At 58.5% G+C, this 57,532-nt stretch carries 52 protein-coding genes and 4 pseudogenes (2 of these 56 running past the window's edge); 38 read left to right on the forward strand and 18 right to left on the reverse strand.

What is annotated here, in order from left to right:
- Positions 1–715 carry the 5' portion of an FAD-dependent oxidoreductase gene (locus tag PY308_RS21565; RefSeq protein WP_275791468.1) on the reverse strand. It extends 725 nt beyond the left edge of the window, so only the first 715 of its 1,440 coding nucleotides appear in the window; the start codon lies at positions 713–715; its stop codon lies beyond the left edge, outside the window.
- A 75-nt stretch (positions 716–790) separates the two neighbouring features.
- On the opposite strand from PY308_RS21565, the gene PY308_RS21570 reads away from it, so the two are divergent.
- A complete protein-coding gene (locus PY308_RS21570; protein WP_275791469.1) occupies positions 791–1,405 on the forward strand; it encodes a TetR/AcrR family transcriptional regulator C-terminal domain-containing protein in 615 nt (204 codons plus the stop codon).
- 39 nt (positions 1,406–1,444) lie between these two features.
- On the opposite strand, the gene PY308_RS21575 is transcribed toward PY308_RS21570, so the two are convergent.
- Complete coding sequence (locus PY308_RS21575; protein WP_275791470.1) at positions 1,445–2,302, reverse strand: LysR substrate-binding domain-containing protein; 858 nt, start codon at positions 2,300–2,302, stop codon at positions 1,445–1,447.
- Between the two features lie 87 nt (positions 2,303–2,389).
- On the opposite strand from PY308_RS21575, the gene PY308_RS21580 reads away from it, so the two are divergent.
- Positions 2,390–3,097, forward strand: a complete 708-nt coding sequence (locus PY308_RS21580; protein ID WP_275791472.1) for a haloacid dehalogenase type II — start codon at positions 2,390–2,392, stop codon at positions 3,095–3,097.
- 10 nt (positions 3,098–3,107) lie between these two features.
- Complete coding sequence (locus tag PY308_RS21585) at positions 3,108–3,899, forward strand: aldolase (protein WP_275791473.1); 792 nt, start codon at positions 3,108–3,110, stop codon at positions 3,897–3,899.
- Positions 3,900–3,952: 53 nt separating this feature from the next.
- Here the strand turns inward: PY308_RS21585 and PY308_RS21590 are convergent, their stop codons facing one another.
- Complete coding sequence (locus PY308_RS21590) at positions 3,953–4,873, reverse strand: LysR family transcriptional regulator (RefSeq protein WP_275791474.1); 921 nt, start codon at positions 4,871–4,873, stop codon at positions 3,953–3,955.
- A 97-nt stretch (positions 4,874–4,970) separates the two neighbouring features.
- Between PY308_RS21590 and PY308_RS21595 the strand changes: the two genes are divergently transcribed.
- Genes PY308_RS21595 through PY308_RS21605 form a run of 3 tightly spaced genes read left to right on the forward strand, consistent with a single transcriptional unit; the run spans position 4,971 to position 6,971 of the window.
- Positions 4,971–5,762: an SDR family NAD(P)-dependent oxidoreductase gene (locus PY308_RS21595; protein WP_275791475.1), complete on the forward strand. Its 792-nt coding sequence runs from the start codon at positions 4,971–4,973 to the stop codon at positions 5,760–5,762.
- Between the two features lie 14 nt (positions 5,763–5,776).
- Positions 5,777–6,079, forward strand: a complete 303-nt coding sequence (locus tag PY308_RS21600) for a putative quinol monooxygenase (RefSeq protein WP_275791476.1) — start codon at positions 5,777–5,779, stop codon at positions 6,077–6,079.
- A gap of 52 nt (positions 6,080–6,131) precedes the next feature.
- Entirely contained in the window at positions 6,132–6,971 is an 840-nt protein-coding gene (locus PY308_RS21605; RefSeq protein WP_275791477.1) for a type 1 glutamine amidotransferase domain-containing protein, read from the forward strand.
- 132 nt (positions 6,972–7,103) lie between these two features.
- On the opposite strand, the gene PY308_RS21610 is transcribed toward PY308_RS21605, so the two are convergent.
- From PY308_RS21610 to PY308_RS21620, 3 genes are all read right to left on the reverse strand, one after another.
- Complete coding sequence (locus PY308_RS21610) at positions 7,104–7,550, reverse strand: GNAT family N-acetyltransferase (protein WP_275791478.1); 447 nt, start codon at positions 7,548–7,550, stop codon at positions 7,104–7,106.
- Positions 7,551–7,564: 14 nt separating this feature from the next.
- Positions 7,565–8,014, reverse strand: coding sequence for a hypothetical protein (locus PY308_RS21615; RefSeq protein ID WP_275791479.1), 450 nt, complete (start codon positions 8,012–8,014; stop codon positions 7,565–7,567).
- A 96-nt stretch (positions 8,015–8,110) separates the two neighbouring features.
- A complete protein-coding gene (locus PY308_RS21620; protein WP_275791480.1) occupies positions 8,111–8,872 on the reverse strand; it encodes a DeoR/GlpR family DNA-binding transcription regulator in 762 nt (253 codons plus the stop codon).
- 83 nt (positions 8,873–8,955) lie between these two features.
- Here PY308_RS21620 and PY308_RS21625 point away from each other — a divergent pair, with 83 nt between their 5' ends.
- From PY308_RS21625 to PY308_RS21635, 3 genes are all read left to right on the forward strand, one after another.
- Positions 8,956–9,537: an NUDIX domain-containing protein gene (locus tag PY308_RS21625; RefSeq protein ID WP_275791481.1), complete on the forward strand. Its 582-nt coding sequence runs from the start codon at positions 8,956–8,958 to the stop codon at positions 9,535–9,537.
- A 61-nt stretch (positions 9,538–9,598) separates the two neighbouring features.
- Positions 9,599–10,156 (forward strand): alpha/beta fold hydrolase, encoded by a 558-nt coding sequence (locus tag PY308_RS21630; protein WP_275791482.1) that lies wholly within the window; start codon positions 9,599–9,601, stop codon positions 10,154–10,156.
- Between the two features lie 301 nt (positions 10,157–10,457).
- Positions 10,458–11,057 carry a LysE family translocator gene (locus PY308_RS21635; RefSeq protein ID WP_275791484.1) on the forward strand — a complete coding sequence of 200 codons (600 nt, stop codon included), beginning with the start codon at positions 10,458–10,460 and terminating at the stop codon, positions 11,055–11,057.
- 557 nt (positions 11,058–11,614) lie between these two features.
- Here PY308_RS21635 and PY308_RS21640 read toward each other — a convergent pair.
- On the reverse strand, positions 11,615–12,085 hold the full coding sequence (locus tag PY308_RS21640; RefSeq protein ID WP_275791501.1) for a nuclear transport factor 2 family protein: 471 nt from the start codon (positions 12,083–12,085) through the stop codon (positions 11,615–11,617).
- A 264-nt stretch (positions 12,086–12,349) separates the two neighbouring features.
- Between PY308_RS21640 and PY308_RS21645 the strand changes: the two genes are divergently transcribed.
- Positions 12,350–13,273, forward strand: a complete 924-nt coding sequence (locus PY308_RS21645; protein ID WP_275791485.1) for an AraC family transcriptional regulator — start codon at positions 12,350–12,352, stop codon at positions 13,271–13,273.
- A gap of 148 nt (positions 13,274–13,421) precedes the next feature.
- On the opposite strand, the pseudogene PY308_RS21650 reads toward PY308_RS21645, so the two are convergent.
- Positions 13,422–13,685: pseudogene (locus tag PY308_RS21650) on the reverse strand (cell division protein FtsZ); the annotation flags it as partial.
- A 368-nt stretch (positions 13,686–14,053) separates the two neighbouring features.
- Here PY308_RS21650 and PY308_RS21655 point away from each other — a divergent pair.
- Complete coding sequence (locus PY308_RS21655; protein ID WP_275791486.1) at positions 14,054–14,434, forward strand: limonene-1,2-epoxide hydrolase family protein; 381 nt, start codon at positions 14,054–14,056, stop codon at positions 14,432–14,434.
- 66 nt (positions 14,435–14,500) lie between these two features.
- Here PY308_RS21655 and PY308_RS21660 read toward each other — a convergent pair whose 3' ends face one another.
- The gene (locus PY308_RS21660) at positions 14,501–15,064 is read right to left on the reverse strand and encodes a TetR/AcrR family transcriptional regulator (protein WP_275791487.1); all 564 of its coding nucleotides are present in this window, start codon (positions 15,062–15,064) and stop codon (positions 14,501–14,503) included.
- Positions 15,065–15,170: 106 nt separating this feature from the next.
- On the opposite strand from PY308_RS21660, the gene PY308_RS21665 reads away from it, so the two are divergent.
- From PY308_RS21665 to PY308_RS21675, 3 genes are all read left to right on the forward strand, one after another.
- On the forward strand, positions 15,171–15,863 hold the full coding sequence (locus PY308_RS21665; RefSeq protein ID WP_275791488.1) for a glutathione S-transferase family protein: 693 nt from the start codon (positions 15,171–15,173) through the stop codon (positions 15,861–15,863).
- Positions 15,864–15,956: 93 nt separating this feature from the next.
- Positions 15,957–16,109, forward strand: a complete 153-nt coding sequence (locus PY308_RS21670) for a hypothetical protein (protein WP_275791489.1) — start codon at positions 15,957–15,959, stop codon at positions 16,107–16,109.
- A gap of 121 nt (positions 16,110–16,230) precedes the next feature.
- The gene (locus tag PY308_RS21675) at positions 16,231–17,040 is read left to right on the forward strand and encodes an NAD-dependent epimerase/dehydratase family protein (protein WP_275791490.1); all 810 of its coding nucleotides are present in this window, start codon (positions 16,231–16,233) and stop codon (positions 17,038–17,040) included.
- Positions 17,041–17,574: 534 nt separating this feature from the next.
- On the opposite strand, the gene PY308_RS21685 is transcribed toward PY308_RS21675, so the two are convergent.
- From PY308_RS21685 to PY308_RS21695, 3 genes are read right to left on the reverse strand one after another with little or no spacing between them, the layout of a single operon-like run.
- Positions 17,575–18,639, reverse strand: a complete 1,065-nt coding sequence (locus tag PY308_RS21685) for an HlyD family secretion protein (RefSeq protein WP_275791492.1) — start codon at positions 18,637–18,639, stop codon at positions 17,575–17,577.
- A gap of 24 nt (positions 18,640–18,663) precedes the next feature.
- Positions 18,664–20,373: an efflux MFS transporter permease gene (locus PY308_RS21690; protein ID WP_275791493.1), complete on the reverse strand. Its 1,710-nt coding sequence runs from the start codon at positions 20,371–20,373 to the stop codon at positions 18,664–18,666.
- A gap of 50 nt (positions 20,374–20,423) precedes the next feature.
- Positions 20,424–21,734 (reverse strand): NtaA/DmoA family FMN-dependent monooxygenase, encoded by a 1,311-nt coding sequence (locus PY308_RS21695; RefSeq protein ID WP_275791503.1) that lies wholly within the window; start codon positions 21,732–21,734, stop codon positions 20,424–20,426.
- Positions 21,735–21,882: 148 nt separating this feature from the next.
- Between PY308_RS21695 and PY308_RS21700 the strand changes: the two genes are divergently transcribed.
- Complete coding sequence (locus tag PY308_RS21700) at positions 21,883–22,470, forward strand: TetR/AcrR family transcriptional regulator (protein ID WP_275791494.1); 588 nt, start codon at positions 21,883–21,885, stop codon at positions 22,468–22,470.
- A gap of 125 nt (positions 22,471–22,595) precedes the next feature.
- Complete coding sequence (locus PY308_RS21705; protein WP_275791252.1) at positions 22,596–24,842, forward strand: beta-glucosidase family protein; 2,247 nt, start codon at positions 22,596–22,598, stop codon at positions 24,840–24,842.
- Here PY308_RS21705 and PY308_RS21710 read toward each other — a convergent pair.
- Positions 24,826–25,515, reverse strand: a pseudogene (locus PY308_RS21710) (hypothetical protein); the annotation flags it as partial. The gene PY308_RS21705 and the pseudogene PY308_RS21710 overlap by 17 nt on opposite strands.
- A 53-nt stretch (positions 25,516–25,568) precedes the next feature.
- A complete protein-coding gene (locus tag PY308_RS21715) occupies positions 25,569–26,849 on the reverse strand; it encodes a D-tagatose-bisphosphate aldolase, class II, non-catalytic subunit (protein ID WP_275791504.1) in 1,281 nt (426 codons plus the stop codon).
- 142 nt (positions 26,850–26,991) lie between these two features.
- On the opposite strand from PY308_RS21715, the gene PY308_RS21720 reads away from it, so the two are divergent.
- The 8 genes from PY308_RS21720 to PY308_RS21755 all read left to right on the forward strand — a co-directional run bounded on the left by PY308_RS21720 (position 26,992) and on the right by PY308_RS21755 (position 35,941).
- The gene (locus PY308_RS21720) at positions 26,992–27,789 is read left to right on the forward strand and encodes a DeoR/GlpR family DNA-binding transcription regulator (RefSeq protein WP_275791253.1); all 798 of its coding nucleotides are present in this window, start codon (positions 26,992–26,994) and stop codon (positions 27,787–27,789) included.
- A complete protein-coding gene (locus tag PY308_RS21725; protein WP_275791255.1) occupies positions 27,786–28,754 on the forward strand; it encodes an N-acetylglucosamine kinase in 969 nt (322 codons plus the stop codon). The genes PY308_RS21720 and PY308_RS21725 overlap by 4 nt, the downstream gene beginning before the upstream one ends.
- A gap of 2 nt (positions 28,755–28,756) precedes the next feature.
- A complete protein-coding gene (locus PY308_RS21730) occupies positions 28,757–30,028 on the forward strand; it encodes an extracellular solute-binding protein (RefSeq protein WP_275791256.1) in 1,272 nt (423 codons plus the stop codon).
- 96 nt (positions 30,029–30,124) lie between these two features.
- On the forward strand, positions 30,125–31,030 hold the full coding sequence (locus tag PY308_RS21735) for a carbohydrate ABC transporter permease (protein WP_275791257.1): 906 nt from the start codon (positions 30,125–30,127) through the stop codon (positions 31,028–31,030).
- The gene (locus tag PY308_RS21740) at positions 31,030–31,908 is read left to right on the forward strand and encodes a carbohydrate ABC transporter permease (protein ID WP_275791258.1); all 879 of its coding nucleotides are present in this window, start codon (positions 31,030–31,032) and stop codon (positions 31,906–31,908) included. The genes PY308_RS21735 and PY308_RS21740 overlap by 1 nt, the downstream gene beginning before the upstream one ends.
- A 45-nt stretch (positions 31,909–31,953) precedes the next feature.
- Positions 31,954–32,910, forward strand: a complete 957-nt coding sequence (locus PY308_RS21745; protein ID WP_275791259.1) for an SIS domain-containing protein — start codon at positions 31,954–31,956, stop codon at positions 32,908–32,910.
- Positions 32,911–32,976: 66 nt separating this feature from the next.
- On the forward strand, positions 32,977–34,056 hold the full coding sequence (locus tag PY308_RS21750) for an ABC transporter ATP-binding protein (RefSeq protein ID WP_275791260.1): 1,080 nt from the start codon (positions 32,977–32,979) through the stop codon (positions 34,054–34,056).
- An 850-nt stretch (positions 34,057–34,906) separates the two neighbouring features.
- Entirely contained in the window at positions 34,907–35,941 is a 1,035-nt protein-coding gene (locus PY308_RS21755; protein ID WP_275791261.1) for an IS110 family RNA-guided transposase, read from the forward strand.
- A 259-nt stretch (positions 35,942–36,200) separates the two neighbouring features.
- Here PY308_RS21755 and PY308_RS21760 read toward each other — a convergent pair.
- Positions 36,201–36,356 (reverse strand): annotated as a pseudogene (locus tag PY308_RS21760) (IS3 family transposase); the annotation flags it as partial.
- A 157-nt stretch (positions 36,357–36,513) separates the two neighbouring features.
- Positions 36,514–37,494: a LacI family DNA-binding transcriptional regulator gene (locus tag PY308_RS21765; RefSeq protein ID WP_275791262.1), complete on the reverse strand. Its 981-nt coding sequence runs from the start codon at positions 37,492–37,494 to the stop codon at positions 36,514–36,516.
- A gap of 133 nt (positions 37,495–37,627) precedes the next feature.
- Between PY308_RS21765 and PY308_RS21770 the strand changes: the two are divergent.
- The 4 genes and pseudogenes from PY308_RS21770 to PY308_RS21785 form a co-directional block, all read left to right on the forward strand.
- Positions 37,628–38,368 (forward strand): annotated as a pseudogene (locus PY308_RS21770) (histidinol dehydrogenase); the annotation flags it as partial.
- Entirely contained in the window at positions 38,365–39,138 is a 774-nt protein-coding gene (locus tag PY308_RS21775; RefSeq protein WP_275791263.1) for an SDR family NAD(P)-dependent oxidoreductase, read from the forward strand. The pseudogene PY308_RS21770 and the gene PY308_RS21775, both read left to right, overlap by 4 nt.
- Positions 39,139–39,160: 22 nt before the next feature.
- A complete protein-coding gene (locus PY308_RS21780) occupies positions 39,161–40,732 on the forward strand; it encodes a Re/Si-specific NAD(P)(+) transhydrogenase subunit alpha (RefSeq protein ID WP_275791264.1) in 1,572 nt (523 codons plus the stop codon).
- 19 nt (positions 40,733–40,751) lie between these two features.
- Positions 40,752–42,191, forward strand: coding sequence for an NAD(P)(+) transhydrogenase (Re/Si-specific) subunit beta (locus tag PY308_RS21785; protein WP_275791265.1), 1,440 nt, complete (start codon positions 40,752–40,754; stop codon positions 42,189–42,191).
- Positions 42,192–42,554: 363 nt separating this feature from the next.
- Here the strand turns inward: PY308_RS21785 and PY308_RS21790 are convergent, their stop codons facing one another.
- Together PY308_RS21790 and PY308_RS21795 are read right to left on the reverse strand one after the other, a co-directional pair.
- Positions 42,555–44,813, reverse strand: a complete 2,259-nt coding sequence (locus tag PY308_RS21790) for a methyl-accepting chemotaxis protein (RefSeq protein WP_275791266.1) — start codon at positions 44,811–44,813, stop codon at positions 42,555–42,557.
- A 250-nt stretch (positions 44,814–45,063) separates the two neighbouring features.
- Positions 45,064–46,899 carry a methyl-accepting chemotaxis protein gene (locus PY308_RS21795; protein WP_275791267.1) on the reverse strand — a complete coding sequence of 612 codons (1,836 nt, stop codon included), beginning with the start codon at positions 46,897–46,899 and terminating at the stop codon, positions 45,064–45,066.
- A 323-nt stretch (positions 46,900–47,222) separates the two neighbouring features.
- Here PY308_RS21795 and PY308_RS21800 point away from each other — a divergent pair, with 323 nt between their 5' ends.
- The 10 genes from PY308_RS21800 to PY308_RS21845 form a co-directional block, all read left to right on the forward strand.
- A complete protein-coding gene (locus PY308_RS21800) occupies positions 47,223–48,821 on the forward strand; it encodes a sugar ABC transporter ATP-binding protein (protein WP_275791268.1) in 1,599 nt (532 codons plus the stop codon).
- Positions 48,818–49,801: an ABC transporter permease gene (locus tag PY308_RS21805; RefSeq protein ID WP_275791269.1), complete on the forward strand. Its 984-nt coding sequence runs from the start codon at positions 48,818–48,820 to the stop codon at positions 49,799–49,801. The genes PY308_RS21800 and PY308_RS21805 overlap by 4 nt, the downstream gene beginning before the upstream one ends.
- Complete coding sequence (locus PY308_RS21810; protein WP_275791270.1) at positions 49,798–50,814, forward strand: ABC transporter permease; 1,017 nt, start codon at positions 49,798–49,800, stop codon at positions 50,812–50,814. Before PY308_RS21805 ends, PY308_RS21810 begins: the two co-directional genes overlap by 4 nt.
- Positions 50,815–50,868: 54 nt before the next feature.
- Positions 50,869–52,083 (forward strand): sugar ABC transporter substrate-binding protein, encoded by a 1,215-nt coding sequence (locus PY308_RS21815; protein ID WP_275791271.1) that lies wholly within the window; start codon positions 50,869–50,871, stop codon positions 52,081–52,083.
- Positions 52,084–52,213: 130 nt separating this feature from the next.
- Positions 52,214–53,320, forward strand: coding sequence for a LacI family DNA-binding transcriptional regulator (locus tag PY308_RS21820; RefSeq protein WP_275791272.1), 1,107 nt, complete (start codon positions 52,214–52,216; stop codon positions 53,318–53,320).
- A complete protein-coding gene (locus tag PY308_RS21825; protein WP_275791273.1) occupies positions 53,317–53,862 on the forward strand; it encodes a hypothetical protein in 546 nt (181 codons plus the stop codon). The genes PY308_RS21820 and PY308_RS21825 overlap by 4 nt, the downstream gene beginning before the upstream one ends.
- A 40-nt stretch (positions 53,863–53,902) precedes the next feature.
- Entirely contained in the window at positions 53,903–54,790 is an 888-nt protein-coding gene (locus PY308_RS21830) for an N-acyl homoserine lactonase family protein (RefSeq protein WP_275791274.1), read from the forward strand.
- Positions 54,791–54,795: 5 nt separating this feature from the next.
- Positions 54,796–55,734 (forward strand): 3-hydroxyacyl-CoA dehydrogenase, encoded by a 939-nt coding sequence (locus tag PY308_RS21835; RefSeq protein WP_275791275.1) that lies wholly within the window; start codon positions 54,796–54,798, stop codon positions 55,732–55,734.
- Between the two features lie 118 nt (positions 55,735–55,852).
- Positions 55,853–57,163, forward strand: a complete 1,311-nt coding sequence (gene hisD / locus PY308_RS21840; RefSeq protein ID WP_275791276.1) for a histidinol dehydrogenase — start codon at positions 55,853–55,855, stop codon at positions 57,161–57,163.
- Positions 57,160–57,532, forward strand: partial view of an SDR family NAD(P)-dependent oxidoreductase gene (locus PY308_RS21845; protein WP_275791277.1) — the 5' portion only. It continues 386 nt past the right edge of the window; only the first 373 of its 759 coding nucleotides appear in the window; the start codon lies at positions 57,160–57,162; its stop codon lies beyond the right edge, outside the window. The genes hisD and PY308_RS21845 overlap by 4 nt, the downstream gene beginning before the upstream one ends.

Genomic DNA, 57,532 nt, shown 5'->3' on the forward strand with positions numbered 1-57,532 from the left:
TTGGTCCCGCTACCTCTTCCAGAGTGACCGGTTCGGTTCGCGGCACATGGGTCCTCTGCGGATCCACGAGCACGATGCGGTGGTGTTTGCCGTCACCGAGAGGCGCGATCATCACCGAGCCATGTTCATTGGTGACCGACACGACGGGTTTTGCCGGTGGCGAGGCAAGAACCACGTCTGCAAGCATGAGAGAGTTGCGGGCCTCTGTTCCCTCATATGAGATGCCTGCATGTTCCCTCACGATGCTGCGAGCGCCATCCGCTCCAACAGCATAGGAGCCGAAAAACTCTCCGACATCGGTAGAGATGCGCACCCGGTTCCCGTCGTCCACAATTCCGGTTGCTGCCACGCCCCGCACGATGACGACAGCGAGTTCAATCGCGCGTTCTTCCAGACGCTCCTCGGTTACGGTCTGTGGAATAAACAGGGTGTAGGGGAAGCGCGTGTCAAAGGGTGAGAAATTCAGCCGCGTATCGAGGACCCCATAGTGACCGGTCGGGATCGGCTTGCCTGCACTGAGGAAGCGATCGGCAAGGCCGCGCAAGGCAAATACTTCCAGCGAACGCCCATGGATGGTGAGCGCTCGCGACTGCGCCGTCCGCTCCGTTCGCCGCTCAAGAACAGCGACATCCACGCCGGCAAGTTTCAACTCGCAGGCCAGCCACAGTCCCACAGGGCCTGCGCCGACAACAATAACATCATAGTTCATTTTCATCAGAAGCACTCCAATCTAACGTTGTTAGGTTTACCTAACAGTGTTAGGGAGTCAACAGAAAAACTGGAGATAGACATGCGCATTGTGAAAACCGAGGTCATCGCGACGGCGTTGAAGCTGCTGGATGAGGTCGGGATGGAGGGGTTGACGATGCGTAAGCTGGCAGACGCCTTGAACATTCAGGCGCCGTCGCTCTACTGGCATTTTGCCAACAAGGATGCCCTGCTCGAGGGAATGGCGGATGCGCTGATGGAGCCGGTCGCTGCAAGCAATCCGGAAGGCGAGGCATGGGACGCGAGGCTTGGGCGCGTGGCCTCCGAAGTGCGCGACGCCCTGCTGTCGCGCCGCGATGCGGCACGTGTTTTCGCCGGCACCTATCCTTTATCCGACAACGTACTGCGCGTCGGCTCGTTGCTCATCGACGCTCTCAAGCAAGCCGGAGCTGACGACCGTGTCGCGACTTGGGGTGCATTCACGATCGTCTATTTCGTGATCGGCTTCGTTATCGAGGAGCAGGGTCTTGTGCGCGGAACAGAACCAGCAGGTCAGGAGGAGAACCCCCTGGCAGCAAAATTTCCTATGGCTGCAATAGCGATGCGTGAGATTGCCGGAGCCAATGCCGATCAACGTTTTGCGTTTGGGCTCGATCTGCAGATCGCAGGCTTGAAGGCGGCGCTTCGCCTTTCCTGAAACGGCAGCAAGGTCACCCGCACACCTTTGTCCAGGACATTACGACCCCAGACTATCCGCTAGGAAGCGACCGACGGACTGCGCCTCTGCAGAGAGGCTCGCCCGTCCTTTCACCAGCGCCATCTCGGACGCGGGCTGATCACCAAACCCATCCAGCGGGCCGAGCTTCCGGTGTTCGGAAAGCACCGCATCGGAAGGTAGCAGACTGATTCCGAGGCCGGAAGCAACCGCTGCCTGCACGCCCATCAGGCCCTGGCTGGTATAGGCGATTCGCCAGCGGCGACCACTGCGCTCGATCGCGCTGATCGCGCGATCCCGGTAGATACATCCGACGGGAAACACCGCAAGTGGGACCGGATTCGTCTCGACTGGACGGGTGGTGCTCTCCACCCAGATCAGCTCTTCTTTCCAACTCGCAAGACACGCCCCATCGCCAGGCTCGCGCTTGATCAGCGCCAGATCGATCTCGCCCGCGTCCAACAAGCGGCGAAGCTCGGTGCTCCAGCCGCTGACCGTATCGAGCCTGATATGTGGAGACGCCGCAGAAAATCCCGATAGCAGATCGATAAGCCGCCGCCCGGCAAAATCTTCCGGCACTCCAAGACGGACCGTGCGCGGGGCCGAAGGCGTCCGCATGACCTCGGCGGCCTCATCTGCGATGGCGAGTATTCTGCGCGCATAGCTCAGCAGCAACTCGCCGGCTTCCGTCGTTTCAACAGTTCCGGTCGATTTGTCCCGCCGCAACAACGAGGCGCCCAAATTGACCTCCAGCTTCTTGATCTGCTGGCTCACCGTCGACTGCGTCAGGTGTACCCGCTCGGCCGCCTTGGTAAAGCCGCTGCAATCGACGACTGCAGCAAAGGTTTTCAGAAGATCCAGATCGAAGCCGAAGCTCATTTGATTTCTCGATGAAGATGATGATAAGATTTAATTTCTCAATCCATGCAGGTTTTGTCAAGCTCGGGAAAATCAAGGAGTAGACAAATGACCCTGAACGGACCCAAGCCGACCTGGCTGACTTTTGATTGCTACGGAACCCTGATTCAATGGGACGAGGGGCTCCTTGCAGCAATGGACAGAATACTGTCCGCAAAAGGTGGCGATATCGATCAGAAGGCCTTCATCGCGGTCTACGACAGCCATGAACATGCGCTGGAGGAGGAGCGTCCGCACCGCACGTTTACCAAGGTCAGCGCGCTTGCGCTGGAGCGGTCGATGGCTGAATTCGGACTTCCGTTTGAGGTTGCGGATGCGGAAATCCTGACCTCGTCGATCGGCAAGATGCCGCCGTTTCCGGAGGTCGTGGCAACCCTTGGAAAGTTGAAAGATGCAGGGTTCCGCCTCGCGATCATCTCCAATACTGATGATGCCATCATTGCTGGAAACGTGGCCCAACTTGGTGGCCACATCGACCGCGTCATCACTGCGGAACAGGCCCGTGCCTACAAGCCATCCAGCCAGATCTTCCATCATGCCTGGAAAAGCCTCGGCATCGGCATGGAGGATCTGGTGCATATCTGCGCCAGCCCGCATCTTGATCTTGTCGCAGCGCGTGAGCTTGGCTTTCGTACTGTCTGGGTCGACCGTGGCACGGGCCGCAAACCACTCGCTGACTACCACCCGAATGAGATCGTCCCGGCACTCGACAAGATACCTGCCATCCTTGCCACAGTAGGCTGGATGAAGCGATAAGGAGACCAACATGGCGCATGAACTGAATGTTTCGAAGACAAATCCTGCACTTCGGCGCAATCTCCCGCTGGATACTGACGAGATATGGCAGGCACGTGTCGATCTTGCCGCTTGCCTTCGTATGGCGGCACGGCTCGGCCTTGAAGAGGGGATTTGCAATCATTTCTCGGCCGTCGTGCCTGGCCATCCCGACCTCTTCATCGTCAACCGCCTCGGCTGGGCGTTTCAGGAGGCGACTGCCTCGTCATTGCTGATCTGCGATTTCGAGGGCAATGTGGTTGCCGGGGATGGCGTGCCGGAGGCGACGGCCTTCTACATCCATGCGCGCCTGCACAAGACGTCGCCTCGGGTGGGGGCCGCCTTTCACACCCATATGCCGAATGCCACCGCGCTCAGCATGGTGGAGGGGGAGCCATTGGTCTGGGCAGGCCAGACGGCGCTCAAGTTCTACGGCCGTGTCGCGGTGGATCAGGACTATAACGGCCTCGCCCTGGACGAAGGCGAAGGCGACAGGATCGCCTCCGTCCTTGGCGACAAGGATATACTGTTTATGAAAAACCATGGTGTGATGGTCTGCGCGCCGAACATCGCCGAAGCCTGGGACGATCTCTATTATCTCGAACGTGCTGCCGAAGTTCAGTTGAAGGCAATGGGTTCCGGCCGGAAACTTCTGCCGGTCGTGCCCGCTGTCGCCGATGAAGCGGCAAGGCAGATGCGCGAAGGGGACCCCGAAAGTGCCAGAATGCATCTGGAGAGCATCCGGCGGGTCCTCGACCGGCAGGCGCCAGAGTATCGCGATTGATGGAACAGGAAAGGCGACGCGTTGGCATTCGCCTTTCCCATATTCCGTCCGGGTCAGGACGTCCCTTTCAGCAGCGGTGAATCACCCAGTGTCACGACCATATGCTCGATGAAGGCACGGACGCGGTGGGGCAGGGGACCACCACCAACATAGACGGCATGCACCAGTTCAAGATCGCCTGGATTGAAGTCTTCGAGCAGTGGAATCAACCGCCCCGCTGCGATGTCGTCGGCCACATGGAACAGGCCGACGCGGGCAATGGCGGCGCCGGCCAGCACCATTTGCTTCATCGTCTCTCCGTTGTTGACGACGATGCTGCCTTGGACCAGTTGAGCGATGTCCCGGTCACGGTCACGAAACGGCCAGGACGGCCTTGCGCGCCGGAAATTGAACGTCAGGCAGTCGTGATACGCAAGATCCGCCGGCGTTTGCGGCGAACCCCTGCGCGCCAGATAATCGGGTGAAGCGCAGACGACGCGCCTGCTTTGCCCTAGCTTGCGGGCTATCAGCCCGCTGTCCGGCAGATTGCCCATGCGGATAGCGACATCGGTCTTTTCCGCCACCAGATCGACAATCCCGTCAGTGAAGGAGAGGTCCACGATCAGATCGGGATGGCGTGAAACGAACTCCGGGATGGCCGGTGCGACGAACATCGTGCCGAACGGTATCGTTGTATTGATCCTCAGTCGCCCGCGCACCGCGCCACCCGCGGCCTCCTGATCCGCCTCGTTCAGTTCCTGCAAAATCCGAAGCGCCGCATGATGATAGGCCTCGCCTTCTTGCGTGAGTGTCACGGCACGGGTGGTTCGCACCAGCAGACGTGTGCCGAGCCTTGCTTCAAGACGGGCGATCAACTTGCTGACCGCCGATGGCGTGATGTCGAGGTTGCGAGCCGCGGCGGAGAATCCTCCGTCCTGAACGACGCGGGCAAACACTTCCATTTCTCCCGAACGTTCCATCAGGATGCGCGGCATTGATGATCCTAATTCACAGGTGCATGTCTTCTGCAGGCAATAGTGTGAATTGAGCTTAAATCATAAGTTTCCTCCAGCAACAATCTGGAGACACGTCATGGATCTGCAACTCACCGCCAAGACCGCGCTGATTACCGGTGCCACCGCTGGTATCGGTCTCGAAATTGCCCGCACACTCGCCGCTGAAGGCGCCCGCGTCGTCATCACCGGACGCGACCGTGCCAAACTCGACAACGTGCTCGCTTCCGTCAAGGCAGCCGGCGGATCGGATATCTCTGGAATTCTGGCGGACGCCGCCAGCGCCGAGGGAGCAGCGATCATCGCCAGCGCGGAACCTTCGGTCGATATCCTCGTCAACAATCTTGGTATCTACGAGAGCAAGGCCTTCGGCGACATCACCGACGCCGATTGGAGCCATCTGTTCGACGTCAACGTCATGAGCGGCGTGCGCCTGTCGCGCACCTATCTGCCCGGCATGCTGGAGCGCAACTGGGGCCGGATCATCTTCATTTCCAGTGAGTCAGGCCTCGCCATTCCGCAGGATATGATCCACTACGCAACGACCAAGACGGCGCAACTCTCGGTCTCCCGCGGATTGGCACAATTGACCCGCGGCACCAATGTCACGGTCAATTCCGTGCTTCCGGGGCCGACCCGCTCGGAAGGTATCGAAGGCTTCCTGCGCAGCCAGGCCAGTGACCCGTCCGCACCGATCAAACAAATCGAGGCCGAATTCTTCGCAACAGCCCGCTCAGCCTCGATCCTCCAGCGCATGGTGGAAGCGGAAGAGGTGGCAAACCTCGTTGCCTATCTCGCCAGCCCCCGTTCATCGGCCACGAACGGCGCAGCCCTTCGTGCCGAGGGCGGTCTCGTCAACACCATCGCCTGAGAAGGGTTTCTCCTATGTCCGACACACCTCTGACCATCATCGCCATTACCACAGCAAAGCCCGGCAAGGAGGCAGCGCTTGGCGCCGCCCAGGAAAAGCTGGTCACCGAGACTTTGGCCGAAGACGGCTGCCTTCGGTACGAGTTGCATCAGTCACTCGATGATGGACGCGTGCGCATCTTCGTCGAAACCTGGGCAAGCGAACAACAGTGGCGCGCCCATATGCAGGGGGCCGCCATGCAGCGTTTCCAGGCGAGCGGCGTGGGAGACTATTTCGCCGATTTCGCCCTGCACCGGCTGACCAAGGTCGCTGGCTGAGCATCCACCTTTCCATTCCCAAACAGATTTTCTCATATTCGGAGATAAACAAATGAAACTACTGCGCAGCCTCGCTGTCGCTCTTGCGCTCGGCACCAGCACCTACGCCCATGCCGGAAACGTGCTGATTGTCCTGTCCGACTCCAACCGTCTCGACTTGAAGGACGGCAAGGTGTTCAAAACCGGCTTCTATCTGAATGAACTGATGCAGCCGGTAAAGGCGCTGCTCGACGCCGGCCATGAGATCACCTTCGCCACGCCGAAAGGTACGGTGCCTTCCGTTGACGTGACCTCCATCGACAAAATGTATTTCGGCGGCGACGAAACCGCGATGAAGGCCAGCGAAGCGCAACTGTCGGAACTGGGCCTGATGTCGAGCGACAAGTCGCCAGTCATCAGCCTGGCGCGGGTCGGGCAGATTGGCTACGACCATTTTGACGCGGTGTATGTGCCCGGCGGTCACGCACCGATGCAGGATCTTTTGGTAAGTTCCGATCTCGGCAAACTGCTCACCTACTTCCACGAAAACGGCAAGACGACCGCGCTTGCCTGCCATGGTCCGATCGCGCTTCTCTCAACACTGCCAGACGCACAAGAGTTCGTGGCGAAGTTCGAGACGGCGGGAACCGCAAAGGCGCAAACGGACTGGATCTATGCCGGCTACAAGTTCACGGTCTTCAGCAACCGGGAGGAGGAAATGGCGAAGGGACTTTTGAACGGTGGCGAGATGAAGTTCTACCCGCAGGATGCGCTAACTAAGGCGGGTGGCGAGTTCAGCCAGGCCAATGCTCCCTTCGACGGACATGTCGTCATGGATCGGGAATTGATCACCGGCCAGAATCCTGCGTCAGCTCTGGCTGTGGCTCATGAACTTCTCAACAGATTGAAGTAGTATCTGCCGATGTCGCCTCACTTGGCGACAAAGGGTACCCTTAGCTGATAAGGCGAGAACCGGCCGCAGCGGGCGGCCGAAGAATTTGAACATTGCTTCAATGCGACTAAAACGTATTTGTTGTCTTGCCCTTCACAGAATCTTTTCCATGCGGATTCCGCCAGCGCCGGGTCCCAACTCAGACCAGCCGGAAGCCAGGTAGAAGCGCAACGCCGTTCTGGTGCTCACCAGCTTTCCCAGCGATATGCCGGCATCGCGGAGCGAGTCTTCCATAGCGGCCAACAGTGCCTTGCTTACACCCCGAAAACGCTGCTCGGGAGCCACGTAGTTGAGGACGATGCTGTCCCCTGCGACTGCTCCGACCGCAGCGACTTCGCCGCTGACTTCTGCGACCCAGACCGTTTGATTCGGATTGTCCATCATCTGAACAACGCCTGCTTCAGACTTGTTTTGCGTCCATTGACGCAGTCGGCTTGGATCATTTCCGTGATCATCAGTGCAAAGGGACGTGATCGAGGCAGTCAGCACCCGGCTCATCGCCGGAATGTCTGTTGTATTTGCTTTGCGAACGATGACCATTTTTTCCGACCGCCTCACGGCTGGGGAACAGACCCGTCCGGCATACGCTGACCGCGCGCTTTCATTTCGGCCTTGGTCTTCCGGAACTCGATGCAGGCATCGAATTTTGGGTTTGTCTTGCAATAGGCTTCCAGCCGCTGGACGTTTGCTGCCATCATGCCGGGTACGTACTGCTGGACATCCTGCATGCGTCGCCTGGTTTCCGCAGTGACCGCCATCTGGGTCATGCCGGTTGGATCCAATCCTCCGAAGGTATTTGCGGCCGCGATAGCCGGCGCCATGTCACTTGCACGCTGTGCCGATTTCATCGCTTTGGCCATCTCGGCATCCGTCAACGGCCTGGCTGTCACTATGCCATCTTTGGTGGTGCCATTATAGCCGATTGGCGTGACGGGCGGTGGGCTCTGGCAGCCGGTGAGCGAAAAGGTCAAAAGCGCGAACAGGAGAAGTATGTTTCGAGACAAGGTGTTCACTCACTTCAAGGCTGGACCCATAATTCCGCTCTGGTCTGGATAAGGCTGGGGCCGGTAGGGACCACGCGGGCATCTTGGCCGGTCTGCTTAAGCCTGGGCGCGCGTGATCGAGATTCCGCGCGTTTGGTAAGGTTCCAGGAGATCATTCGGGCAGCTCTTCTCGACGATCAGCCCATCTATCTGATCGAGACCGATGATGTCGTAAGCGGAGACGGCGCCGAGCTTCTCCTTGGATGCGAGGACAATCGTTTCCGCCGACTGGCGGCTGATTGCGCGTTTGGTTGCCGCCTCTTCTCTGTCGCCTGTCGTCAGCCCATGGTCGGGATGGATGCCGGTCACGCCCATAAAGAAGATGTCGGCGCGGATGTGGGAGATACACTCACTGGCTATGGCCCCCACTGCCACGTTGGAGTGCTTGTAGATGCGGCCGCCGACGAGCTCGACTTCGATGGTTGGATGCTCAAGAAGTGCAACCGCGATATCGGGGCTGTGCGTGACAACGGTCGCATGGAGATGCAAGGGGAGGGCGCGAGCCACCGCAACGGTGCTGGTCCCGCCATCCAGAAAGACAATCTGGCCATTCCTGACCATCGCCGCCGCCGCCTTTGCGATTGCCGTCTTGTCCTCGACGGAAATTTTCCGTCTGCTTGGTAGGTCAGCGAGCGCTTTGGATGCCGGTAGCGCTCCACCATGGACCCGTTGAAGCAGACCTTCCGCGGCAAGCTCGCGAAGGTCGCGGCGGATCGTATCCTCCGACAGGCCCAGCGTGAGGCTAAGCTCTTTCGCGACCACGCGGCCGGTGGTTCCAAGGGTATCAAGGATAAGGGCTTTTCTTTCGCTCGTCAGCATCACGTCCTCGCGCTGTTTTGCAGCTTATTGCACGAAATACAAATTCATGCAATACCGTGCAATTATGTGCAGCGGAGACGAGCATGACGATATCTGATCGGGTCAAGGTTGAAGAGGTCACTACGCTCTCCAACGACTGGTACATTCTGAAGAAGACAACATTCAGCTTCCTGCGGGGGGACGGTACCTGGCAGAGGCAAAGTCGGGAAACCTACGATCGCGGCAATGGTGCGACGATCCTTCTCTACGACCTCGATCGTCGTACGGTCCTTCTGACCCGGCAGTTTCGCTACCCGGCCTACGTGAATGGCCATGACGATCTATTGACGGAAGCACCGGCGGGTCTCCTGGACAATGCCAGTCCGGAGGATCGGATCAAGGCTGAAGTCGAGGAGGAAACCGGATATCGGGTCAGCGATGTACGCCAGATTTTCGATGCCTTCATGAGCCCTGGCTCGGTAACCGAGAGGCTTCACTTCTTCATTGGCTCCTATTCAGCCGCGGACCAGGTCTCCAGTGGTGGCGGCAATGTGGACGAAGGCGAGGACATCGAGCGCCTTGAACCAACGATAGATGAGGCGATGGAGATGATCGGGGATGGGCGCATCCGTGACGGCAAGACGATCATGCTTCTCCAGCATGCCGCCCTTCAGGTGTTCAAATAAGAGGATCATGGCGACGGGATAAACCGTAGGCGTCGCGATCCATCAGTTCGGTAGTCTAATCATGCATATTGTAGAGACAGGTACATTTCTGGGACGGGTTCCGTTTGCAAGGATCGGCAAAGGCACGAACCCCATACTCGTGATTAACGGTGGCCAAGGCTTCATGATGACGCCCGACGGTACGCGTTTGTCGAAGGACATCAGGCGCCTGAAACGGCTGCTGCCGAACGACCGGAGTATTATTCTCGTCGGCTACGATCCGAATCCCGTCACGGTAACAGTTGAGGAGCTAGCTGATGATGTTGCGGAAATTATCGATCGACACCTCGGTGGGCGAGCGGATGTGGTGGGCATTTCCTATGGTGGCGTTGTCGCCTCTCACCTCGCGGCGCGCTCGCCTGAAAAAGTTGACAGACTTATCCGGATGGCAAGCGCCCATCGTTTTTCGGCCGAGGGAAAGCGTCTCGTGACGCGCCAGATCGAATTGGTTGAGGCCGGGGATATGAAAGGCTTATTGAAGGAATTTACCTCCATGTTCCGAAACCCATCTGGCTGGTGGGTTTGCGCGTGTGCATCGGGGGAAATCGCATGTTGCAGCGGTTCGGCAAGCCAGAGGTAATCGTTCGATATCTCGAGGCAATGCTCCGAAGCGAACTGCCTGGGGCCGACGCGGCCCCGTTCGATACCCGTACACTCATTATCGGGGATAGCCGGGACCAGTTTTTTGCCGAGGCAATCGTTCAGGCCGCTTCGCGCGAATGCGGCATCCAAGTCACTCTTCTTGATGGGGAAACTCATATGGCGCCGGTCGAGCGCGCGACAACAATAAAACGATCCATTGACTCGTTCCTAAGCCATCGCGGCATACATGGGTCGTCAGGGTCACTACGAACGCCCCGAGCCCCAAAGGGATCGGGATCATGACGACTGCAATGCTGATTTCCATTGCAGCCTTCTCGCTTGCCGCCTCCATCTCGCCCGGGCCCGTCAATATAGTCGCGATGTCGGTCGGCATGCGACATGGATTTGTCCGGTCGGTGTGGTTCGTCACAGGGGCAACAATAGGGTTCGTCGTCCTGCTGGTTTTTGTCGGCCTTGGATTGAGCGCCGCCATCAGCTGGCTTCCCAATCTGCTTGCCGTCGTCCGCTGGGCAGGTGTCCTGTTCCTCGTATACATGGCAGTTGGGCTTGCGACCGACGGTGGGGCAATGTCTCCAGGGCGGACGGGGAATGCACCGAGCGCCGTGGATGGAGCGTTGCTACAATGGCTCAATCCAAAGGCCTGGCTTGCATCGATCGCCGGAATGGGCGTCTTCTCGGCAGGCGCAGATGTTGACCGGCTTCTGACCTTCGCGACCATCTACTTTATCGTTTGCTACCTCTCTATCGGATGTTGGGCAATTGCCGGAACCTTCCTTCGCCGTTGGGTAGCCGATCCCTCGAAAATCAGAGTGATGAACAGGCTGCTCGCAGCACTCCTGACGGCAAGCGCCGCCTATTTGGCGTTCGCTGGCGTCTAGTTCGAGATCGCCGTAGTATAGCCCTGTTTACGCTTGTCCCGGCATGCATCGGTGAACTGTCTGACGGCATGGATTGCCAGCGCGACCAAATGGGACATGGTGTGGATTTCAAGGCGCATCCTAGTCTCGTACAGCTTGCTTTGGCCGTGCTGTGTTGGTTCCGCAGCAATCATAGAACATTCGCAAGGGCGGCGAGTCTCCTCCGAATGGCGTCCCTGTTACTGCGCAGCCTCCAGGTTTTGTGTGAAACGGCATTGCCGGATCCCATCGGTGGCCGGCCCGTTAACCGGAAGGTTTGTACCCGAGCTATTGCCGCGGGTCGCCATGACGGTACCCTGTACCGTTTGCGCTTCAAACGATGGGGTCTGTGCGCTTGCCAGATGGGGTGCAACCATCGTGGCAGCTGCGCTGCCTGCCGCGAGGGCGAGAAATTTTCGCCGTTCCATGGAAGTGTCCTGGTGACGATCTATAGGGGAAGCGTTGTGCCGCGGGGCTGGCGGTACAGGCTGCGTTAGCGATCCAGGTGGTCCCGGCATGAATTACCGGCCCTGTCCTGATCAGCGCAAGTCCGGCGCTTCGTTGAGCAAGGCTGGGTCCCAATGCTCGGTCGCTTTGCCATCCTTGATGCGCCACATGTCGAACCATGTCGTGCTATAGGTCTTGGACGGATCTTTCGGATCCTTTTCGGTCCGGGCATAGGTCACGACCACCAGATCGCCCTCGGCAACCACGTCGGCAACCTTCATGTTGATTTTCGCAGGAATCGGCTTGGGCTGCACCTTGAGCACTTTGGTGAAGTATTGAACGACGGGCTTCAGTCCGCTTTGAGCATTCGGATTGTGCTGGATATAGTCGTCGGCGATATACTGGCCGGCCTTATCCCAATGGCCAGCTTCCAGAAGCTCGAGAATGATCTTGTAGACCACCTGCTTGTTGGCATTCAGCTTCGGGTCAGGGCTGGTGAACAGCACGTCCGGATTGTCCGAGACGGCGACGGCTTCCTGAGCGTGCGCTGTGGATGGAGCCATGGCAGACAACGATAGAGCCGCTGCAAGGATAATGTTTCTCAATCTCTTCTCCGTGACGAATTGACCGTCTCTTGTTCATCTTCGGGTCACGCTTCCGCCTCTTTATTCTTAGATGCGAAACCGAAACCACTGAAAAGAAGATAGGAGTTGGTTTCATCCGACGTGATCTCGATTCGATTGATTTTTTGCACAATCCTGTCGATAATTGATCGGCGGATCGTCCTTCGGGATCACATTTTGCGGAGCTGAACGAGAGGTGCCGAGATGAAACAGTTTCAAGCGGTCGATGAACGCTGGACGTTATCGCAGACTGCGCTCCTTGGATTGGCTTCGGTGGTACAACGCATTTGCACCAGTGAGAACTTAAATCAAAGCAAACTTTCCGGGTTGAAGTTTTTCAAGCTTTCACAGCCGGACGAACCAAGCAGATGCTTTTACGAACCTTGCATCGCGATCATTCTCAGCGGTGCGAAGCGCGTTATGTTCGATCAGCATGACATGCTTTTTCATCCTGGTGACTTCTTCGTCACCTCCATCGATGTTCCGACCTCAGCGCATGTGATCGAAGCTTCAGCAGCCAAGCCCTATGTTTCTCTGGTCATGCGGATCGATCTGCAGAGGCTTCACGAACTATCAAAAAAGGTAGGGTTTTGGGAGCCGGATCCTTCGGTCGATCCTGTCGGCATCGCAAGGGGCCGGGCGTCCGAGGAATTGCTGGGTGCATTCTCGCGCCTTGTCGATCTGACCCTCAAGCACGACGATATTCCGTTGCTCGCGGAAATCATCCAGTCCGAGATCTACGTGCGCCTTCTTCAGAGCGAGGCCGGAAACTGGCTCACGCGGATGGCGAGCGAAGGATACAGGACCACCGGTGTCATTCGCGCTCTCGAATGGTTGAAGAGTAACTACATCAAGCCGCTGCGGATAGAAGAGCTTGCAGCGCTCGCCGCAATGGCAAGCTCGACCTTTCATCATAATTTTCGACGTCTCACCGGTACGAGTCCGCTTCAATACCAGAAGAACCTGCGTCTCTATGCGGCCCGAAATCTCATGCTGACAGAGAGGGTCGATGCCAATACCGCTGCAATCAGGGTGGGATACGAAAGTGTGCCCCAGTTCAGCCGCGAGTATTCTCGTATGTTTGGCGCGCCTCCGCGTCGTGACGTTCAAACAGCAAGGCAGCGATGAACGAAGTAGAAGGGCTCTTTGGGTTCTTCCGTCTTGTTTTAACGGGCCTTATTGCCCTCGCAGTCTCGTCATACTAGCGGCCCAGATCGCCTGAAATGTTGAGGAAGCGGCTCACCGGGCCCAATTTTGTCCGGACCATTGATGATAGATCCATTATCTCGTCGATCGCTTCTTCGGCCGCTGTCTGTCCGACCTCAGCGAGGGATCCGGCGCCGAGCCCTTCGGTGACCGTCATTTTGGATGATTCGGGGCGCGTTGGACATGGGAAGCGCCTGTGCATCGGTGTCTGTTACGATGAATTCACTCCTTCCAGCTCCTGCGCGATCATGTTGTTGACAGCATTACCGCCACCACCGCCAACGCCAATTACGGCGATCCTCGGCTTGAACCACTTCAAATCGCTCCCTGCCAATTAGTGCTCATGGACAGACAGACCTGTATTTACTTGCCTAGATAGACAGAACTGTATATCCCTTCGTCATTCTCCAACGATGACGGGATCTGGAATGAGCAACAAGGTAGTGGTCGTGACCGGCGCGAGCAGCGGGTTCGGGAAGCTCATGGTGCTGGACGCTCTGGAACAAGAGCGAAGAAATGATCGACGAGCGGTTCTGAAGCACATACGACAACCCGGCTGTGGTGCCGGCAATAGCTCCACAGCCGAACGTGTTGCGCGAAGATAGGCAGGCTGCTCGAGTCCGGTCGTGCCGTTGAAGGCAAGCCATCGGCTGAACCGCGGGCGCTGGGCCGGACTGGAACGTGACATCAGGAGAGAAGCATATGCCATCCAACATCGACAAGGTTCGGGATTTCATCGCGCTGTGGAATGCGCGGGATCTAGACGCAATTCTAGCGGCGATGGCTCCCGATTGCATTTACCACAATATGCCTTGGGACCCGCTGGTGGGCCACGCGGCGATCCGACAGGGATTGGCTAGGTTCATGAGCAACGCGAGCGAGATAGACTGGCGCGTGTATCACATTGCGCAAGGTGAAAACGGCGCGGTCATGACCGAAAGACTGGACCGTTTCCTGATCAAAGACAAATGGTGGGAATTTCCCGTCATGGGCATATTCGAGCTACAGGACGAACTGATCACCCACTGGCGCGACTATTTCGATTCGGCGCAGGTGCAGGCCGCGAGGGCGACGGTTGGGTAATCGTGTGCACATGGCACCGACAGCGACCGATGCCGGATCAATCTTCTCCTCACTCGACAGCAGCGCCTAAGATGGCAGGAGTCCTGCCTCGCGGTAGCTGTCGATCGCAAAGTCATAAAAACTGATATCTGACCGGCTCCTGGCAAGAAGCTGCGCGCCCGCAATGGCCGCAAAGATCGCCCGCGCCCTATGTTCGCTTTTCTCGACGGCGATCAGGGAAGCCGTGGATAATTGGCGGGCGATCCATGCGACATTGACGTCGGCAAAATCTTGGACCTCCTTTGCCACAGCGTCCGGCAGATCATCATACTCGGCCGCCATGAAACTGCCGAGGCACATTCGGTTATTGTTCTGGAGTGCCGCGCGGAATGTATCAGGATAGCGGCGCAGACACGCGATCGGATCTGGCGTCTCGTTCGACAGGGCTTCCAATGCCGCCGCAGCATCCTCCCGATAACGTCTCGCCACTGCCGCACCGAGATCGGCCTTGCTGGGAAAATAATAATGAATGCTTGCCGACTTGATGCCCACATCCTGCGCGAGATCACGAAAGTTCAGACCGCCATAGCCATGCGCCTGCGCGGTCCGCGTGGCAGCGCTCAGAATCAATTCCCTGGTGTTCGTGCTCATTCCGATACCCTTGATGTCTACCACCTACCAAATGGCAGATAAGCTTTGACGCGTCGATCGCAATAGTCATAATGCACCTATCAACTGACAGATAGAGAGACTTTCCATGAGAATTTATGATCGAGAAGGCGCGCCTAATCCAGCACGGGTCCGCATCGTCCTCGCCGCGAAAGGCCTTGAGGACCAAGTCGAATTCGTCAGTGTCGACCTGATCGCCGCTGAACAGAAGCAGCCGGGTTTCTTTGAAATGAACCCCATCGGGAAAATCCCCGTCCTGGAGTTGGCCGACGGCACAATCATCTCGGAATCCACGGCCATAACCGAGTATCTCGATAATCTGGATGGCAACCCGATTCTGACCGGCAGAACGTCGCGTGAAAAAGCACTCATTCATATGATGCAACGTCGTGCCGAGGTGATGTTGATCGAAGCCGTCGACGATTATTTTCATTATGCCACGCCCGGTCTTGGCGCCGCGCTGCGGCCATGGCGGATGCCAGACTGGAGCGGCGCAAAGGAATGGGGGCAGCGGCGCGGCGCATATGCCGTTGCCAATATGTCCTACTTCAATGATCTGCTGGCGAAGCAGTCTTTCCTGGCCGGGGATGGCTTTTCGATGCCTGACATAACTTTGTTTGCCAGCCTGATTTTCGCCGAGATTGTTGGCTTGCCGATCGCTCCGGAACTCACTGCTCTTCACACTTGGCGCGGCAAAGTAGCCGATCTTCCTGCCGTAAAGAACCGCAGCGGTCAGACCCCGCTGCCGGAAGATCTAGCGCGCCTCGGTGGCGCAACATAGCGAGGTCATATTTACTTTGCGGGCCGCCTCTGATCTGCCCCCCGCTGAGTGGCCTAGAGACTATGATAGTCCGAACCACGAAAGGGACATTGAATGCCGAGCAAGAAGCACAAGCCGGAAGAGATTATCGGCATGCATTTCGGGGACCTCATTCAGTGTCGGCATGGCCCGATGGTTGTTCACCGCAAGAAGTCGCTGTGCGCGCTGATGGTACGATGGCGCTATCGGTTTTATAAAAAAGGATGATTACATGGATGTTCTGGTGATTGGCGCGACAGGCTATATCGGTTCTCACATCGCCTGATCGCTCCGCGACAGAGGGCATGAGGTTACCGGCTTCGCCCGCACAGATGGCAACATCGCTACCTTGCACGAGGCAGGCTTCTCAGCCGTCAGTGGAAGCTTCGATGATCTACCAGCTCTTGCAACGCTCGCCGCCGATTTCGAAGTCGTCGTCATGGCAGCGATGCCATCTTTCGATCACGAACTTGAAATGATGCGTGTACTGGTAGAGAGCTGCACACGGGGTCGAACCCGACACCTCCTCTTTACTTCTGGCACGGGCGTGCTGTCCATCGAGTCGCTGGATGGGCGCTGGTCGCAAGATACCTTCGCGGAAGATGACCCGTTTCCCTTTCCCGCTCGACCAGTTCGCACTGTCCGAATTCAGACCGAGAATCTGGTACGGCAGGCATCCGGCGAAGGATTAAGCACCTTCGTTATCAGGCCTGCACTTGTATACGGGAATGGAGGCAGCATCCAGATTCCCCAGATATTTGAGTCCGTTAGGTTAACTGGTTCGGCCTGTTATCTCGGTCACGGCCTGAATCTCTATTCGGCAGTCCACGTTGAAGATCTCGCCGAAGTCTATTGTCTGGCGATAGAGAAGGGTACGCCGGGCGCTCTCTATCATGCAATAAGCGGTGAAGCCAATTACCGCGCGATCGCTGAAGCGGTAGCGAAGGTTACAGGTTGCGAAGCAAAAAGCTTAAGCTACGAAGCTGCGTGTGCGTTGTGGGGAACGCTCTATGTCGATATGGCGATCGCTGTAAACAGCCGGTCAATCGCCAAGCGGACTGTCGCTGACTTGGGATGGGAGCCCAGGCACATCGACGTCATTGAGGATATCAGGAACGGCTCGTATGCAGAGCGCTATCGTTCGGTTCTGGCCGAGTAAAGCTGGATAACTGAAACTAGGTGGATGGACCGTAGCGACGTGCGGTTCATTCACTTCATCTGCGCGTCATAGAAGGTTCGCGCACGATATTCTCGGAGCATCGCCACTACTACCGACGAGGCGCGATATCGTTGCTTGGCTCACATTGAATAGCGCGGCGACGGTGCGTTGCGTGTCACCAGCGGCCAGCCTATCCAGCGCCTCCCGCGGGGCAGGGGAGACAGGCCGGACTGACGGCACCAGGCGGAGACATACTTCCAGTCGGCGGCATAGGGTTGGGCGTATTGGCCGAGCTGGCGGCTTCGACGTAACCACGCGCACGATCGGCAAGGCCGGCAAGATGAGCGGGCGACTAATCCGCACCGGCGAGGGAGGGCAGGCGGCGGCGGGGTGCTTTGCCCGGAGGCTGCGTTGATGCCTCCTCGACGTGATTTTCGCCGGTCCGCTCAACGATTTGGGCCATTTCAGTATAATGATTATTGAATCCGATAAGTCTCCGTAGATTACAGAGCCTGCACATGCCGTATTAGATAGTCATTTTCGAGTAACTTCCGGGTCAAGAGACTGAGCGACATCGATCCGCGTGACAACGGACATGCCGGGAACGAGCCTTTCCACCTCATCCTGATTTCGGTCGATGAAGATCCGTACGGGGATGCGCTGCGCGACCTTCGTGAAGTTGCCCGTGGCGTTGTCGGCCTTGATGACAGAGAATTCCGAACCCGTGGCCGGCGCGAAACGTTCGATGCGACCTTTGAATGGCTTGTTTTCCAGCGCATCGACTGTGAACATGACCTCGTACCCTGCCCGTAGACCGGAAAACTGTGTCTCCTTGAAGTTGGCAACGATCCAGACCTCGTCCTGTACGATCGATCCGATCTGCGTGCCGACAGAGACATTCTGACCGACACGGCCGGTCACCTCGCCGAGCGTTCCGTCCTGAGGGGCGGTGATCCGGGTATTGGAAAGGTCGATCTGCGCCAGCTTGACGGCTGCCCTGGCGCTCTCGACGTTGGCCTGCAGGGACCTGCGTCCGACGACGACGATGTTGAGGTCTTGCTCGGCAACGAGCTCGGCCGCTTCCGCCTGATGGACGGCGGCTCGGGCCTGGCCAAATGCGGCGCGGTTCTTTTCTGCCTCACTCTGTGAGGCGATATTGCTCTTGAGAAGGTTCTCGCTTCGCGCGGCGGCGGCACGAGCCGCCTCACTCGCTGCTTCGGCACTTTCTACCGAAGCTTTTGCAGAAAGGATTTTCGCTTCGGCGGACTTCTGGCTCTGTTCGGAATTGGAGAGCTCGGCTTCGGCCGCTTCGAGCGCGGCCTTCGCCTGTTCCAGTTTCTGCACGAATATCCGGTCGTCTATCCTCGCTATCAAGTCGCCGCGCCGGACGCGCTGGTAGTCGCGAACGGGGACATCGACCAGATAGCCTGCAAGTTGCGGGCTCAGCAGGGTGACCTGCCCGCGCACATAGGCGTCGTTCGTCATCTGTACGGAGTTCCGGAAGGGCGGCAGGTTCCAGACGTAAAGGACCGTTGCGGCCCCGACGAGGCCTGCGGTCAACGCTAGGATGGTGGCGGCGGATCTGAAAGGCTTTGACATATCTTCTTCGGTTTTCTCGGGAGATCACGGGTTTGCGGGGGACGGTGCGTCCGCCGGTCGCACAAACTTCAGGTCTCGCCACGCGACGTGAACGAGCAGAGCGGCCAGAGCAAGAACGGCGAGGCAGGACGTGAGGAGGAACGAGTCGTTGTAGGCGAGCGTGAAGGCCTGCTGCTGCACCTGACGGGCAAGAAGACCCGCGCCCTGTGCTGCCTGCTCGGCGGGATCGGTCAGAACCCTGCCGTAGGTGCCTGCGAGTTGCTTCAGGCGGGCTGCGACCTGCGGATCGACGGAGGACAGCCTCTCGACCAGCCGCGCGGAGTGAAACTGCTCCCTCCATTGAACGAACGTCCCATAGACCGCACTTCCCAAAAAGCCGCCAATTTTCTGCGTGGCAAGGAAGACTACGATAAACGACAGTATGTACGGAAAACCGCGCTTTATGGCGCCGCCAAAGCCCACGGCAAGCGCGGAGGGCAGAAACAAGCCGCTGGCTGCGCTCATGAGGAACTGGCTGACATACATCTGCTCGGGCCGCGTGAGGACGGTGGCCTGGCTATCGATATAGCTGGCGGTCGCGATCATCAGAAGCGATGTGACGTGGATCATCGTGTGGCGGTTCGCTTTGACTAGGAAAGCAGCGAGCACTCCGGCGGCCAACCCACCAAAAAACATCACCCAGTAGAGGCCCACCATTTGATCGGTTGCCACGCCTACACTCCGCAGAAAGGCGACCGCGCCGCTGATCTGCTCGGAAAATGCCATGCGGAAGACGACGAGAACGCCGGCAAAGTGCAGGATCTCGCGCGACGTCAGCCAGCGAATATCGACCAGATGGTTCGAGCGGTTGAGTTCGATTGCTGCAAAGACGGCGCCCGACAGAATACCGGCGACGGTCAGCCATCCGATCCAGTCGGCGGCGGTCCACCAGTAGGATTTGCCGACCGCGAGAACGACGGCGAAGCTCCCCATGGCGATCGCGAGGAAGACGTAGCTGATAAGGTCGAGGGCGCTGATGATCTTCGCCCTTGGCGGGGATGCCAGGGGCAGCAGGTAGATCAATGCGAGCGATAGCAGGGAAAGACCCACTTCGGCCAGGTTAAAGCCGCGGTAGTCCCTGAGATCGAGCAGCGAGGGGGAGACGATGCCGGTCAATGGCGTTGCCAGGGCGGATGCGGTCAGCGCGGCGCACAGACCCGCATTCATTTTCAGTGCCGGCGGAAATTTCTCCAGAATGTAGAGGAAGCCGAGAGACGTCAGTGGTGCGGCGGCTGCACCGGCAAAGAATGCTACGACCAGCGAACTCGCATATGTATCGATCCAGAAATGCGATCCGCTGACGATCAGATGGACGACGACCGCAGCCTCGGCGAAGTTTCTCAGGCCGAACTGCGTGCGCATCTTGAACAGAATGAGCGTTATGCTGGCATTGGGAAAATAGTAGGCCGCCAGCAGCCACGTCGCCTCCTGCTGCGTCAGCCCCATCGGTCCCGCGACCTGCTGCAGGTTCGTCGACAGGAAGTTCTGCCCGAGGCCCACGGTGAACGTGATCACAAGCCCGGCAAGAACGTAGCAGGATAGAATCACCGGGGACGGCGTAGATGGAACGATGACGGTTGCACCGGGCGTTACGCCGGGGTCCTCCCGCGCGGGTTGGACCGCCGAGGCATCCGGTTCATCCCGTATCTCGCGAACGGGCTGCGACGCTTCATCAAGGATAGCTGCGGATGTCATCGCCTGGTCATTTCGCTCCACATTTTCTTTCGTTTCCGGCTTCATTGCGATCAGGATTGCGCGGCACGAAGGAGACGTTGGTCGAGCCCGTATTGTGCAGGCACGCCCAGGTGCTCGCGAAGCGTCGATCCCTCGTAGTCCTTATGAAACAGGTTGCGCGCCTGGAGAATCGGAACGACGTCGTCCACGAGCGGCGGCAGACCGTCCTCATAGACGTCAGGGCAGAACCAGAAGCCGTCCGCGGCCTCTGCCTCAAACCATTCCTGCATGTGATCGGCCACCTCGACGGCCGGACCGACGACGGAAGGATGATAATCGACCACACCGTGCGCGAGGACCTCGCAAAGGGTCCAGCCCTCGCGGGCAATCTTCAAGGCGTGGTCGGAACGGGGGTCCATGGGTGACGGGCGCGCCGCGGCAAGCTGTTCTGGCGATAGCGGCTGATGAAGCTGATCGGGATGGAGAGAGAGCCCCAGCATCTGGCCGAGATAGCCAACCCTTTCCGCAAACGTGTGCTCGGCCATTGCTATTCTCCGGTCGAGCGCCTGGCGCCTGTCGGCGGCAATCGTCGTCATGATGCCCGCGAAGAACTTGATCTCGTCCGGATCGCGGCCCGCGCGTGCCGCCGCCGCCCGAAGTTCCGCGCGCTGGTTGCACGCATCCTCGATGGTGTAGACCGCACCCATCACGCCGCTTGCATATCGTCCCGCCACCTCCAGTCCATGATCGCCGCCGCCAGCCTGAAAAACGACGGGCTGGCCCTGCCCGGAAGGCGGCAGCGGCAGGGGACCCTTTGAGCCGACATGGCGTCCGTGCAGGTTCACCTGCCTGATCTTCGTCGGGTCCGCAAAACGTCCCGATGCCTGATCATGGAGCCAGGCGTCCTGCCCCCAACTGCCCCACAGCGCCTGAACGATCTGCACGAACTCGTGAAGCCGCTCGTACTTCTCCATGCGCGGCGGCAGCTCGCGTCCGTAGTTGGCGGCCACTGCGGGATCGCTGGTCGGGACGGCGTTCCATCCTGCCCGGCCATGGCTCATGATATCGAGCGTCTTGAACTGACGGGCAAGATTGTAGGGCTCGTTGAATGTGGTCGAACCTGTTGCGACCATTCCGATGCGCTCGGTTCCGCGCGCCACCGCTGCGAGCGTCATCATCGGCTCAAGATTGAGCCTTTGCGCCTCCGTGGCAATGTCGGCTTTCAGAGCTGGAAAGTCGGGCATGAAGAGAAACTGGAATTTGCCGCGTTCGGCGAGCTGGGCGTAGCGGACCAGATTGTCAAAGCTCGTGAAGCCCTCCGGATCGACGCCCGGCATTCTCCAGGCGCCAGCCTGTGCGCCATATCCGTTTCCGAAAACCATGCCGATGAGAATTTTTCTGGTCACCTGAAGCACTACTCCTCAAGGTCGCCCTTGGCTGATCGTGAATTTGACGTTATTAACCGGGGAGCATCCCCGTTAAAGTCATATACGGGGATGCTCCCCGGTTTTCAATAAGGAAATGGTTCCGATGGCTTCTTTTTCGACAGCACGCGTCCCGCGCAGAGACGCTCAGCAAAACAGGCAGCACATCCTCGACATTGCCGGACAGGCCTTCTCGACCTCGGGGGTGGATGTTTCCATGGACGCGATCGCCCGCCAGACAGGGTTGGGATCGGGAACCCTCTACCGGCACTTTCCCAACAAAGACGCTCTGCTCGCCGCTTTGCTCGTGCCCTTTCACGAGGAACTGGAGGAAAAGCGGGCCGCGATAGAGGCCGCGACCGTTGATCCAGCGCTGATGCTGGAACGTTGGATCGATGCTCTAGGAGACTGGATGCTCGCCTATGATGGTCTATCTGAACCTTTGCGCGCCGCATGGTCCGCCCCTACCTCCGCCCTCAGGCCAACCTGCGAAAGCCTGATCGAAACGACCTGGAAGTTCCTGAGGGCGGCACAGGACGAGGGCCTGGCCCAACCAACCCTGACCGGACAAGATATATTCCTGGGCTCCCTTGCTGTGGCCTGGGCAAGCAACAGAACGACTGCGCAGACCGGGACCCGCGACATTCTCCGTTCGTTGCTGAAAAACGGTTGGGCTACGGGTCAGAAAAACTAGGCCTGTCGCCCACGCCACTGCACCGGGCCAATGCCCTTCGGCCGGGAGGGACCAAGAGGCTTTCAAACGGTCAGCCGGGGAACAAGAGGCTCGCGGATCATCTGCTACAAAAAAAAGAGGTTGTGATGAAAGTATCCCAAGTCGATCCGAGACAGCTCGTCTCTCCATCGCCTGCTGAAGCAGTCGCAGGGCCGGCGGCGACTGTTCCTCGTCATGCTTCTTCGGCCCGGGAATGGTCTGATACCACTCTGTCTCCAGAAACGCGTGCCGCTCTTGTCGTCTCGGCGATGACAGAGGACGAGAAATTCGCGTGGTTATCCGGACCCATGGCGCTTCCCACCGGCGAGACGAAAATCCCGGAGGGCGCGCTCGGGTCGGCTGCGTACTATCCGGGCATACCCCGCCTGGGTATTCCGGCTCAGCAGCAATCTGACGCCAGTCTCGGGATCAGCAACACGGCCAATGTCAGGCCGGGCGACAACGCGACGGCACTTCCGTCATCCCTGTTGCTCGGTGCTTCGTTCGATCCGGAAACGGCACGCGAGACCGGTGCGCTCGTCGGCCGGGAAGCTTCGGCGAAGGGTTTCAATGTTCAGTTGGCAGGCGGAGCAAACCTCATCCGTGAGCCACGGGGCGGTCGCAATTTCGAGTACGTCTCGGAGGATCCTCTGCTGACCGGCATCATCGCCGGGCACGCGGTCGCGGGTATTCAGTCGCAGGGCGTGGTTTCCACCGTCAAGCATTTTGCCGTCAACCCGCAGGAAACCGGCCGTGTCCTTTCCAACTCTGTGCTCTCGCTCAATGCCTTGCACGAGTCCGATCTGCTCGCCTTCCAGATCGCCATCGAGATCGGCGCTCCTGGCGCCGTGATGCCGGGCTATAACCTTGTCAACGGCGAATGGGCCTCCGAAAATGTGTATCTCATCCAGACCGTCCTCAAGGGCGAGTGGCACTATCCCGGCTGGGTCATGTCCGACTGGGGCGCGACCCATTCTACCGTAAAGGCGGCACTTGCTGGCCTCGACGTCCAGTCGGGTGCCAATCTGGATCCGCAGCGCTTTCTTGCCCAACCTCTGCGGGATGCCGTCGCGGCAGGTCAGGTTCTCCGGGCGCGCATCGATGACATGGTCGCCCGGCAGTTGCGCAGCCTGTTTGCCGTCGGCGCAATCGACCGGCCTGCGCCGCCGGATGGTCATATCGACTATATGGCGCATCGCCTGATCGCCCAGCGTGCCGCAGAACGCGGGATCGTGCTCCTGAAGAACGAGCACGGCATCCTGCCCGCTGCCAGGGGAGCCCGGCGACTGCTCGTCATCGGGCGTCACGCCGATGTCGGCGTACTCGCAGGCGGCGGATCGTCCGCCGTCTCCCCTGTGGGTAGCCTGTCGCTCGAGGGCGTCGAAGTCATGGGCGTGCCGATGGCCAGGGTCTACCATCCTTCATCCCCCCTCCATGCGATCAGGGCGGAGGCGGGCGCCGCAAAGGTGGATTTCATCGACGGCGGCGATATCGCAGCAGCCGTGAGGGCCGCGGCCGATGCCGATATGGTCTTTCTGTTTGCCGAGGAATGGCGCACCGAAGGGGAGGATCGACCGGGGCTGGACCTGCCCGACGACCAGGATGCCCTGATTGCTGCCGTGGCGAGGGCCAATCCCCGCACCGTGGTCATTCTTCAATCCGGTGGCGCCGTAGCGATGCCCTGGCTCGATGTCGTTCCCGCAGTTCTGGCGGCGTTCTACGCCGGATCGGGAGGAGCCGAGGCAATTGCAGGTATCCTGTTTGGACGCGTCAATCCGTCCGGGCACCTTCCCATTACCTTTCCCCGCGACATCGGACAGCTTCCGCACCCTGAGCAACAGGATCCCCGCACCACGACCTCCAACCCGGGCATGACGATCAAGGGCGATGTCTTCGACATCGACTACAACGTCGAAGGCTCGGATGTCGGATATCGGTGGTACGTGCGCGAGGGGCTGACGCCTCTTTTCCCGTTCGGACACGGACTGAGCTACACCCGTTTCACCTATTCTGATCTTCAGGCGGATTATCAGGGCGACACGCTGATGGTAACGGTGATGGTCCGCAACACGGGCGCTCGGGCAGGAGCAGCGGTTCCTCAGCTTTACGTCTCAAGGACCGGCCCTCACGGCTTTGCGCCCCGTCTTTGTGGTTTCGAGCGCATCGATTTGCAGCCAGATGAGTTCCGGAAGGTGGAAATGCGTGTTGATCCACGACTTCTGGCACGGTTCGATGCGGTAGGGAGGGCCTGGGTCAGGGACGTTGGGATCGTCGATTTACGTTGCTCCGAAAGTGCGGCGGCCGAAGGCATCTCTGTGAGCGTTGAAATGCCACCTTTCACCCAACCCGCTTGATCGTTTCAGCTGTCACTTGATAAGAGTCCACATCGGTCGCGAGTGCCGCCTCTACTTCCGTCAGCTGCTCCCGCTTCAAGTCCAAGGTCCGCGGCATAGGCAAAGACTTCCCCGATGCGGGACCGATAGGAGGCCTGTCTGCGCTCGGCCTTGCCGAGCCGGGACCTATGGCCCTCACGTTCGCCCTCGACGTTCGACAGGGCATGCTCCAGCCGCGAGACCGCGCCGAGCGGCGTGATAATCATGTCGAGACCGACCTCGCTGTCACCACCCGTGCGCCGCAGCGCCGTCTCGTAGCGATAGCCGTCACGCCCAAACCGCTCGCCCCGGCGTTGCGCATCAGCCGCTCGTCGCCGGACGCAATGGCTTTGGCCATGGCGAACTGGCTGGCCTGCGTCTCGCCTATGTCCTCCAGCCGTCGGATCGACGTGTCGCCGGACAGGGCAGCGGCGATGAAGCGCGCCTTGCGCTCGTTGTTCTGCCACATCTGCGCATCCATCGATCCCAGCGTGGCATGGGCGAAGATGTCGATCTCGTCATGCTGGTTGCCCTGGCGGATGATGCGTCCTTCCCGCTGCTCGATCTGCGAGGGCAGCCACGGCACGTCGAGATGATGCAGCGCCTTCAGCCGGAGCTGCGCGTTCACACCGGTGCCCATGGTCTCGGACGAGCCGGATCACTCAACCACAATTCTTGGACATACTCCAAGATCATACTCTGGCTTCTTTAACGGCAGGCTCTTGCATAATCGTCGATAACGCGTTGAATGCTCGCGACGAGAATATTGCGTGCCGTTGGTCTCAACGTATTGTTCGCGACAGCTGGATAGAGGGTGCCAAAATACTGGCTGACGAGCGTCTCGGGAATAACCATATCTTCCAAGACCGCCAACATGCGGTTGACAGCAATCTGGGCTTTTGGATGCGGCCAATAGTATCGAATACGGTCGCTGTAGCTAAAATGGCGCTGCAGGCGGAGGTTATACTCATGCCCGTGGTAGTATTTCTCCCAGTTGCCCGGTTCGGCGATCATGAGCCGCTCCATGGCAGCGCGCAGAGTGTCGGCGTCGGGAATGTCGAACAGAAAGGCGGCGATCTGGTCGAGGCCGTATAGAGCCTCGCGCAGGCCAAATGTTACGCCTGGACCGACTTTGAGGATGCGGAAGCCATCCTCGACCAGCGCCGACAAGGCAGACACCGGCTGATAATCGGTGGAATGCGCCTCGAAAACGAACTGTGGAATACGGGACAAAGCGGCGCTCAATTCCCGTGCAGCCGGTCGGTCGTAGAAGACAACGTTCTCATTGCCGAACTCGACGCCCGGCTGCACAACAACGCCAATAGCACGCTCGAAAGCTGCTTCCAGCCCGCGTGTGGCAAAAGCGCGCCGGTGTACGTCCACCGTTTCAAGGACGGCCTGCGCGGTAGTGACCTGCAGGTGCTCGACCACCTCCATCGCTCCGCCGGGAATGGGTACCTCAGTCCCGATTACATAAACGGGCTTATCGAAACCGGAACGCTTGGCGGCGGCTTCTGACGCTGCCGCCAAACGGGCAGCGCGGTTCGCCGTGACTTGATCAGCAAGGGCCGAACCTTCACCGGCACAACCCATGCTGGTGTCCAGATGGATCTTGGTAAAACCAGCGCTAACGAAGGCGTCGATCATCACATCGGCGCGTGAAAGAGCTTCCTCTGCCGGCAGATGCTTCCAGGGATTCGGCCCTAGATGATCACCGCCGAGAATAAGCCGCTTCGTATCGAAGCCGGTCTTTGCGGCGATGGTTTCGACGAAGCGCCGGAAATCGGCCGGCGTCATGCCAGTATAGCCGCCCTCTTGGTTGACCTGATTACAAGTTGCCTCGATCAGAACTTCGGTGCCGTCATTTCTGCCCTGTATCAAGGTGGCTTCGATCACAAGCGGATGTGCCGAGCAGATGGAAGCAATTCCGCCTCTAGCGCCGGAGGAATGGCGGCTGGCAAGCGCGCGCAACGTGTCGGTGGTCATGATCTAAGTCCTTTGAACGGCATTCGATGGCATCAATGAAGAGAAGGGTAAACATAAAATAATCAAAATCAATCAGAAATTAGATTGACATTGATCATATCATGGGGTTTTTTAGCCTCAGTTGATCAAAAAGGAAGGGTGCAACGTGAAAGACGATCGATTTTCCGCCATCCGCCAGCACCTTTACAGTCGCGGTTACAGCTCCATTCAGGAGATCGCCGATACCGTCGGCGCCTCACCAGCCACGATCCGCCGCGATCTTCTGGCGCTGGAAGCTGAAGGTGCCGTTTCCCGTACCCACGGCGGTGCTCGCATTGCCGAAAGTGCCGGGATCGAAGTCGCTTTCGAAGCCCGTGAGCAGCGTCATTTATCCGCCAAACGTGCCATCGGAGACGCCGCCTTCGAGACGATCGTTCCGCACAGCGCCATCTTTCTGGATGCGGGCACGACAGTTCTTCAAGTTGCACGTCGTATTCGACTCAACCCATTGCCGCTTTCGGTCTTCACCAATTGCGTCACAGTCGCGCAGGTTCTGATGGATGTGCGGGATCTGAAAATCACCCTTCTCGGCGGTCATCTAAGGCCGCAGAATGCGTCGATGGTCGGCAGCCTTGCTGAAGACATGCTGGACCGTCTCTGGTTCGATCGGCTGTTTCTTGGTGCCGGTGCGATCGGCGAGGATTGTTGTCTCTACAGTCTCGACGAGTACGAAGCGCGGTTGAACGAAAAGATGCTGTCACGCGCCGCGACCCGGACGCTGCTGGTCGACAGCAGCAAGTTCGGCCAGCGCCTCACCTACAGGGTTGCTAGGCTCTCCGCGGACGTCGGCATCATTACCGACGAAGGCCTTGACGCCGGCTGGTCGTCGCGGCTGAAGGAGGCTGGCTGCAACCCGCTGCTGGTGCGCAGCCCGGCCAATGACAGCCTGTCGGGAGCGGCATGAGCATGGACGTCGTTCTCGGTCTGGACAGTGGCGGAACGAAGACAGTCCTCGCGTTCGCGGACCGCAGCGGAAAGGTGATCTTGTCGCGCCGCGGACCGGGACTGGATCCGTCGGCCGGAAGGGGCTGGGTTGCCGAGCTGGAAACATTGCTGGATGCATGTCCGCAAAACGTAGCGGCTGCCGTGTTCGGCCTGCCCTTCCACGACGAGGTGCAACACTACAGCGACGAGCAGACGGCGGTTACCCGGGCTCTCGTTGCCGGAAACACGCTGGTGCAGAACGACGTGCGCATCGCGTTCGACGGTGCGATGGCCGGCAAAGCGGGCGTGCTGGTTCTCGCGGGAACCGGTTCGATGGCATGGGCCAGTCTCAATGGGCGGTTTGACCCGCATATTCGTGTCGGCGGATGGGGCGATGCCTTCGGGGACGAGGGCAGCGCCTACTGGATCGGCCGTGAGGCACTTAGTGTCGTCAGCCGCCATCTGGATGCTCGTATAAATGCGCAGGCACTCTGCGAAGGCGTGTTGTCGGCACTTGGCCTTGCGGCCAAGGATCTCATCGGCTGGTGTTACCAGCTGGAAAACCGGCGCATGGAATTCGCCCGGTTGGCGGTCACCGTTTCTGTGTTGGCCGAGAACGACAATCCAGATGCGCGCGCGATCCTTCATGCGGCGGCGGATCATCTTGCCGCTCATGTCACCGCTGCCTGGAGCCAGACGCAGGCTCTGATGCCTGTGTCGTGGAGCTATGCCGGAGGCGTGCTTTCGAGTGCCATCGTCCGACAGAGAATCGCGGCCCAGCTCGGGTTCGACCCCGTTCTGCCGCGCTTGCCGCCCGTCGGCGGCGCATTGCTGCGCGCCGCAGCGAATGCCGGCTGGTCCGTTGACGATACATGGATCGACCGCCTGTCGGCTTCACTGGACACGCTGATTTACAACGACGATCACCAAAAAAAAGGGGAATGACCATGAAAAGACGTCTGTTTCTATCCACCGTATCCGCCCTGCTTATGGCGTTTCTTGCGCCCGCGATGCCCGCTTTCGCAGACGATGCCAAGCCGCTGGCCGGCCAAACATTGACCGTGCTCCTGCCGCCATGGGTGACGCTGCCCACGGAAATGACCGACCGATTTACCGAAAAGACCGGTATCACGCTCAACAGCCAGACACTCGGCTGGGACGAAATCCGCACCAAGATCGTCACCTCGATGGTCGCCAATACCGCGCCCGGCAGCGCCACTGAGATCGACTGGTCCTGGGTTGGACAGTTCGGTGCAGCCGGCTGGTTTCAGCCGCTGGACGATATTCTCGATCCTGCAGTTCTTGCCGATCTGCCGACGTCAAAAATCTTCACCTATGACGGCAAGCTGATCGCCATCCCCTACAACAACGACTTCCGGGTGCTGATCTACAACAAGAGCCATCTCGACAAGGCCGGCATCAAGGCGCCACCGAAGACTCCCGACGAACTGCTGGCCGCCGCCAAGGCGATCAAGGCGGCCAACATCGCCGAGTATCCGATAGGCCTGCCGCTGTCGGCGACTGAAGGCAGCGCCACGGCCTGGTATCTCCTGACCAAGGCGTTCGGTGGCGAGTTGTTCGATGAGAAATTCGAGCCGCTTTTCACCGCGCCTAATTCCGCCGGCTATAAGGCCATGAGCTTCGAGATCGAGGCGCTGAAGGCGGGTTTGATTGATCCGGCTGCCACCGGCCTCAAGGATGTGGAAATCCAGGAACTGTTCAAGAGCGGCAAGATCTCGTTCGACGTCGCCGGATGGGCCGGTAATTTGGCAGTCTACACCGATGCTTCCAAGTCGCAGGTTGCAACCGACGCCAAGGCAGCGCTGATGCCGTCCGTGACGGGCAAGTCACGCACCTTCGGCCTGCCGGGTGCTCTTGGCATTCCGACGTCGGCCGAAAATAAGGACGCCGCCGTCGCCTTCATCAATTGGATGCTGGAACCGGAAACCGCGATCGCCGACTACACGTTGCTCGGTAACCTGCCGACCCGCCTCAGCGTCCTCAAGCAATTGAACGATGCGGGCAAGCTCAAGGAAGGCGACATTCTTCTCGAACAGGCCGGCCTGGTCGAGCCCCTGTTCGCGCAGGGTACGCCCGGCTGGTACCCACAGTTTTCCAGTGCCGTTGCCAGCGCCCTGAACCAGGCTGCCAAGGGTCAGATCTCCGTCGACGACGCTGTCAAGCAGATCGCCGAAGAAGCCAAGGCGGCCCAGCAGTAACAACCCCCGTGGCTCCCGGATCGCGGGAGCGTGGCGGGAGCCAAAGCCTGTGCATTTTATGCCGGGCGTCTCCCAAGTCAAAGAGGCCGCACGATCATGACTTCCGTATCTTCAAACGTGCGGCCTCGCTTCTACAATGGCGAGGCCGGGCTGGGGCTGGCCTTGGCCGTTCCTATCATTGTCATCATGGGGGCACTGGTGTTCCTGCCATTGGTGACAACCTTCATCGACAGTCTTTACCGGGTGGAGCCGATGCGGGCCGGCACACCCTTCGTCGGCTTTGGCAACTACATCGCGCTCGCTACCGACAGCAATGTCAAACTCGCCTGGATCAACACGCTGATCTACGTGGCCATCGCGGTCGTGCTGGAGACCATCGGCGGTCTGGCCGCGGCGCTGTTGCTGAACAAGGTCAAGCTCGGCCGTCGCTGGCTGCTGGCGGCATTGATTTTGCCCTGGTGCCTGCCGCCGGTGGTCAACGCCGTCGTGTGGCTGTGGATCTACAATCCGAGCTACGGGCTGCTCAATGGCATTCTCCAGTCCTTCGGTATCATCGGCGAGAACAAGGTCTGGTTCAACGACCGCGAAACCGCTCTCTTTCTCGTCGCTCTGGTACATGTCTGGCGAATGATGCCGCTGACCGCGATCATTCTGCTTGCAGCCTTGCAGAGCATTCCAGCCGATCTTTACGAAGCTGCAAAACTGGATGGTGCCGGGCCCGTGAAATCCTTCAGGCTGGTGACGCTTCCCCTGATTTCCGGTGGCCTGGCCATCGCGCTCAGCCAGTCGACCGTCTTCGCCTTCAACCTGTTCGACGAAGCCTGGATCCTTACCGGTTCGAGCCTCGATACCCGCACCGTTATCATCCAGGTCTACATGTCGGCGTTCCAGAATTTGAAATTCTCTTTCGGCATGGCGCTGTCGATCGTCGCGATGATCGCCTCGCTGCTGGTGTCGCTGATTTATGTCCTGAAGGTCTACCGCGAAACGAGGTTCGACTGATGAACCGCCATATCCTCACGCTTATTCTCTCGAAATTCGGACTGACGCTGGCGGTATTGCTGCTGCTCGTCTGGTCGGTGGGACCGATCTACTGGTCCCTGGTCACCAGCCTCACTTCGCCCACGGATCTGGTCTCGACGACGGCGCACTTCTGGCCGCCGAGCATGACTTTCGAACACTATGGCAAGCTTCTCGGCGCCACCAGCCTCTCGCAGGGCAACGAGGTGCAGTCGGTGTGGCCACAGTTCTCCAAGGCTTTTCTCAACAGCCTCATCACGTCGATCGCCAGCACCTTGCTGACCGTCCTCATCGCGGCCTTCGGCGCCTATGCCTTCGTTCGTCTAAAATTTCCAGGCCGCGACCTCCTGTTCATTCTCGTCGTCGCAACGCTGGCGATCCCGGCCTACACGGTAATGATCCCGCTCTACCGCCTGATGATCTCGCTGAATCTGATCGACACCTTTACCGGCGTCACGCTGATCTATGTTTCGGCCTTCCTGCCTCTGGCGCTTTGGCTGATGCGCAGCGTCTATCAGTCGATGCCGATTTCGCTGGAAGAGGCTGCTTGGCTCGACGGTGCCAGCAAGGTCTATACGCTTGTGCGTATTGTGCTGCCGCTGGCAGCACCCGGCTTGATCGCCAGCGCCATCCTGACATTCCTCAATGCCTGGGGTCAGTTTATGATTCCGCTGGTGTTCTCGCCGACGCTTGCGACCAAGCCGCTGACGGTGCTGATCCCGGAATTCGTCACTCGCAACTATGTCGATTACGGGCTGATGAACGCCGCCGGCATACTGGCGATTATCCCGCCGGTGCTGCTGGTTCTGTTTCTCAACCGCTATCTGGTGCAGGGCCTGATGGCCGGTGCCAGCAAATAAACACCCGGACACAAAAATCATAACAAAGCATAAGGAAGCCTCGCAATGAACGTTACCGAACGCGTCATCTTTGAACAATTCCCCTTCTGGGAGGGTGCGCTGTCGATCGTACTTCCGAAGGTCACGGCAAAGACCGTGATCGTCGTCGGCTGCGGAACATCATTTTATCTCGCGCAGACAATTGCAGCAGCCTTCAATCTGAACGGTCGCAATGCACTGGCGGTCCCCGGTGCCGAGTGGTCGCGCCGTCGCAACGCCTATCTGGCTGACCAATCGGACCTCTGCGTCATCGCGCTGTCGCGCAGCGGCGAATCCACAGAGACCGTTCAGGCCGTGGAAGTCAGCCGCGATGCTGGTTTCCCGACAATCGCTCTGACCTGCGAGAAGGACAGTTCGATCACCCGCGCAGCCGAAACCGTCGTCTACATCAAGACCCATGCGGAGGAAGGCATCGTCATGACGTCGTCGGCCAGCCTGATGCTGATCGCCGGTCTGCGTATGGCCGGCGTCAAGCTGGATCCCAGCATCATCACCGCAGCAAAGGCAGGGCTTGGTGCCATGGATGCCGGCATTCGTGACCTCATCCGGGGACGAAGCCATTTCGTCTATCTCGGTGCTGGCCCGTTCTACGGCATGGCAACCGAAGGATCGTTGAAGCTGCAGGAAATGAGCATCAGCTATTCGCAGGCTTTCCACCCCATGGAATACCGCCACGGCCCAATCAGCCTCGTTGACGAGGGCACTTTGGCCATCATTCTGTACAGCGCCGAAACCCAGGACGAGGAGGCGAAGGTGGCCGACGATATCAGGGCGAAGGGTGCTGCAATCATCGGTTTCGGCGGTCCAGGAGACCTGTCGATCCCAGCCGAGATCGAGGGGCTTGGCCAGACAATTGCCTTGCTTCCGGCACTGCAGATCATCGGCGAAAGAGTCGCCGAGGCCAAGAACATCGATACGATGGCGCCCCGCCACCTGAACAAAGTTGTCGTCCTTCACGGATGACGCCTTCGTCTGTCGGCGGGTATGAGCCACCGGTCACACGGTATTGTTTCAAGATCGGAATTTAGCATGGCAAATGTAGAGATATCTCAACTTCGCAAGAGTTATGGCATCGAGGAGGTCATCCACGGTGTAGACCTGTCGATCCAGGATGGCGAGTTCGTGTCGCTGATCGGAGCTTCGGGCTGCGGGAAATCCACGCTTTTGCGCATGGTTGCCGGTCTTGAAAGCATCACCGCAGGCACGATCTCACTTGATGGTCGCGTGATAAACGATGTCGCGCCGAAAAACCGCGACATTGCCATGGTGTTCCAGAACTACGCGCTCTACCCACATCTGACCGTGGCGGAAAACATGGGTTTCAGCCTTCAACTGCGCAAGGTGCCGAAGGAGCAGATCCGCAAGGAAGTTGAGGCAGCGGCCAAATTTCTTGGCTTGACGCCCTATCTCGGACGCTATCCGAAAGCCTTATCCGGCGGTCAGCGCCAGCGCGTCGCAATGGGGCGCGCCGTCGTGCGCAATCCGCAAGTGTTCCTGTTCGACGAGCCGCTGTCAAATCTCGACGCGAAGCTGCGCGTGCAGATGCGCATCGAAATCAAGTCATTGCAGAAGCGGCTCGGCACCACGTCGATCTATGTCACGCATGACCAGATGGAGGCCATGACGATGTCGGATCGTATCGTCATTCTCAACGGCGGTCGCGTGGAGCAGGTTGGTGCACCGCTCGACGTCTATGATCGACCCGCAAATCTCTTCGTTGCCACGTTCATAGGCTCGCCAGCGATGAACCTGCTGGACGGAACTCTCATACGGGATGGAGGTCGTACGTATGCGAAGATCGCCGGCGCCGATATACCGATCGACGGTCCCATCGACGCCGCGACGGGAACGAGCATCGTGCTGGGCGTTCGACCGGAGCATATGTCGATCGACACGGGTAATGGCGATACAAACAGCTTTCCATTTGAAATCGATCTCGTTGAACCGACAGGCGCCGAATCGCATATTTACGGACGTTGTGACAAGAGCCCGATGATTTTTGCCATGCCCGGCCGCTCGCAATTCGGTGGTGGCGACAGCGTCAGATTGACGGCCGATCCGGGGACCCTGCACATCTTCGACAAGATGTCCGGGCAGCGTATCTCGTAGTGCGCATAGTCTACCGACACGGAGTATAAAACGAGGCTATGAGGATATTTCGAGTGAACGAGTCCACTAGCGAAATGCAGAGACAGGCGAACATCGCGTAATTGCCCTGCTGGCGGGAGCGTTCTCGTCGTCAGTCACTGGTCAACATCCCGGAACAGCGATGGATTCGGTTGGACGCCATGGATGCATTGGCTGATGCAGAAGCCATCGACCCTTCTATCGTCGCGCAGCTAACACCCGCATATCTTATGAAAGCGCCACCCATTCTCGCTGCGCCGGCCGCTCACCTCATCGGCGCGCATGCCCCAATCCCCGAAGCCGTCCGATGTTTCGAACGGATCGCAAGCTCGAACAAGAGACGCGCGCTCCTGCTCGTCGGCGCCGCTGCCATGGCGCGACGCGACGACGACGCTGCCGCTCGCATTCTAGACCTTCTGGAACCGGACCATCCCGGACGCCAATTGCTCTCGAGGTCCGAACCTTTACCGGCGTCGATTTTGGATGACCTGGGCAACGTGCAGCTACGAGAGGCAGTCCGGAAAAGGCTCGGAGATCGCATTGCATCCGCCGAGAACTAGTCACTCCCCCGTTAAAAGCAGCTTAGCAGGCTGTTGAAGAAGTCAGTCGCGTTCGCACACGACCCCGGAATCGTCTCCGTTGTGGACGTAGATGTGTCCGACAAGGCGTCCAGCGGAGCCGAGAGCTGCCCATCCACGGCCACAGACCGGGTCGCTCTCGTCTTGTCCTTCCCATGAGAACTCTGCACAGGCTGATGTTGGTTATGGGATGGCCCGCCCTTCCGAGGACACCGAGTATGATGTCCTTTTCTTGAAGGGAAAGGAGCAGAGCCATGCAGATTTCTATTTTGGGCATCGACATCGGGAAGAACAGCTGCAGCGTTGTTGGGGTAGATGACCACGGCGCGGTAGTTGTTCGCCGGACGATGCGGCGACAGACATTGATTGAATTCGTTGAGAAGCTACCAACCTGCGTTATCGCGATGGAGGCCTGCTGTGGTGCTCACCATCTTGGCCGGCTCTTTGCCGCGAGAGGCCATGAGATCAGGCTGATGTCGCCGGAATACGTCCGCCCATATGTAAAGGCGCAGAAGAATGATGACAGAGATGCCGAGGGCATTGCCGAGGCGGCGTCTCGACCGACGATGCGGTTTGTCGAACTGAAGAGCCAGGAGCAGTTGGATATCCAGACGTTGCATCGGGTTCGATCCCGGCTGGTTGCGGAGCGAACGACCTTGATCAATCAGCTCCGTGCCGTTCTTCTTGAGAGAGGTGTCATATTCGCCGCGGGCCGCGTGAAGTTCGAGAGCGCTCTGGACGGTCTCCTTGCCGAAGCTGATGAGATCCTGTCACCGCGCATCCGCAGCCTGGTCAGCGAATTGCGGGACGAATGGCGAATGCTTGACAAGAAGATCGAGGCATTGAACGCTGAGTTCGTAGCACTCGCCAGGCACAACAGTGCGATGCGCCGCCTGACATCGATTCCCGGCATTGGCGTGCTCAACGCCACGGCACTTGTTGCCGCAATTGGTGACGCCGGTAGTTTTAAGCATGCCCGAGATCTCGGAGCATGGTTGGGGCTTGTGCCACGACAGTTCACCACCGGAGGCAAGGCACGTCTGCTTGGGATAACAAAGCGCGGCAACACCTATCTGCGAACTTTGCTGGTCCACGGCGCTCGAGCGGCAATGCACACGCTCAGTCAAAGTGACACGCCAATCGGGCAATGGCTCCAGACGATGTTGTCCCGAGGCGTCCACCGCAATGTCGTGATCGTGGCCCTTGCAAACAAGCTCGCGCGTATCGCCTGGGCGGTGTTGCGCAAGGGACAGCCCTATGAGCGGGCCTATGGTGTAGCGGTAGTCTGAGCTATTGGCTGCCAGGAGCGCAGCCTACGATGTTTGCGAGTGGAATGGAGATGGCCTGACAGTTGATCGGCGTTCAGATAGCCCCGGCGTGGAAATGGTTCTTTGAAACCGTGTTGGTTATCGTGGCTCTGGACGTGCGGATATTTATCTTGGCTACGGCCTGACCGTAAGACCGAATACGTTGAAGCAGACTGCACAGGAAATCAAAAAACAACTTGCAAACAGGGCGGGCCATACGTTCCACACGGAACTGAGCCGGCAGGCCACCGTATTCTGCCCGCCAGCGGTAATATGTAACTTCCGTCACGCCTATCGACCGGATCGCCTCCGCCATCGATTTGCCCTGAGCATTCAGCACGTCAAACTGACGAAGCTTCGTGACGATCTCTTCTGCCTTGTGTCTTTTCGCTGCCATTCCAATGTCCTTCTTCGGCTCATAAGCCATACTTCAAGAAGGATCACTTTCCAGGGGGCAGACCAAATCGTCTCCGAAAATACCAATACGCCGACCGCGATGATCGGCGCGAAAGAGGCGGCCATGATGTTGGAAGTCCTTTAATTCCAATAACACTTCATGCCGTTTGGCGCATTATGAGCTGCCCGGTCTGCAGGCGGATTATGCCGTCGTCAGAGGGTCTGATGTTGGGGTCGTCTATGAGACTGAGCGCTTCTTGTACCATGCGCTCCACCGGCTGACGCACGGTCGTCAGTCGATAAGAGTTCCAGCTTGCCATCGGTATGTCGTCGAAACCGACTACAGCCAGGTCATCGGGGATCCGGATGCCACGTTCCCTTGCTGCATCGATGACGGCAAGGGCCATAATATCGTTGCAGCAAAATACCGCATCAGGAGGCTCCGCAGAGATTAACATCTCAAGTCCAGCCTCGTATGCGCTCTGGTAGTTGAAGTTACCAAAGGCCTGCACATCGATTGATCGACCTGCTTCCAGCAGCGCATCGCGGAAGCCGCGGGCCCGCTCGATATGGGTCGACGTGTTTGCTACGCCGCCGAGGAAGCCAATTTTCCGGTGGTTTCGGCGCAGGAGAAGCTGGGCGATGTCCCGCCCGCCCTGATAGTTGTCGCAAGCAACCGCATTGATACGCATGTCCCTCTGTACCCGGTTCAGCAGCACCACCTTGATCTGGTGCTGCCGGCAGGACTGCGCCATTTTCGACGTAAGATTGGCTGACGTGACTATGATTGCGGACGGACGGGCCGCAAGGATCTGGTCAGTTGCGGCATCGACGTTGGTTGCTGCAGCAAGCGCATAAACCAGCAACTGGCGGCCAGTGTCCTGCAGATTTCTCGCAAGTGCATCAAGAACCGTTGGATAGAATGGATTCAGCAGATCGCCGGCTACCAGTATGACCGTTCCTGCCGCAATGGCTTCGGCCGTGCGCCGCGCCGGACTGATATAACCAATCTCTTCAGCGGCTGAGAGAATAAGCTTACGCTTTTCATAGTCGATAGGCGCGCCGGGTGTAAAGGCACGCGATACAGCTGCAAGCGAGACCCCGGCGGCATGGGCGACCTGTTTTGCGGTGGGTTTCATAGCGGCTTGTACTGAAAATTTTTCACTAGAATGATGAAAGCTTGCAATGCATCATTAGCATTATATCGTCGCGTCCGAAAGGGAGGAATTCAATGGCAATCACTTACCTCATTGCGCCTATCGCCTGGCCTAGGGGACCGAGACCATCAAGCCGGTCGACATGCTCGTTGGACCACGTAATACATACGTTGCCGAGGCCAAGCGCCAGCTCTATGGCCGCGTCGTGATCGATCTGTTTGCCGGACCACCTGAGGCGATGGTGATTGCAGATGAAATCGCCGACGTTGAAATCTGCGCAACCGATCGCCTCGACCAGGCTGAGCACGGCTATGATTTGCCGGCAGATTTGCTCACGAACAGGCGAAATCTTGCTGAGGCCACCTCGGAGGAGGTCGAGCAGCAGCTCATAAGCCTTCCGACGGCCGATACGGCACGACGTACCTGGGAAGACTATGGAGAGGTCATCGTCAGTGACAGTCGTGCAGAAATGCTTGATGTTGCCAATCAGATGTCCAGCGAACACGGACAGGTGATGACGGATCGAGATGACTGGTATCTCGAAAACATGCACAGCTACGGCGCACTGTTCCTTGGCGCGCGCACCAATGTTGCCAATGGCGATAGAGTCATCAGCACCAACCACACATTGCCAACTAAGAAGGCTGGCCGTTACACGGGAGGCCTGTGGGTTGGTAAATTTCTTAAGACACGCATCTGCCAGAAGGTGGGAGCAGACGAGGCTGCTGCAAAGATAGGCGTTTATGGATCTAGGCTTTGCACCCATGAGGGGTTTGTTTGCGATGCAGAACAGTGCAACGTGCGTGTTCGGCGCTACGGGGGGCGTAACATCGCGTACGGACAGGCCGCCGAATGACCACGACAACGCTGCCCCGCACACCATCGTTCCGGCTCGACGGCAAGAGGGCCCTTGTTGTCGGCGCGTCGTCCGGCATCGGGCAGGCTGCCGCTGTTGCGCTGGCTGAAGCCGGGGCAAACGTCACTCTCGCGGCCCGTTCAATCGACAAGCTTAAACAGATTGGTGACGCTTTGCGCGGGATGGGGCTAATGGCCTCGACACTCGCGATTGACGTGCAGGATGTTGAAGCAACTGAGCAAGCCATAGCCTCTCACGCGCCGTTCGATATTCTGGTCAATAGCGCTGGCCTCGCCCGACACGGGCCAGCGCTCGAAACTACCCCAGCTGACTTCGACACTGTGATAGGGATCAATGTTCGCGGTGCATATTTCGTGACGCGAGCGGTCGCCCAGAGACTGGTGACGGCAAATCGCACGGGCTCGCTCATCAACATCTCCTCGCAGATGGCACATGTTGGCGGAATTGACCGTGCCGTCTACAGTGCGACGAAGCACGCCGTCGAGGGATTTACCAAGTCGATGGCGATTGAGTGGGGCAAGCACGGTATCCGGGTCAACACGATCTGCCCTACGTTTATCCGCACGCCGCTCGCCGAGCAAACCTTTGCAAACCCCGAACGCGTTCGATGGATCGAGGAAAAGATTAAACTCGGTCGTGTCGGCGAGCTTGAAGACATGATGGGGCCTGTGACGTTCCTTGCATCCGACGCCGCGGCAATGATCACCGGATCCGCACTTATGGTCGATGGCGGCTGGACAGCCGACTGATTATGTCAACAGGAGCATAGAAATGAAGATTGCCACACCCCGGGAGGGAGTTGCGGGCGAGGCGCGTGTCGCGATGACGCCTGACAGTGCCCAGCAACTGCAGAAGCTCGGGTACGAATGCCTGATCGAAGCTGGCGCCGGAATGGCGGCTGGTTTTTCGGATGAAGCGTATCGGGTAGCCGGGGTAACGGTCGTCGGTAGCGCTGCCATGCTGTACGAGACAGCTGACGTGATTGGCAAGGTTCGCGCTCCGGAAGTTTACGAATTAGAGCAACTGCGGCCCGGCCAAACATTGATCTCGTTCTTCTATCCAGCACAGAACAAGGATCTGCTGGAACAGGCGCGGGAGCGGGGTGCAAACGTCATCGCCATGGACATGGTGCCGCGTATCAGCCGTGCCCAGAAGATGGATGCACTGTCGTCGATGGCCAACATTGCGGGCTATCGCGCTGTGATCGAGGCAGGCAACAATTTTGGCCGTTTCTTTACCGGCCAGATCACCGCTGCCGGCAAGGTTCCTCCGGCAAAGGTTCTCGTCATCGGCGCCGGTGTGGCGGGTCTTGCAGCCATCGGCACCTCTACCTCCCTCGGCGCCATCACTTATGCTTTCGACGTTCGCCCGGAAGTCGCCGAGCAGATCGAATCCATGGGCGCGCAGTTCGTGTATCTGGATTTCGCCGAAGTCCAGGATGGCGCCGCGACCGGCGGTTATGCCGCTCCCTCATCCCCGGAGTTTCGCGAGAAGCAACTTGCTAAGTTTCGCGAGCTAGCGCCGGAAATCGATATCGTCATTACCACGGCGCTGATCCCAGGCCGTGATGCGCCCAAGCTCTGGATGGCCGACATGGTCGCTGCGATGAAGCCGGGTTCGGTGGTGATCGACCTTGCCGCCGAGCGTGGCGGCAATTGCGACCTGACCGTTGCCGACCAGAAGATCGTGTCCGAGAACGGCGTGACGATCGTCGGTTACACGGATTTTCCGAGCCGCATGGCGGCGCAAGCTTCGACGCTCTATTCGACCAATATCCGTCACATGATGACGGATCTAACGCCAGCAAAGGATGGCGTGATCGTTCACAACATGGAGGACGATGTCATCCGAGGTGCGACCGTCGCTTTCCAAGGCGAGATAACCTTCCCGCCGCCGCCGCCGAAGATCCAGGCGATTGCGGCAGTAAAGCCGAAGGAAAAAGTCAAGGATCTTACGCCCGCGGAAAAACGCGCCAAGGAAATTGACGCGTTCAAGGCGCAGACCCACAATCAGGTCGGCCTCCTTGTGATATCCACCGCATTGCTTCTGCTTGTCGGTGCCTATGCGCCGGAAAGCTTCATGGGCCATTTCATCGTCTTCGTACTCTCCTGTTTCATTGGTTTCTCGGTGATCTGGAATGTAAGCCACTCGCTGCACACCCCGCTGATGGCGGTGACCAATGCCATTTCCGGCATCGTTATTCTGGGTGCGCTGCTCCAGGTCGGCTCCAGCAACTGGCTGGTGGTGATCCTGGCGGCTCTGTCAGTGCTGATCGCGACGATCAACATCGTCGGTGGTTTCCTTGTGACACGGCGCATGCTCGCCATGTTCCAGAAGTCGTGATCGGGGAGGGGAAAAGACTATGACAATCGGTATCGTATCTGCAGCCTATATTGCCGCTGCTGTTCTCTTCATCCTTTCTCTCGGCGGACTGTCCGGCCAGGAAAGCGCCAAGCGCGCCGTCTGGTACGGAATAGTCGGCATGGCGCTTGCGGTCGCCGCCACGGTCTTTGGGCCAGGCGTCGGCAACTGGTTCATCATCCTCATGATGATCGCCGGCGGCTCAGTCATGGGCTACTACGTTGCAGCCCGCGTACAGATGACAGAAATGCCGCAGCTTGTTGCAGCGCTTCACTCATTCGTCGGTCTAGCGGCCGTGTTCATCGGCTACAATGCCGAACTGGAACTCGGCACAGTGCTGGCGCTGAAGGCAGCCGGCGGCGACCTGTCGACGCTGGCCGGATTTGCCGAGAAGCTTGCCCACAAGGATGCGGTGGAGATCGCCATCCTCAAGGTCGAGGTTTTCCTTGGCGTGTTCATTGGCGCAGTCACCTTCACCGGCTCGGTCATCGCCTTCGGCAAGCTTGCGGGCAAGATCGATGGCAAGGCGAAGAAGCTGCCGGGCGGGCATTTCCTGAATGCGGGTGCGGCCCTTGGCTCGATCATTCTGCTGGTGATGTTCTTCAACGGTGCAGGCCTCTGGACGCTGGTCCTGATGACGCTGCTCGCCTTCTTCATCGGATATCACCTGATCATGGGCATCGGCGGCGCCGACATGCCGGTGGTCGTCTCGATGCTGAACAGCTATTCGGGCTGGGCAGCCGCTGCCATCGGCTTTTCGCTCGGCAACGACCTCTTGATCGTCACCGGCGCGCTGGTCGGCTCCTCGGGTGCGATCCTCTCCTACATCATGTGCAAGGCGATGAACCGCTCCTTCGTGTCGGTCATTCTCGGCGGCTTTGGCGGTACGACTGGTCCGGCGATTGAGATTGAGGGCGAACAGATCGCCATCGATGCCGAAGGCGTTGCCAATGCACTGAACGACGCCGACAGCGTCATCATCGTGCCGGGTTACGGCATGGCGGTCGCCCAGGCTCAAGCTGCCGTGTCTGAACTGACCCGCAAGCTCAGGGCCGCTGGCAAGACTGTGCGCTTTGCCATCCATCCGGTAGCCGGTCGTCTTCCAGGTCACATGAATGTGCTGCTTGCCGAAGCCAAGGTGCCCTATGACATTGTCATGGAAATGGATGAGATCAACGACGATTTCCCAAACACGGACGTTGTCATCGTCATCGGATCGAACGACATCGTCAATCCAGCCGCCGAGGAAGACCCGAACTCGCCGATATCAGGCATGCCCGTTCTGCAGGTCTGGAAAGCCAAGCAGGTGTTCGTCTCCAAGCGTGGCCAAGGGACCGGCTATTCCGGCATCGAGAACCCGCTGTTCTACAAAGACAATACGCGCATGTTCTATGGCGATGCAAAGAAATCGGTTAGCGAGCTCATTAAGATGTTGGCTTGAGCACGATTGTGGCGGCGGATACTTGAGTAAAAAGTCTGCGTGCGCGCCAGCTTGGATTGATTGCCTTAAGCAAACATATTCTTGATCTCGGCACGCTGTTTGGCGTGTTTGTTGGGGTTCTGTTTCAGCTTTGCAAGATCGATCAATTTCCGTTGTACCGCTAGCAGCGACGCTAACGCCAAAACGAGATCGACAAGCGATTTCCCGGTCTTTTGGCGGCCGTGCTTTCAGTCAGGGAGGAATTGTCTGCTTGAGAGAGAGCTTGTCACACCGAGTCTCGGTCCGCTCACCCGAGTGGTAGCTGGCCGCTGTGGGCGTTGGGTGGGGATATTTATCTGCCTTCCGAAAGCCTTTGCGACCTACCTAACCATTCGCCGGGCTGGCGAAGGAGAAGGGTTTGGATCGAGCCTCTTTGTTTCCCCCCACGACCGCTAGCTTTGCGCCGCCGCCGAGCTTGAAGCGAGCGACCAAAGATCTCAAGTTTTCGGCTTCTGATGCCAAGGTCTCGCTTGCGGCAGTCGATTGCTCAACCATCGCGGCATTCTGTTGGGTGGTCTGGTCCATGTGATTGACAGCAGTGTTCACCTCCGCAAGTCCGATGGCCTGTTCGCGGGCAGACGTCGCAATGGCGTCAAGCTGGGTATTGATCGACACGACATGGTGTTCGATGACTTTCAGTGCCTCGCCGGTTGCTGAAACAAGCCGAACGCCATTCCCCACCTCTTCAGCGGATGCACGAATAAGCGTCTTGATTTCCTTCGCCGCCTGGGCGGAACGCTGGGCAAGCTCGCGCACTTCCTGCGCCACAACGGCAAATCCCTTGCCGGCATCTCCGGCGCGGGCGGCTTCCACGCCCGCATTGAGGGCAAGGAGGTTCGTCTGGAAGGCGATCTCGTTGATGACGCCGATGATGTTTGAAATTTGGCTGGAGGAATGCTCGATTCGCTGCATGGCATCGACAGCGGTCGCGACGACCTCGCCGGAATGCTTCGCCGACTCGGTCGATTGTTGCGCGATGGCGCGTGCCTCTTCCGCACGTTTCGAAGAAATGGAAACATTCGTTGTAATTTCGTCCAGCGCAGCTGCGGTTTCCTCCAGTGACGCCGCCTGCTGTTCGGTTCGTTTCGAAAGATCGAAAGCGCTCTGGCTCAATTCCCTGGATCCGACGTCAATCTGGGTGGTGGCGTGCGTCACAGATTTTAACGTCGTTCGCAGCTGGGTGACGGCCGTATTGAAATTCGTCCGCAAGCTCTCGAAGTCGGCCGCAAATGGCTCTTTCAGTTCAAACGTTAGATTGCCGTCCGACAGGTGCTGAAGGCCATCGGCGAGCCCACGCGTGGCCTTGAGCATTTGTTCAGCACGCATGCGCTCGGCATCCGCAACCTGTGCCCGTTCGGTTTCAGTTGAGGTGCGGGCAAACTGTGCTTCTCGCTCGAGCTCGATCGCACGCAGTCCATTGACCTTGAAGACCTCGACAGCCTTTGCCATGGCACCAATCTCGTCCGTTCTTTCCGTCCCCTTGACGGGTTGCGACAGGTCGCCCTTGGCGAGCACCGCCATCGTCTGCGCGAGATCGCGTATTGGACGCCCGACGATCCGGGACACAAGCCATGCAATGCCAGCGACAAGCAGAATCAATACGCCCAACCCGATCATCATCGCGATGGACTGGCGCTGTAGCGGACCATTGATCGTGCTAACGGGAACATCGACGACGGCCACCCAGGTCGTGTCGAAGCGGGAAACCTTGAAAGGCAGGAATATTCGTTGAACGACCGTACCGTCCTGCCACGACATTTGCGGCACGATCTGCGCTTCATTTCGAGCGACGGCCTGGCTAAGCTCCGCACTCCCTTCACCTGCCCCATACGGCGTGGCCAGAAGCGAACTGTCCGGGTTGACGACCCACTCCCCCTTGGCGGAAAGCAGGGTTACGCGCCCGGTTCCCATCGGATGTACGTCTGCCAGCGTGGTCGACAGGCGTGCCAGATCGACCCCGTTCCCGGTAATGCCGACAAGTTTTCCATCGACCTTGATCGGGTAGACCACCGTTGCGATGAGGGTGCGTTTATCGCCGATGGGATACACGAACGGGTTGGTCACCGACCCCTTTCCGCTGTCTACGGGTAGGCGATACCATTCTGAATCGACAAGCTTTTCGAACGTTCCCCCGGTTATCGCTCCGTCTGCACCACGGCTGTAGGATGTAGCAAACAACCCCTCCTTGTTCGTTCCGAGGTCGGTTCTGTCGATAATTTCCTTCTGCCGACCGTCCAATGCCCCCGGCTCCTCAAGATACCAGGAATTGAAACCGTCCGGAAAGGCCACTAGCTTTGCGCGCAGTTCGTTCATCAGGGAAACGCGGTCCGTTTGGGACTTGGCTTGGCGTTCCGCCATCAATGCCGCCGTGGCATTGGCCGCCCCAGCATACTCTGCCATGATGGAGTTGACATATTTTTGCGCGTTTTGCGCCTCGCCGACCATGATCTGATTGGTCATTTCCAGTGTCGCCGACCGGGAATCCAGCCATATGTAGCTGCCGATCGGAATGATAGCAGCAAAGATACCAACGCAGACGACTGCTGCAAGCTTCGAGTTGATGGAACGCGGATAGATTGACATCGCAACGTCGCCCTTTTTTACTTTTAAATGGAAATTCGCCGGATCCGCCGTGAATTGATACTTCACGCACGGGCGATCTTGGGCGTTGATGTTCATTCAAGGGGGAGCGCAACTCGATCCCTCGACATGAGTTCCTTTGCGGGCGGTCACATTTGCTATTGAAATCCGGGTGTTTCAAGTCACACCCCTGTGGCCGCAGCTTACAGGACCCTACGACAGGCCCTGTAGGATTTGGCGACATCTTCAAACACTATCCCGCGCGAAGCAGGCCCTTGCGGTCACGCTCGAAATCGGTTTCCGAGGATTGGCGCTCGGAAAACGAGAAGTGCTTGACCACGTCCTTCAACCGCGCGATCTCCTCGTTTAGCACGTCGACAGAACCATCGGCCTCTTGGACCATCGCTGCATTTTGCTGGGTCGTCTTGTCGATCGAATTCACGGCGGTGTTGACCGCTTTCAGGCCGGTCGATTGTTCGTTGGTTGCCTTTGCTATCTCATCCATGTAGCCGTTGATCTCGACGATAAAGTCGCCGATGATGGTGAGGGACGCGCTCGCCTCGCGGACTAGATGGACACCGCCGAAAACCTCACCCGACGAGCGTTCGATCAGGACCTTGATCTCTTTTGCCGCCCTAGCGGAGCGCTGGGCAAGCTCGCGAACCTCCTGCGCGACGACAGCGAAGCCTTTTCCGGCCTCGCCGGCCCGAGCCGCTTCGACGCCGGCATTGAGTGCCAGAAGGTTCGTCTGGAACGCGATCTCGTCGATAACGCTGATGATATTCGATATCTCGCCCGATGACCCTTCGATGCGTCGCATGGCGTCTTCGGCATGCGAGACAACCTGAGCAGATTCTCTTGCGGCCTTGCGGGCATTCTCCGTCGTCAGCCGCGCCGCGTCGGTACGCTGCGATGTACTGGACACGTTAACCGTTATCTGTTCCAGGGCCGCCGCCGTTTCCTCGAGCGTGGAGGCTTGTTCCGCGGTACGCCGGGAGAGATGCTGCGTGCCCGCGGTGATCTGGTCCGCCCCGGTCTCGATGGCCGTTATACTGTGGCTCACCGTCTCCAGCGTGACCGACAGCTGTGCCACCGATCGGTTGAAGTTTTCTCGCAGTCCTTCAAATTCGGAGGAGAAAACGTCTGTGACCGTGCAGTTCAGGTCGCCGGCGGCCAGTCGCGTCAACGCTCCGGCAAGCCCCGTGGTCGCAACAGCCAGCCGGTGGTTTGCATCAGCCTCGGCTCGCTGTTGTGCCGCAACTTTATCGGCTTCTGTTTGAACCGCGTTTTCCCGGGCTTCCTGTTCGAGGCGGGTCTTGGATAGGGCCGACACGCGGAATACCTCGACGGCGGATGCCATGTAACCGATTTCGTCGGACCGTCCGTGAAAGGGTATGGCGGCCTCGGTGTCACCCGCAGCCAGCCTCTGCATTGAGGAGGTGATCCTCTTGATCGGATTGGCAACGCCGACAACGACGAAACCGATCGATACGGCAAGGACAAGCGCTGCGGCTATCGCGCCAACCACCATTGCGGTCCGGGTGGCTTGATACGATTGCTGGCTACGGTCGTACGCCATGGCGCTGCCGTCGCTGTTGATCGCTACCAGTGCGTCTGCCTTCTGCGTCACCTGACTGGCGAGCGTCTCTATTTTCGTCAGGTAGTCACTTGCCGCTTCCATCCGGTTCGCGCGCGACAAATCGATGAGTTTGGCTGTCTTTCCCACATACTCGTCCACGGCAAGAGCGAGAGACGATACCAATGCCTGCTCCTCGTCCGAGTTTGAGACGTACGCGGCCACATGACCTTTCAGGCTGACGATGGTTGAATCGATCAATTGAGACTGTGCGTCCTTTGCATCGCTCATCGTTGACAGGACATGGTTGCGATACGCGATGCGCAGTGTCGCCATGTCGCGAACGATGGCATTCGACAGCTGGACATTGGGTAGCCATTTCGTCGCGATCTCCCGCGTCGATGCGTTGACCGCTCCGAGACTGTTGATCGCCGCCAAGGCGCCTGCGGAAATCAGCAGGCCGAACAGGATAAAGATTGAAATCAAGGTGACCTTAACGCCGGGCCTTGTCATGAATACGTCCTCCAACGACAGCAATTCGAAGGTGAGATCGTTCTCGGAGAACGTTCTCTTTCCTGATTGGATTATATTAAACTATTGATGGTTAATATTTAATGTTGCACGTGGAAAATCGAGCATAGGCGAAGAAGAGCTATCTCGGCCTGTTTTTTCAATCACATATGAAATTTTTTTCAGTAAACGGTTCCACCGCCAACAAACCCGATAATTCCGATTTTCGATCAAAACCGATTATTTTTTTGTCATGACCGTTGACGCAAAGCAACATTTAGGGATTAATGAAAACGTTCTCTGAGAACGTTTCCTTTTCGTGGTGAGTGGAGTTACCGCGACGAGGTTTAGGAGGAAAAATGTTGAATTCAATAACCCGCTTGCCGAGCGAGCAGGCCGACATCGGCGGTCTGGAGCTGTCTGTTGCCAACGTTGGAAAATCCTATGGCGCAACGGTTGCCTTGGAGAATGCCGACATTAGCCTACGCGCAGGGGAGGTGCATGCGCTCCTCGGTGAGAACGGTGCTGGCAAGTCTACGCTCGTGCGTGTCTTGGCAGGTGCAGTGGTCCCCGATCGGGGCGCAATGAAACTTCATGGCGTGCAGTATCGGCCGATGTCGATCACCCAAGCGCGGCACGAGCAAGTGGCAACGGCCTTTCAGGAACTAAGTCTGGTGCCAAACTTGTCTGTCGCGCAGAATTTGTTGCTGCCGCGGATCCCCAAAAGCGCATACTTCATTCTGTCTACCGGTGAAACGATGCGGAGAGCGTCGTCGATACTGACGCGGTACGACCTAGAACGCATCAACCCTGCAGCAGAAGTGTCTTCGCTTCCTCTGGCAGACCGTCAACGTCTCGAAATTGTCAGAGCATTGGAAAATGCCGGGCGGGTATTGATCCTCGACGAACCGACCGCTTCGCTTGCCGAAACCGATTGGCTGTTTGGCCAGATACGCCGTGCAACGGATCGCGGCGTAGCAGTCCTCTACATTTCCCATCGCCTTGCAGAGGTTCGCGAGATTTGCGAGCGCGCGACAGTCCTGCGCAACGGTCGCACGATCGGGACCGTTTCACTCGCCGACGCAACCAACGACGACATTTTCGAAATGATGGTGGGGCATCGGGTCGAGCATGTGCGGAGACATGTAAGCAGCGCGATTAAGGACGATGCTCCGCGTCTTGGCGTAGCGTCGCTCAGCAATGGTATACTCGCAGATGCGTCTTTCGATCTGCGCCCCGGCGAGATCCTGGCCGTGGCCGCGCTCGAAGGGCAGGGCCAACGTTCGTTGTTTCGCTGCCTCGCCGGGCTGGAGCCGGCGAAGTCCGGCTCGATAAAAATCGACGGCGCCGAGCACGCGATCTCCAGTCCTCGCAAGGCGCTCAAGGCAGGCAGCGGCATTGCCTATCTTCCCGAAGAACGCAAGACGGAAGGGATACTCGCCGGCTTGAGCGCTGCGACAAATATCGTCGTACCAATCCTGTCCAGAATTTCCTCTGGGCGTTTTGTCGGGCGGAAAGCCGAAGCCGGAGCGGCCCGCCCGGAAGGGGCAAAAGTCGAACTGAACGAGCGCTACCTTTCCTTCGCGGTCGGCGATCTTTCCGGCGGCAATCAGCAGAAGGCATTGATTGCGCGAACGCTGGCCACTGGTGCGCGAACACTGCTTCTGTTCGATCCGACCCGAGGAGTCGATGTCGGGACGAAACAGGCGATTTACAGCGCGATCAGAGCTTTTGCCGCAAGTGGCGGTTCGGTTCTCTTCTACTCGTCTGAGTTGCCGGAGATCGTTCAGTTGGCCGATCGTTGCATGGTCCTCTATCACGGGAAAATCGCTGAAATCTTCGAAGGTGCAGAAATAGATGAACAGCGCCTGGTTGCCGCCATGATCGGGCACGGCACTACTTTCGCGACGAAGGTGACGCGATGAGTGATATCCGTATCGTCCATGCCAAAGCATCGATGAAGAGTGTCCTGCTTCGAGGGTCCGTCATCATATTGGCTCTCTATATCGCTCTTTATATCGCTTACGTAATCCAGCAGCCGCGTGCGCTCGGTGCAGGAGCGATCGCCAGTCTCGTCAACAACACGGTGCCGCTGGCTCTCGCCGCCGCAGGTCAGGCCATCGTTGTTTTGAGCCGCGGGTTCGATCTTTCGCTCGCCGGTGTCGTTTCAATCACGAATGTGGTTATGGCGGTTTATCCACTTGAAGGTCCGGCTGGAGCGCTTGCGTCGCTCGGCATCTGCCTTGCGATAGGGGCCGCCGTCGGTGCGGTAAACGGCTGGCTGGTGGCTATCATGCGCATTCAGGCGATAGCGGCAACCCTTGCGACCATGATCGTGTGCCAGGGTATCGCGCTCGTCATTCTGGACGCGCCGGGTGGCGCTGTCGCGGAGTGGGTCAGTTATGAGCTCACCGACCGGATTTTCGGTGTCGTTCCCGTCTCCGGCCTGATCCTGGGCGCGGTGGTGTGCCTCTGGCTTCTGGCCAAGAAAACGGATTTCGGCGTTGCCCTCTACGCCATCGGAGCGGACGAGCATGCCGCCAGATTGTCGGGTATCCCTGTCGTGAAGGTGCGGTTCTTCGCATTCGTTTTCGCCGGCATAATCTACGGCCTGGCGGGTTACATGTTGAGCGCGCAAACCGCCACGGGAAGCCCGACGGCCGGTGAACCGCTTCTCATGCTCTCGTTCGCAGCTGTTGCTCTTGGGGGAACATCGTTGTCGGGAGGGCGAGGAGGGCTGTTCGCCTCCGTTATGGGCGCCGCCACTTTGATGCTGCTGCAGAAAGTTTTGTTCTCAAGCGGTGTGTCTTCTTTCTATACCGGAATTTTCCAGGGCGCGGTGCTGATCTTTGCCGTCGTGTTCAGTGGGCTGCTAACGCGGTTCGGCGAAAGGAAAAGCAAATGAACAGTCACTTGCAAACAGGCTCGTACGTTTCCGCGCCCGACAAACGCGCCAGCGCAAAGGTCAGCAGGGAAACCATCAGTGCAATCGCTGTCGCTGTCATCTGCATCTTCATGCTTCTGGGCTCCCGCTTTATCAATCCCTCACTCGGCTCGTGGAGCCAGGTCGAGACCGTTCTGACGCTGGGATCATTTTTGGTTGTGCTGTCTTTTGGGCAAGGCTTGGTGATCCTGTCGGGCGGCCTCGATTTGTCCCTTCCGGCGCTCATTACGATGGGCGGGGTTCTGTCGACAAGTCTGGTCGGCGCTGGCAGTCCGGATGCGCTGTTCCTTCTGCCTCTCGTCCTTGTCGCGTGCGGCCTTGTCGGTTTCTGCACTGCGGTTGGCGTCGTGTGGCTGAAAGTTCCTCCTTTTATCATGTCGATGGCAACATCCATCATCGTCGCGTCAGCGATTTTGGGCATGACCAATGGAACGCCACGTGGAGCGGCCCCTGAACTCCTGACGGATCTCATGAAAAGCCATATCGCCGGTGTTCCAGCGTCCATTCTTCTGCTTCTGGTCTTCGTGCTTTTTGGATGGGTATTGCAAGCGCGTAGCGTCTTCGGCCGCTATGTCTACGCCGTCGGCACCAATGTCCAGGCTGCCAGGATTGCAGGCGTGCCCGTAACGCTCACTCAGTGCCTGCCATACGTCATTAGCGCCGCCTGCGCGGGCTTCGTGGGCATGATGCTGGTCGGATATTCGAACGGCGCCACGTTGCGCATGGGTGACAATTACCTGCTTCCGTCGATCGCGGCGGTCGTTATCGGCGGCTCTTCCATTCTTGGCGGACGGGGCACGTTCCTCGGAACCGTCGGTGGCGCGATTTTGCTGACGACGCTCGGCACGGTCATTTCCGCAATCGGACTTAATTTCGGCCTTCGGACGATCATCGAAGGCTCGATCATCCTCATCGCTCTGCTCCTGTTGCGCGATGAGTTCTTCGAACGGCTGCGTGCATTCAGGAAATCCTGAGCACGCATTGGAGGGACGCCGTCCCGTAACAGGCACCTTGAGGAGGAGAAGCCAATGCTGAACAAAACGATGAAAACCACACTTGCAGCCCTATCCCTACTGGCCGCGGGGACGATGCTCGCGCAGCCGGCAGCAGCGCAGGATGAGAAGTTTAAAATCTACCTGAGCCTCAGCTATTCGGGCAACGCCTGGCAATCCGAAGCCGCGAACATTGTCAAGGCGCTGGCTGCGACCGCTCCTTACAAGGACATGGTCGAATTGAAAGAAGTCATTTCCGGAACGGATCCGCAGGCTCAGATTTCGGCCTATGAAAGCATGATCGACGATGGCGCCGCTGGCATCATCAGTTTCCCCATCTCGTCGACGGCACTGAATCGCACCATCAAGCGCGGCTGCGACGAAGGCGTCCTGTTCTTCATGTACGATGCGACGGTCACTGAAAAATGCGCCTACAACGTCAGCTATGTCACGGCCGGCTTCGGTGAAAACAGTGCGCAGGCTTTGGTGAACGCGCTTGGTGGAAAGGGCAATATCTTTCTCAGCCGGGGCGTTCCCGGCAACTCGGTCGACAAACGCCACACCGACGGTGCGCTAAGCGTTTTTGATAAGTATCCGGACATCAAGGTCGTCGCGGAATATTACTCGTACTGGGATGACCGCACTACACAGCAGGAGACCGCGAAGGCACTGGCGGCACATCCTGACGTGGACGGGATATGGGCCCAGGCTGGCGAGTACGGAGCGATCCAGGCCCAGCTGGACAAGGGCGACAAGCTCGTTCCGATGACCGGAGAAAACTCCAACGGCTTCCGTCTCGCTTTGGCGAACCCCGAGATGCAGGCCAAGGGACTGAAGGGCGTTTCGGCCGGATCGCCACCGGCGACATCGGGCTATGCCTTCAAGCTGATGATGGAGATCCTGACCAAGAAGCGGGACCTCAAGGCGATGAACATCGAATATCCGCTGCCATGGGCTCCAGCCGACAAGATCAAGATCTGCACCGGCGATAAATTCGAGGACGGCTGCAATGCGTTTCCGGAAAGCAAAGTGCCATCTTCGTTCGTCACGGAGGTGCTAGATCCTGTAATGCTTCCCGAGCTCTCAATTCAGTCAGCACTCAACGGCACGCCCGTGGACGGCGCAACGATCCAGCCGCTGCCGGAAGAGGTCAAGGAAGCAGCGAATGCACCGGGCATCAATTGCGACAAGTGCGAACCGCCGGCCGATATGTACAAGCTTTCGAAGATCGAACCGACCGTAGCCAACTGACAAAACGGCCGGCGCCCTCTAACCAAGGGGTGCCGGCCGCCGCCCGGCCGAACGTGGCCATCAACTTTGCCTGTCATGCGGTTGGCCGGGATATCAGATGAAGAAAGACTTCTGACCATTTCCGAACGAGATGGAGTGCGACTATGTTTGTGCAGCGCCACAACTCAGCAAATCACTTCATCGAACGGAGGAACGCATGACTACACTGGACCAAAAGAGCCCTTCTCGAAGGCGTGTAACCGTTAAAGATCTGGCCAAGGACCTGGGAATGTCTGTCTCCACAGTCTCGCGCGCATTCTATCCGGAAGCGATCGTTGCTCCCGCGACCAGAACCCTTGTGCTCGAGCGGGCCCGTGCGATCGGATATAAAGCGAACCCTTACGCTCAGAGTCTCATTACAAAACGGACGCAGATCGTGGGTCTGGTCGTCGCTGATATCACCAACCCGTTCTATCCAGAGGTGATGACTCGTCTGACTGCGGACCTGCAAGTGCTTGGAATGAATGTCATGCTTGTCTCAGCAAACGCGACGGATAAGGTCGATGACGCGGTTCAACTGTTGCTGTCCTACCAGCCTGATCTCGTTATCATCCTTGCGGCCGCACTCTCCTCCCGCGCCGTACAGGAATGCAGCGAGGCAGGAAGTCCTTGCATTTTCTTCAACCGCCTTTCCGGCGACGCGGCGGAACACGGGGTTACGTGCGACAATATTGCTGGCGGAATAAATGTCGCCGACTACCTCGTTGATCTTGGACACAAACGCCTCCTGTACGTGGCCGCATTTCCGGGGGCATCCACCAACGTCGAACGCCAACGGGGCTTTTGCGAACGGGCCCTGGCGCGAGGCGTTGCGGCTCCTCTTGTCATAGAAGCAGGCAGCTTCAGCTACGAGGCGGGCTTTGCGGCGGCCAAAACCATGGCGGAACTTCCCGAAAGGCCCGATGCGGTTTTCTGCGCAAACGACATTGTTGCCATCGGGTTCATAGAAGGTGTCCGGACACTCGGCTTCTCCGTTCCGGAGGATATCTCAGTCGTCGGCTTTGACGACATTGCGATGGCGGCCTGGCCGTCACACGCGCTGACCACCGTCAGGCAACCCGTCGAGGAGATGCTTTCGATCACGGTCGAGTTTGCTCGCAAACTTGCATCCGATCCCGACGCGCCGGGCGAGGTGCACCGTATTCCGCCGGGCCCTTTGATAGAGCGCGGAACCACGAGACGGCGGGGGACGCTATGAGGAGCTTGCAGGGGCAAAAGCATCTTTTCGATCGTCTCGTTACTCTTCACCGCGCCGATTGCACTGCGCTGGCCAATGCGCCGGCGCCCGGCGCCATGGTCGAGCCGATCTTGGACAATGCTGTGGCTGACTACGGTTTGAATGCGCGGCCGATCTACGAAGATCTGCGCAGGGTTGTGGGCCAGGTTGCCGGTTTGCTGATCCTGGCGCGCCTGACGAAGCGTTCGGAGGTTCTGGAAATAGCCGAATTCGAGGCATGTCGTGAGCGATGCGCGCATGCGCACGACCTGCTCCGCGCCCTGGAGGAAAAATCTGCCGGCAACTGGCACTGGGGCGCCTTGAGCACGTGCCAGACCTTGTGCGAGATGATCCTGCGCGCGTTTCCGGACTGGAAAAAAGGATTCGACCGGGATGCCGAATTCGACCTGATGCAGGAGAGGCTCGAGGCAGCCTACAAGGCCTTGTCGGCAAGTTCGTCGGCGGGAAGAGGCATGACGATGGTCGATTTCAGCCATGCATGCTGTTCATGCGCAAGCGGCTGACGGCACGGGAAGAGAAGACAGTTTCGATCGGGAGGAAGTTATGGGAAAATATTCGATCTGGGTTTGTGAGTATTCCTACGTTGCCAGTTACCACAAGAGCGGTGTCATCTACGGCGCACACAACCAGGGTTATGTGAAGCTGCCCTACTGCTATGTGGTCATTCAGGGTGAAGGCCATGTCGCCATGGTCGATGTCGGCTTCAACAACAAGGACTACGGCAAGCATCTCGGCGACAAATTTGGCGTCGAGAACTGGCGCAACCCGGCGACTGTGCTCGCCGAGGTGGGGATCAAGCCGGAAGACGTCGATACGTGCTTCATCACGCATTGCCACTTCGACCATTTCGGCAATGTCGAGGATTTCCCCAACGCGAAATTCTACATTCAGGAACGGGAAATTTCGAAATGGGTCTGGGCGATGTCGCTTCCCGACCGGATGCGCTGGATCATGACGGCCGTCGATCCCGGCGACATCGTCAGGGGCGTGGCGCTCGCCCGCGACCGCCGGCTCGAAACGGTGAACGGCCCGATGACGGACGTGTTGCCTGGCATCGATCTGCACACGGCTTTCGACAGCCATACCTTCGGTTCGATGTGGGTCACCGTTCGAAACGACGGGCAGGCGCAGTCGTCCGACACGTGGGTGCTCGCGGGCGATCTCGTTTATGTCTTCGAAAACCTCAAAGGGCCGGGGTCGAATGTCGATCTGGAGGACATCTTCGTGCCGGTCGGCCTCGCAGTCGGAAGCCAAACCAATCTTATCCTCGCGACAGAAGACATGCTCTCGCAAGTTGGCCACGACGTTCGCCGGGTCATTCCCATTCACGAGGAACGGCTCAAAGATGCATTCCCGTCGCGTATCACCAGCGAGGGGCTTCGCGTCACCGAAATTTGCCTCGCAGACGGCGCAACTTCGAAAGTGAAATAATGACAATGGATAGCAAACACATCGCAATCGTCGGAGCTGGGCTGGTGGGTTCTGGCTGGGCGGTTGTGTTCGCTCGCGCTGGGTATCGAGTTTCCGTCTACGACCCGTCGGAGGCAGTACGGCGCGGTGTATTGAGCTGGGCAAAATCCACCTTGGGGAGCCTGCATTCTGCTGGGCTGGTCGATGATCCGACCGGCATTCTTGAGAAAATTAGGATTGTCGAGAGCATGGCGGAGGCTGTCAACGGAGCAGTCTACGTTCAAGAATCGGTTTTTGAGACGATCGACGTCAAATCGGCAGTCTCTCTCGATATCGATAAACATCTTTCTCCGGACGCGATCGTCGGATCATCCTCCTCTGGAATCCCCGCATCACGCTTTACGGAAGCCTGCGCGAACAGGAAGAGGTTTCTGATTGCTCATCCGGTCAATCCGCCGCATCTCGTGCCGGTCGTCGAGCTGGTGCCGGCCCCTTGGACCGACCCGCTCGCGGTCGATCGGGCACGCCAGCTGATGACGGAGGTCGGACAGGTTCCTGTGTCTCTCCAGCGGGAAGTCGATGGTTTCATTCTCAATCGGTTGCAAGGCGCGCTACTCAATGAGGCCTGGGCACTCTACTCCGAGGGATATGCCAGCATCGACGATATCGACGCAACCGTCAGGGCGGGGCTCGGTCTGCGGTGGCTTTTCATGGGGCCGTTTGAAACCATTGATCTAAACGCCCCCGGCGGAATTGCCGACTACGCGGCGCGCCTTGGGCCCATGTACCACCAGATGGCCTTATCCCGCCGGGATCCCAAGCCGTGGTCGCCCGAAACTATTGCCTCAGCAGAGATTGAGCGTCGAAGATCTCTGACTGCGGAGCAACTCGTCCAAAGGCGAGAGTGGCGAGACCTCGTCCTCGCCCGACTGGCCGCATTCAAGCAGACTGAAGGCATTCTTTAAGCTCCAAGCGGAGCAAGCAAACCAGAACAGCCGAAGACGCGGCGAAACCGGCCAACGCAACGGCCACAATCATGATCCTCAAGCCCGTAAGCTGAGATCGAAAGCAGGAGTGTGTACTATGGGCACTGAACATCTCAAGCTGGGCAAACCGGCTGATCAAAGGTCGGAAGACGATGCAAAAGTTCGCCAGTCCGTCGAAGGTATCTTGAAAGATATCGAGACGCGGGGCGATGCGGCCGTGCGCGACCTCTCGGAGAAATTCGACAAATACTCTCCGGCATCCTTCCGCCTGTCGGAGAGCGAGATTGAAGCTCTTATGTCGCGCGTGTCGCCAAAAGACATGGAAGACATCAAATTCGCGCAGGCGCAAGTTCGTAATTTCGCTCAAGCGCAACGCGATTCGATGCTGGACATCGAGGTCGAAACCCTGCCCGGCGTCATCCTCGGACATCGGAATATCCCGGTTCAGTCGGTCGGCTGCTATATTCCCGGCGGCAAGTTCCCGATGGTCGCCTCGGCCCATATGTCGGTTGCCACCGCATCGGTCGCTGGCGTGCCGCGGATTATCGCTGCCACTCCGCCTTTCAAGGGTGAGCCTAATCCGGCCGTCATCGCGGCGATGCACCTTGGGGGAGCCCACGAGATCTACGTCATGGGCGGGATCCAGGCAATTGGCGCGATGGCCATCGGCACGGAAACCATCAAGCCCGTCGATATGATCGTGGGTCCGGGCAATGCTTTTGTGGCAGAAGCCAAGCGCCAGCTATACGGTCGCGTCGGCATTGATCTTTTCGCCGGCCCGACGGAAACGATGGTCATCGCCGACGACACCGTCGACGCCGAACTCTGCGCGACCGATCTGCTCGGTCAGGCTGAACACGGCTACAATTCGCCCTCCATCCTGCTCACCACCAGCCGCAAACTGGCGCAGCAAACTCTGGCGGAAATCGATCGTCTCCTGAAGATCCTTCCGACCGCCGATACAGCGTCGAAAAGCTGGGAGGATTACGGCGAGGTCATCCTATGCGACACGCACGAGGAAATGCTCGAGGTTGCCAACGACATCGCCAGCGAGCATGTGCAGATCATGACCGACCGGGACGACTGGTATCTGGAGAACATGCACAGCTACGGCGCGCTGTTCCTCGGGCCCCGCACCAACGTTGCCAATGGCGACAAAGTGATCGGCACCAACCACACGCTTCCGACCAAGAAGGCCGGGCGCTACACCGGCGGCCTGTGGGTCGGCAAGTTCATCAAGACGCACAGCTACCAGCGCATCACCACAGACGAAGCCGCCGCTATGATCGGCGAATACGGATCGCGCCTGTGCATGCTCGAAGGCTTCGTCGGCCACGCGGAACAGTGCAACATCAGGGTTCGCCGCTACGGCGGCCGCAATATCGCCTACGGCGTTGCCGCCGAATGACGGTCCAGTCTCTCTTTGATCTGACCGGGAAACGGGCTTTGGTCACCGGTGCAGGACGCGGCCTTGGCCGCGCCATCGCCGTCGCGTTGGCAGAGAGCGGCGCCGAACTGATCATCTGCTCCCGTTCTTCCGACGACGTTTTCTCGGTTGTCGGCGAGATCGGGCGGATCGGAGGGAAAGCGGAGGCTCTCGTTCAGGATGTCACTGACATCGAGGGGTTCGCGCGGGCGATTTCCGCGCAAGCCCCGATCGACATCTTCGTCAACAATGCCGGCACCAACCGTCCTAAGCCGATCGGGGAAGTGACGGTGGAGGACTATGACGCCGTCATGGACCTCAATCTCAAGGCGGCGTTCTTCGCAGCGCAGG

Origin of the sequence: Pararhizobium gei (assembly GCF_029223885.1) — a bacterium.
Taxonomy (GTDB): domain Bacteria; phylum Pseudomonadota; class Alphaproteobacteria; order Rhizobiales; family Rhizobiaceae; genus Pararhizobium; species Pararhizobium gei.

Coding starts and splice junctions, on each gene's coding strand:
- PY308_RS21570 (WP_275791469.1), top strand. CDS start 791: ATGCGCATTGTGAAAACCGAGGTCATCGCGACGGCGTTGAAGCTGCTG.
- PY308_RS21575 (WP_275791470.1), bottom strand. CDS start 2,302: ATGAGCTTCGGCTTCGATCTGGATCTTCTGAAAACCTTTGCTGCAGTC.
- PY308_RS21580 (WP_275791472.1), top strand. CDS start 2,390: ATGACCCTGAACGGACCCAAGCCGACCTGGCTGACTTTTGATTGCTAC.
- PY308_RS21585 (WP_275791473.1), top strand. CDS start 3,108: ATGGCGCATGAACTGAATGTTTCGAAGACAAATCCTGCACTTCGGCGC.
- PY308_RS21590 (WP_275791474.1), bottom strand. CDS start 4,873: ATGCCGCGCATCCTGATGGAACGTTCGGGAGAAATGGAAGTGTTTGCC.
- PY308_RS21595 (WP_275791475.1), top strand. CDS start 4,971: ATGGATCTGCAACTCACCGCCAAGACCGCGCTGATTACCGGTGCCACC.
- PY308_RS21600 (WP_275791476.1), top strand. CDS start 5,777: ATGTCCGACACACCTCTGACCATCATCGCCATTACCACAGCAAAGCCC.
- PY308_RS21605 (WP_275791477.1), top strand. CDS start 6,132: ATGAAACTACTGCGCAGCCTCGCTGTCGCTCTTGCGCTCGGCACCAGC.
- PY308_RS21610 (WP_275791478.1), bottom strand. CDS start 7,550: ATGGTCATCGTTCGCAAAGCAAATACAACAGACATTCCGGCGATGAGC.
- PY308_RS21620 (WP_275791480.1), bottom strand. CDS start 8,872: ATGCTGACGAGCGAAAGAAAAGCCCTTATCCTTGATACCCTTGGAACC.
- PY308_RS21625 (WP_275791481.1), top strand. CDS start 8,956: ATGACGATATCTGATCGGGTCAAGGTTGAAGAGGTCACTACGCTCTCC.
- PY308_RS21630 (WP_275791482.1), top strand. CDS start 9,599: ATGCATATTGTAGAGACAGGTACATTTCTGGGACGGGTTCCGTTTGCA.
- PY308_RS21635 (WP_275791484.1), top strand. CDS start 10,458: ATGACGACTGCAATGCTGATTTCCATTGCAGCCTTCTCGCTTGCCGCC.
- PY308_RS21640 (WP_275791501.1), bottom strand. CDS start 12,085: ATGGCTCCATCCACAGCGCACGCTCAGGAAGCCGTCGCCGTCTCGGAC.
- PY308_RS21645 (WP_275791485.1), top strand. CDS start 12,350: ATGAAACAGTTTCAAGCGGTCGATGAACGCTGGACGTTATCGCAGACT.
- PY308_RS21655 (WP_275791486.1), top strand. CDS start 14,054: ATGCCATCCAACATCGACAAGGTTCGGGATTTCATCGCGCTGTGGAAT.
- PY308_RS21660 (WP_275791487.1), bottom strand. CDS start 15,064: ATGAGCACGAACACCAGGGAATTGATTCTGAGCGCTGCCACGCGGACC.
- PY308_RS21665 (WP_275791488.1), top strand. CDS start 15,171: ATGAGAATTTATGATCGAGAAGGCGCGCCTAATCCAGCACGGGTCCGC.
- PY308_RS21670 (WP_275791489.1), top strand. CDS start 15,957: ATGCCGAGCAAGAAGCACAAGCCGGAAGAGATTATCGGCATGCATTTC.
- PY308_RS21685 (WP_275791492.1), bottom strand. CDS start 18,639: ATGTCAAAGCCTTTCAGATCCGCCGCCACCATCCTAGCGTTGACCGCA.
- PY308_RS21690 (WP_275791493.1), bottom strand. CDS start 20,373: ATGACATCCGCAGCTATCCTTGATGAAGCGTCGCAGCCCGTTCGCGAG.
- PY308_RS21695 (WP_275791503.1), bottom strand. CDS start 21,734: ATGGTTTTCGGAAACGGATATGGCGCACAGGCTGGCGCCTGGAGAATG.
- PY308_RS21700 (WP_275791494.1), top strand. CDS start 21,883: ATGGCTTCTTTTTCGACAGCACGCGTCCCGCGCAGAGACGCTCAGCAA.
- PY308_RS21705 (WP_275791252.1), top strand. CDS start 22,596: ATGAAAGTATCCCAAGTCGATCCGAGACAGCTCGTCTCTCCATCGCCT.
- PY308_RS21725 (WP_275791255.1), top strand. CDS start 27,786: ATGAGCATGGACGTCGTTCTCGGTCTGGACAGTGGCGGAACGAAGACA.
- PY308_RS21730 (WP_275791256.1), top strand. CDS start 28,757: ATGAAAAGACGTCTGTTTCTATCCACCGTATCCGCCCTGCTTATGGCG.
- PY308_RS21735 (WP_275791257.1), top strand. CDS start 30,125: ATGACTTCCGTATCTTCAAACGTGCGGCCTCGCTTCTACAATGGCGAG.
- PY308_RS21740 (WP_275791258.1), top strand. CDS start 31,030: ATGAACCGCCATATCCTCACGCTTATTCTCTCGAAATTCGGACTGACG.
- PY308_RS21745 (WP_275791259.1), top strand. CDS start 31,954: ATGAACGTTACCGAACGCGTCATCTTTGAACAATTCCCCTTCTGGGAG.
- PY308_RS21750 (WP_275791260.1), top strand. CDS start 32,977: ATGGCAAATGTAGAGATATCTCAACTTCGCAAGAGTTATGGCATCGAG.
- PY308_RS21755 (WP_275791261.1), top strand. CDS start 34,907: ATGCAGATTTCTATTTTGGGCATCGACATCGGGAAGAACAGCTGCAGC.
- PY308_RS21765 (WP_275791262.1), bottom strand. CDS start 37,494: ATGAAACCCACCGCAAAACAGGTCGCCCATGCCGCCGGGGTCTCGCTT.
- PY308_RS21775 (WP_275791263.1), top strand. CDS start 38,365: ATGACCACGACAACGCTGCCCCGCACACCATCGTTCCGGCTCGACGGC.
- PY308_RS21780 (WP_275791264.1), top strand. CDS start 39,161: ATGAAGATTGCCACACCCCGGGAGGGAGTTGCGGGCGAGGCGCGTGTC.
- PY308_RS21785 (WP_275791265.1), top strand. CDS start 40,752: ATGACAATCGGTATCGTATCTGCAGCCTATATTGCCGCTGCTGTTCTC.
- PY308_RS21790 (WP_275791266.1), bottom strand. CDS start 44,813: ATGTCAATCTATCCGCGTTCCATCAACTCGAAGCTTGCAGCAGTCGTC.
- PY308_RS21795 (WP_275791267.1), bottom strand. CDS start 46,899: ATGACAAGGCCCGGCGTTAAGGTCACCTTGATTTCAATCTTTATCCTG.
- PY308_RS21805 (WP_275791269.1), top strand. CDS start 48,818: ATGAGTGATATCCGTATCGTCCATGCCAAAGCATCGATGAAGAGTGTC.
- PY308_RS21810 (WP_275791270.1), top strand. CDS start 49,798: ATGAACAGTCACTTGCAAACAGGCTCGTACGTTTCCGCGCCCGACAAA.
- PY308_RS21815 (WP_275791271.1), top strand. CDS start 50,869: ATGCTGAACAAAACGATGAAAACCACACTTGCAGCCCTATCCCTACTG.
- PY308_RS21820 (WP_275791272.1), top strand. CDS start 52,214: ATGGAGTGCGACTATGTTTGTGCAGCGCCACAACTCAGCAAATCACTT.
- PY308_RS21825 (WP_275791273.1), top strand. CDS start 53,317: ATGAGGAGCTTGCAGGGGCAAAAGCATCTTTTCGATCGTCTCGTTACT.
- PY308_RS21830 (WP_275791274.1), top strand. CDS start 53,903: ATGGGAAAATATTCGATCTGGGTTTGTGAGTATTCCTACGTTGCCAGT.
- PY308_RS21835 (WP_275791275.1), top strand. CDS start 54,796: ATGGATAGCAAACACATCGCAATCGTCGGAGCTGGGCTGGTGGGTTCT.
- hisD (WP_275791276.1), top strand. CDS start 55,853: ATGGGCACTGAACATCTCAAGCTGGGCAAACCGGCTGATCAAAGGTCG.